At 60.3% G+C, this 57142-nt stretch carries 52 protein-coding genes and 1 pseudogene (2 of these 53 only partly in view); 19 read left to right on the top strand and 34 right to left on the bottom strand.

The genetic code is table 11. The features are described 5' to 3' along the window. The 11 genes from BLP23_RS10055 to BLP23_RS10105 form a co-directional block, all read right to left on the bottom strand. Window positions 1-51, bottom strand: partial view of an LLM class flavin-dependent oxidoreductase gene (locus BLP23_RS10055; RefSeq protein ID WP_092584729.1) — the 5' end (the start) only. 1326 nt of this gene lie to the left of the window's left edge; the window shows 51 of its 1377 coding nt (coding positions 1-51); its start codon is at window positions 49-51; its stop codon lies off the left edge, out of view. A gap of 12 nt (window positions 52-63) precedes the next feature. Then, window positions 64-1296 (bottom strand): SfnB family sulfur acquisition oxidoreductase, encoded by a 1233-nt coding sequence (locus BLP23_RS10060; protein WP_092584730.1) that lies wholly within the window; start codon window positions 1294-1296, stop codon window positions 64-66. Window positions 1297-1300: 4 nt separating this feature from the next. Then, a complete protein-coding gene (locus tag BLP23_RS10065; protein ID WP_092584731.1) occupies window positions 1301-2542 on the bottom strand; it encodes an SfnB family sulfur acquisition oxidoreductase in 1242 nt (413 codons plus the stop codon). A 14-nt stretch (window positions 2543-2556) separates the two neighbouring features. Further along, complete coding sequence (locus BLP23_RS10070; RefSeq protein WP_092584732.1) at window positions 2557-3210, bottom strand: methionine ABC transporter permease; 654 nt, start codon at window positions 3208-3210, stop codon at window positions 2557-2559. Next, complete coding sequence (locus BLP23_RS10075; protein WP_092584733.1) at window positions 3191-4348, bottom strand: methionine ABC transporter ATP-binding protein; 1158 nt, start codon at window positions 4346-4348, stop codon at window positions 3191-3193. Before BLP23_RS10075 ends, BLP23_RS10070 begins: the two co-directional genes overlap by 20 nt. Next, a complete protein-coding gene (locus BLP23_RS10080; protein ID WP_092584734.1) occupies window positions 4336-5142 on the bottom strand; it encodes a MetQ/NlpA family ABC transporter substrate-binding protein in 807 nt (268 codons plus the stop codon). The genes BLP23_RS10075 and BLP23_RS10080 overlap by 13 nt, the downstream gene beginning before the upstream one ends. A gap of 505 nt (window positions 5143-5647) precedes the next feature. Further along, window positions 5648-6817, bottom strand: coding sequence for an FMNH2-dependent alkanesulfonate monooxygenase (gene ssuD / locus BLP23_RS10085; protein ID WP_092584735.1), 1170 nt, complete (start codon window positions 6815-6817; stop codon window positions 5648-5650). Continuing rightward, window positions 6814-7620: an ABC transporter ATP-binding protein gene (locus tag BLP23_RS10090; protein WP_092584736.1), complete on the bottom strand. Its 807-nt coding sequence runs from the start codon at window positions 7618-7620 to the stop codon at window positions 6814-6816. The genes ssuD and BLP23_RS10090 overlap by 4 nt, the downstream gene beginning before the upstream one ends. Then, on the bottom strand, window positions 7620-8405 hold the full coding sequence (locus BLP23_RS10095) for an ABC transporter permease (protein ID WP_233426676.1): 786 nt from the start codon (window positions 8403-8405) through the stop codon (window positions 7620-7622). Before BLP23_RS10095 ends, BLP23_RS10090 begins: the two co-directional genes overlap by 1 nt. 68 nt (window positions 8406-8473) lie before the next feature. After that, window positions 8474-9448, bottom strand: a complete 975-nt coding sequence (locus tag BLP23_RS10100; RefSeq protein WP_092584738.1) for an aliphatic sulfonate ABC transporter substrate-binding protein — start codon at window positions 9446-9448, stop codon at window positions 8474-8476. 373 nt (window positions 9449-9821) lie between these two features. Continuing rightward, on the bottom strand, window positions 9822-10121 hold the full coding sequence (locus tag BLP23_RS10105) for a hypothetical protein (protein WP_139187049.1): 300 nt from the start codon (window positions 10119-10121) through the stop codon (window positions 9822-9824). Between BLP23_RS10105 and BLP23_RS10110 the strand changes: the two genes are divergently transcribed. Then, entirely contained in the window at window positions 10105-11331 is a 1227-nt protein-coding gene (locus BLP23_RS10110; protein WP_092584740.1) for an acyl-CoA dehydrogenase family protein, read from the top strand. The genes BLP23_RS10105 and BLP23_RS10110 overlap by 17 nt on opposite strands. A gap of 72 nt (window positions 11332-11403) precedes the next feature. On the opposite strand, the gene BLP23_RS10115 is transcribed toward BLP23_RS10110, so the two are convergent. The 7 genes from BLP23_RS10115 to BLP23_RS10145 form a co-directional block, all read right to left on the bottom strand. Then, window positions 11404-12804 (bottom strand): LLM class flavin-dependent oxidoreductase, encoded by a 1401-nt coding sequence (locus BLP23_RS10115; RefSeq protein WP_092584741.1) that lies wholly within the window; start codon window positions 12802-12804, stop codon window positions 11404-11406. Window positions 12805-12820: 16 nt separating this feature from the next. Further along, window positions 12821-14035 (bottom strand): SfnB family sulfur acquisition oxidoreductase, encoded by a 1215-nt coding sequence (locus tag BLP23_RS10120; RefSeq protein ID WP_092584742.1) that lies wholly within the window; start codon window positions 14033-14035, stop codon window positions 12821-12823. 27 nt (window positions 14036-14062) lie between these two features. Continuing rightward, on the bottom strand, window positions 14063-15064 hold the full coding sequence (locus tag BLP23_RS10125; RefSeq protein WP_092584743.1) for an ABC transporter permease: 1002 nt from the start codon (window positions 15062-15064) through the stop codon (window positions 14063-14065). Further along, entirely contained in the window at window positions 15061-16098 is a 1038-nt protein-coding gene (locus BLP23_RS10130) for an ABC transporter permease (protein WP_407691776.1), read from the bottom strand. The genes BLP23_RS10125 and BLP23_RS10130 overlap by 4 nt, the downstream gene beginning before the upstream one ends. Further along, a complete protein-coding gene (locus BLP23_RS10135) occupies window positions 16088-17611 on the bottom strand; it encodes a sugar ABC transporter ATP-binding protein (RefSeq protein WP_092584744.1) in 1524 nt (507 codons plus the stop codon). Before BLP23_RS10135 ends, BLP23_RS10130 begins: the two co-directional genes overlap by 11 nt. A gap of 75 nt (window positions 17612-17686) precedes the next feature. Further along, window positions 17687-18697 (bottom strand): sugar ABC transporter substrate-binding protein, encoded by a 1011-nt coding sequence (locus BLP23_RS10140; protein ID WP_092584745.1) that lies wholly within the window; start codon window positions 18695-18697, stop codon window positions 17687-17689. A gap of 190 nt (window positions 18698-18887) precedes the next feature. Beyond that, entirely contained in the window at window positions 18888-19934 is a 1047-nt protein-coding gene (locus tag BLP23_RS10145) for a substrate-binding domain-containing protein (RefSeq protein ID WP_092584962.1), read from the bottom strand. A gap of 271 nt (window positions 19935-20205) precedes the next feature. Between BLP23_RS10145 and BLP23_RS10150 the strand changes: the two genes are divergently transcribed. Next, entirely contained in the window at window positions 20206-21687 is a 1482-nt protein-coding gene (locus BLP23_RS10150) for a sugar ABC transporter ATP-binding protein (RefSeq protein ID WP_092584746.1), read from the top strand. Then, a complete protein-coding gene (locus BLP23_RS10155) occupies window positions 21684-22715 on the top strand; it encodes an ABC transporter permease (RefSeq protein ID WP_092584747.1) in 1032 nt (343 codons plus the stop codon). Before BLP23_RS10150 ends, BLP23_RS10155 begins: the two co-directional genes overlap by 4 nt. Before the next feature lie 2 nt (window positions 22716-22717). On the opposite strand, the gene BLP23_RS10160 is transcribed toward BLP23_RS10155, so the two are convergent. Continuing rightward, window positions 22718-24646, bottom strand: a complete 1929-nt coding sequence (locus BLP23_RS10160; protein WP_092584748.1) for a helix-turn-helix domain-containing protein — start codon at window positions 24644-24646, stop codon at window positions 22718-22720. 114 nt (window positions 24647-24760) lie between these two features. Here BLP23_RS10160 and BLP23_RS10165 point away from each other — a divergent pair, with 114 nt between their 5' ends. After that, window positions 24761-25984 (top strand): MFS transporter, encoded by a 1224-nt coding sequence (locus BLP23_RS10165; RefSeq protein ID WP_092584749.1) that lies wholly within the window; start codon window positions 24761-24763, stop codon window positions 25982-25984. Between the two features lie 9 nt (window positions 25985-25993). After that, window positions 25994-27385, top strand: coding sequence for an amidohydrolase (locus BLP23_RS10170; RefSeq protein ID WP_092584750.1), 1392 nt, complete (start codon window positions 25994-25996; stop codon window positions 27383-27385). Window positions 27386-27513: 128 nt separating this feature from the next. Here BLP23_RS10170 and BLP23_RS10175 read toward each other — a convergent pair whose 3' ends face one another. The 4 genes from BLP23_RS10175 to BLP23_RS10190 are packed head-to-tail and all read right to left on the bottom strand — an operon-like array spanning window position 27514 to window position 32124. Beyond that, window positions 27514-28350 carry an alpha/beta hydrolase gene (locus BLP23_RS10175; protein WP_092584751.1) on the bottom strand — a complete coding sequence of 279 codons (837 nt, stop codon included), beginning with the start codon at window positions 28348-28350 and terminating at the stop codon, window positions 27514-27516. Window positions 28351-28361: 11 nt separating this feature from the next. Then, entirely contained in the window at window positions 28362-29849 is a 1488-nt protein-coding gene (locus tag BLP23_RS10180; RefSeq protein ID WP_092584752.1) for an NAD-dependent succinate-semialdehyde dehydrogenase, read from the bottom strand. Between the two features lie 14 nt (window positions 29850-29863). Continuing rightward, the gene (locus BLP23_RS10185; protein WP_092584753.1) at window positions 29864-31093 is read right to left on the bottom strand and encodes an iron-containing alcohol dehydrogenase; all 1230 of its coding nucleotides are present in this window, start codon (window positions 31091-31093) and stop codon (window positions 29864-29866) included. Between the two features lie 5 nt (window positions 31094-31098). Continuing rightward, window positions 31099-32124 carry an Ldh family oxidoreductase gene (locus BLP23_RS10190; RefSeq protein ID WP_092584754.1) on the bottom strand — a complete coding sequence of 342 codons (1026 nt, stop codon included), beginning with the start codon at window positions 32122-32124 and terminating at the stop codon, window positions 31099-31101. Between the two features lie 95 nt (window positions 32125-32219). Here BLP23_RS10190 and BLP23_RS10195 point away from each other — a divergent pair, with 95 nt between their 5' ends. Then, on the top strand, window positions 32220-32918 hold the full coding sequence (locus tag BLP23_RS10195) for a GntR family transcriptional regulator (protein ID WP_092584755.1): 699 nt from the start codon (window positions 32220-32222) through the stop codon (window positions 32916-32918). Between the two features lie 55 nt (window positions 32919-32973). Continuing rightward, window positions 32974-33567 (top strand): DJ-1/PfpI family protein, encoded by a 594-nt coding sequence (locus tag BLP23_RS10200; protein ID WP_092584756.1) that lies wholly within the window; start codon window positions 32974-32976, stop codon window positions 33565-33567. A gap of 68 nt (window positions 33568-33635) precedes the next feature. Here the strand turns inward: BLP23_RS10200 and BLP23_RS10205 are convergent, their stop codons facing one another. Genes BLP23_RS10205 through BLP23_RS10220 form a run of 4 tightly spaced genes read right to left on the bottom strand, consistent with a single transcriptional unit; the run spans window position 33636 to window position 37346 of the window. Beyond that, window positions 33636-34823, bottom strand: coding sequence for a M24 family metallopeptidase (locus BLP23_RS10205; RefSeq protein WP_092584757.1), 1188 nt, complete (start codon window positions 34821-34823; stop codon window positions 33636-33638). A 32-nt stretch (window positions 34824-34855) separates the two neighbouring features. After that, complete coding sequence (locus BLP23_RS10210; protein WP_092584758.1) at window positions 34856-35269, bottom strand: cupin domain-containing protein; 414 nt, start codon at window positions 35267-35269, stop codon at window positions 34856-34858. Between the two features lie 25 nt (window positions 35270-35294). After that, window positions 35295-36137 (bottom strand): phosphoenolpyruvate hydrolase family protein, encoded by an 843-nt coding sequence (locus tag BLP23_RS10215; protein ID WP_092584759.1) that lies wholly within the window; start codon window positions 36135-36137, stop codon window positions 35295-35297. A gap of 12 nt (window positions 36138-36149) precedes the next feature. After that, a complete protein-coding gene (locus tag BLP23_RS10220; protein ID WP_092584760.1) occupies window positions 36150-37346 on the bottom strand; it encodes a Tm-1-like ATP-binding domain-containing protein in 1197 nt (398 codons plus the stop codon). A 100-nt stretch (window positions 37347-37446) separates the two neighbouring features. Between BLP23_RS10220 and BLP23_RS10225 the strand changes: the two genes are divergently transcribed. The 7 genes from BLP23_RS10225 (at window position 37447) to BLP23_RS10255 (ending at window position 44169) form a co-directional block, all read left to right on the top strand. After that, window positions 37447-38088, top strand: coding sequence for a TetR/AcrR family transcriptional regulator (locus tag BLP23_RS10225; protein ID WP_167363865.1), 642 nt, complete (start codon window positions 37447-37449; stop codon window positions 38086-38088). A 372-nt stretch (window positions 38089-38460) separates the two neighbouring features. Further along, complete coding sequence (locus tag BLP23_RS10230) at window positions 38461-39768, top strand: ABC transporter substrate-binding protein (RefSeq protein ID WP_092584762.1); 1308 nt, start codon at window positions 38461-38463, stop codon at window positions 39766-39768. Window positions 39769-39917: 149 nt separating this feature from the next. Then, window positions 39918-40823: a carbohydrate ABC transporter permease gene (locus tag BLP23_RS10235; RefSeq protein WP_022713860.1), complete on the top strand. Its 906-nt coding sequence runs from the start codon at window positions 39918-39920 to the stop codon at window positions 40821-40823. Between the two features lies 1 nt (window position 40824). Continuing rightward, on the top strand, window positions 40825-41784 hold the full coding sequence (locus BLP23_RS10240; protein ID WP_022713859.1) for a carbohydrate ABC transporter permease: 960 nt from the start codon (window positions 40825-40827) through the stop codon (window positions 41782-41784). After that, window positions 41781-41984, top strand: coding sequence for a hypothetical protein (locus tag BLP23_RS10245; protein WP_022713858.1), 204 nt, complete (start codon window positions 41781-41783; stop codon window positions 41982-41984). Before BLP23_RS10240 ends, BLP23_RS10245 begins: the two co-directional genes overlap by 4 nt. Then, window positions 41981-43090, top strand: coding sequence for an ABC transporter ATP-binding protein (locus BLP23_RS10250; RefSeq protein WP_092584763.1), 1110 nt, complete (start codon window positions 41981-41983; stop codon window positions 43088-43090). The genes BLP23_RS10245 and BLP23_RS10250 overlap by 4 nt, the downstream gene beginning before the upstream one ends. Further along, complete coding sequence (locus tag BLP23_RS10255; protein ID WP_092584764.1) at window positions 43090-44169, top strand: ABC transporter ATP-binding protein; 1080 nt, start codon at window positions 43090-43092, stop codon at window positions 44167-44169. The genes BLP23_RS10250 and BLP23_RS10255 overlap by 1 nt, the downstream gene beginning before the upstream one ends. A 50-nt stretch (window positions 44170-44219) precedes the next feature. Here BLP23_RS10255 and BLP23_RS10260 read toward each other — a convergent pair whose 3' ends face one another. The 4 genes from BLP23_RS10260 to BLP23_RS10275 are packed head-to-tail and all read right to left on the bottom strand — an operon-like array spanning window position 44220 to window position 48061. Continuing rightward, window positions 44220-45227 carry a 2-hydroxyacid dehydrogenase gene (locus BLP23_RS10260; RefSeq protein ID WP_092584765.1) on the bottom strand — a complete coding sequence of 336 codons (1008 nt, stop codon included), beginning with the start codon at window positions 45225-45227 and terminating at the stop codon, window positions 44220-44222. A 22-nt stretch (window positions 45228-45249) separates the two neighbouring features. After that, the gene (locus BLP23_RS10265; protein ID WP_092584766.1) at window positions 45250-45942 is read right to left on the bottom strand and encodes a FadR/GntR family transcriptional regulator; all 693 of its coding nucleotides are present in this window, start codon (window positions 45940-45942) and stop codon (window positions 45250-45252) included. Between the two features lie 2 nt (window positions 45943-45944). Beyond that, a complete protein-coding gene (locus BLP23_RS10270; protein ID WP_092584767.1) occupies window positions 45945-47114 on the bottom strand; it encodes a mandelate racemase/muconate lactonizing enzyme family protein in 1170 nt (389 codons plus the stop codon). 59 nt (window positions 47115-47173) lie between these two features. Then, complete coding sequence (locus BLP23_RS10275) at window positions 47174-48061, bottom strand: sugar phosphate isomerase/epimerase family protein (RefSeq protein ID WP_092584768.1); 888 nt, start codon at window positions 48059-48061, stop codon at window positions 47174-47176. 326 nt (window positions 48062-48387) lie between these two features. Here BLP23_RS10275 and BLP23_RS10280 point away from each other — a divergent pair, with 326 nt between their 5' ends. Further along, on the top strand, window positions 48388-49239 hold the full coding sequence (locus BLP23_RS10280; protein ID WP_092584769.1) for a sugar phosphate isomerase/epimerase family protein: 852 nt from the start codon (window positions 48388-48390) through the stop codon (window positions 49237-49239). Window positions 49240-49386: 147 nt separating this feature from the next. Here the strand turns inward: BLP23_RS10280 and BLP23_RS10285 are convergent, their stop codons facing one another. Further along, window positions 49387-49863 carry a GNAT family N-acetyltransferase gene (locus BLP23_RS10285; protein WP_092584770.1) on the bottom strand — a complete coding sequence of 159 codons (477 nt, stop codon included), beginning with the start codon at window positions 49861-49863 and terminating at the stop codon, window positions 49387-49389. A 430-nt stretch (window positions 49864-50293) separates the two neighbouring features. On the opposite strand from BLP23_RS10285, the gene BLP23_RS10290 reads away from it, so the two are divergent. Then, window positions 50294-50536: a hypothetical protein gene (locus BLP23_RS10290; protein WP_092584771.1), complete on the top strand. Its 243-nt coding sequence runs from the start codon at window positions 50294-50296 to the stop codon at window positions 50534-50536. A gap of 108 nt (window positions 50537-50644) precedes the next feature. Here the strand turns inward: BLP23_RS10290 and BLP23_RS10295 are convergent, their stop codons facing one another. Further along, window positions 50645-53242, bottom strand: coding sequence for an AMP-binding protein (locus BLP23_RS10295; RefSeq protein ID WP_092584772.1), 2598 nt, complete (start codon window positions 53240-53242; stop codon window positions 50645-50647). 1087 nt (window positions 53243-54329) lie between these two features. Between BLP23_RS10295 and BLP23_RS10305 the strand changes: the two genes are divergently transcribed. From BLP23_RS10305 to BLP23_RS34415, 3 genes and pseudogenes are all read left to right on the top strand, one after another. Next, complete coding sequence (locus BLP23_RS10305) at window positions 54330-55034, top strand: GntR family transcriptional regulator (protein WP_092584963.1); 705 nt, start codon at window positions 54330-54332, stop codon at window positions 55032-55034. Window positions 55035-55137: 103 nt separating this feature from the next. Then, window positions 55138-56100 (top strand): dihydrodipicolinate synthase family protein, encoded by a 963-nt coding sequence (locus tag BLP23_RS10310; protein WP_092584774.1) that lies wholly within the window; start codon window positions 55138-55140, stop codon window positions 56098-56100. Window positions 56101-56273: 173 nt separating this feature from the next. Then, window positions 56274-56839, top strand: a pseudogene (locus BLP23_RS34415) (aldehyde dehydrogenase family protein); the annotation flags it as partial. Window positions 56840-56898: 59 nt separating this feature from the next. Here BLP23_RS34415 and BLP23_RS10320 read toward each other — a convergent pair. After that, window positions 56899-57142: the 3' end of a sugar phosphate isomerase/epimerase family protein gene (locus BLP23_RS10320; protein WP_092584964.1), read on the bottom strand. 698 nt of this gene lie beyond the right edge of the window; the window shows 244 of its 942 coding nt (coding positions 699-942); the start codon falls outside the window, past its right edge; the stop codon is at window positions 56899-56901.

The raw sequence follows: 57142 nt of genomic DNA on the forward strand, positions 1-57142 counted from the left end.
ATGGCCTACGGAGTTCATAGTGAAGGCATTGATCAGGATCTGTTTTGACATGGCGCTCTCCGCTCACAGCGCGCCGTGGCGCGGCGGTAGCTTATCATTCAAATAGTAATTTCCGACCGCCTGGTATTTCCACCGGACCGGATCATGGAGGGTATGCGTCCTGACGTTTCGCCAATAGCGATCAAGATTGTCCTCGCTAGCTGTCGAGGAGGTTCCCGAAAGTTCAAAGAGTTTGGTCGCCGCCAGAAGACCAGCCTTCGTCGTCAGGATTCTCGCCTCCGCAACGGCGATCGAAGCCGCCGCAACCGAGCTCTCTGTCATTTCGGCCTGTGCGGCATCAACCGCCGCCGCCGCGCGATCAAGAAGGACTTCGGCCGCCCGAAGCTTCACCTTCACCTGCCCAACAGCGCTCAGTGTCAGGGGGTCGTCTGAAGCACGCTCGACATTAGCGTCAATCCATGGCCGGGAGCGCTCGCGGATGAAGCGGACCATCTCCTCATAAGCACCGCGACCGATGCCCAGGTCGATCGCCGCGTGCATCAGTTGCGCGAAAGGTCCGATCGTAGTGGGCGTTTCGAAAGAAGCTTGAAAAGGGATGACCCACCGTTCCTCTATCTTCACACGCTCAAATCTCACTGAGCCGCTCCCGGTTACGCGTTGACCGAACCCGTCCCAGTCGTCGATCACCGTCACGCCTTGAGCGTCGCGCGGAACGATGGCTAGATAGCCGGCTTGTTTCCCGTCCTCCTCCGCTATCGCAAGTGTCGGAATCCAGTGAGCGAAGATTGCTCCCGTACAATAGAATTTCTGGCCATCGACGAACCACTCGCCGCCCTCTTGAAAGAGCCTAGTGCGCCGCTTGAAATCCTTCTGGCCGATTTCGGCAAGCGCGTTTCCAAAACGTTCGCCTTCCAGGACGCGATCGTAGAAGAACCGTTTCTGCTCCCAACTGCCGCCGACACGAAGCACTTCGAGGGCATAATAATGGTTCTGCGGGATCTGGGATAGCGAGCCGTCAGCAGTTCCTATCGTTGCGATGACCTCGGCTGCCGTCTTCGCCGACAATCCTGGCCCTCCAAACTCCTTTGGCACGGTGATCCCCCACAACCCGCTCTGGGAAAACGCCTCAACTTCCACCCAGGGCAATGCCCGCTCGCGGTCCCGCTCGGAGGCTTTTTTTGCGAAGGTTTCGGCCAATCGGGTGGCTACTTCAACCGCTTGCTCGTGCATGCCTATATGCGGCGGGCGCGAACTCGGCGGAGCTGCGGCAGATACCGGTTCAAATCCAATGCTCATCTGTTCAGTTCCATTGGTGTCGCTGTGGGAAGGTTCCATTCAATTCGTAGTTTCCGATCAGATGGTATTTCCAGCGAATTGGATCATGCAGGGTATGCACGCGGGCGTTCCGCCAGTGACGATCAAGATTATGGGCCGCGCGTGTGGCAGACGATCCCGCGAGATCGAACAGCATTTCGGTCGATGCGAGCGCGATCTCGGTGGTAAGGATTTTCGCCTCGGCGACGGCAACGGAAGCCTCGGCGCTTGATCCGTCTGTTACCGGACTTTTCGCCACATCATCGATAACCGCAGCAGCCCGATGCAGAACGCCTTGGGCGGCGTGGAATTGCGCATGAAGGTTTCCGACCTCATGAATGATCGTTGGGTCGTGGCGCGCAGAATCCCCGCCGAAATCGACCCAAGGTCGCGCCCGTTCGCGAATGAACGAAAGCGTATCGGCGATCGCTGCTGCAGCGATGCCTGAATCGATTGCAGCTTGGATCAATTGCGAAATAGGGCCTGCCAATCCGGCCCGTTGAACGAATGACCAGAGTGGAAAGACGAGCTCGGGATCGACTGGCACATCATTGAATTCGACTGTGCCGCTTGCGGTGGTGCGTTGGCCGAAGGACGACCAGTCGTCGATGATACGGACCCCTGGCGCTTCCCGCCGGACCCATACCTGGATTGCACGGTCTTCCTCGTCGATCGCGCGGGTCGGAATCCAGTGTGCGAAAATGGCACCCGTTGAATAGAATCTTCGCCCTGACAATCGAAGGCCGTTCGCAGTGTGCGTGAGGCGGGTCGTGCTCACGTTCACCTTCTTGGTGCCTTTTTCGGGACCCGCGTTTCCAATCCGCAATCCGTTTAGAATATCAGCGTACACCCGCGACTTTTGTTCAGGCGAGCCGATGTCGCGAAGCAGCGCCAGCACGCCGAATTGGTTCTGAGGCAATTGTCCCAAAGAAGGATCTGCCGCGCAAAGGACCTCGAATATCTTTGCGAGCGTTACCAGCGAAACGTCTGCACCGCCGAATTCGCGAGGAACGGTGATCGCGCCGAGCCCGCTCGCGGTATATTCCTCAATCTGATCCCACGGTAGCCGTCGTTCGCGGTCCCTATCGGAAGCTCCCTCCCGGAACCGCTTAGCCAAACCCGCCGCGACGTCCAGTGCTTCGGCGTCGGTTGTGATCAGGTGCGGCTTTTTTGGTGGTTGCGGCAGACGCTCCGAGGGCTCGGCATCAACGATCATCGGATCGATCATGAAAACATCCTTGTTCAGCGAGCTCTCAGGTGTCTGACAGCCATGTCGCCGGCCAACTGCACAGCGCATACCATTGCGACAAGCACGACAATGACTCCAACCATGACGGTCGTGTCAAATCGTTGGTATCCATAACGAATGGCCATATCGCCGAGGCCGCCCGCTCCAACCGCGCCGGCCATAGCAGATGCGCCGATCATGCTCACAACTGTTATGGTAAAGCCGCCGACTATGCCCGGCAGGGCTTCGGGCAGCAGCACGTGCCAGACGATGTGCCAGCGCCGGCAGCCCATAGCTTGCGCGGCCTCAATCAATCCGTCGTCAACCTCGCGAAGACTGACCTCAGCAATACGAGCAAAGAAAGGGGTTGCACTGATAGACAGCGGAACCACCGCGGCCCAAACGCCAATCGTAGTGCCGGTAAGGAGACGGGTCAGAGGAAGCAGTGCCACCAACAGGACAATGAAGGGTGTCGCCCTAAATCCGTTGATCACTGCTGCAAGCAATCTTTGCATGCTCGGTGCATGGACTAGTCCGCCAGGCGCGGCAAGAACAAGGAAGACGGCAAGTGGTATCCCTGCGGCCAAGGCGACCAACGCCGACACACCAACCATGGCTACAGTATCCAGGAACGCGTGCCACAGGCGCTCATACATCATTGCCGACATAGCCGAGTACCCTTACTCTACTCGCGAGATGGCTCATCGTCTCTATGAGAGCTGAGTCCGTTGAATTCACGACCACCAAGAGCCGACCGTGAACGTGTCCCTGAATACGGTCGACAGAGCTCTGCAGCAGCCGGACCTGAGCGCCGGCGGCTGCAGCAATCGCCGCAATGTCCGGCTCCAAGCCACCCTCGCCCGTGTAAGCGAGTTCAATGAGCGTGCCCTTGCTCGCCCGGTCGCCCGCGGGCCGCAGGCGAACTGCAATATCTTCGGGAATGTCGCGATTCAGCGGCTTCAATAAAGCACGGGTGGCATCGTGCGAAGGATTCGCAAAGACCCGCCACACCGGACCGACCTCAGCCACCTGCCCTTTATCAAGGACAAGCACATGGTCGCAAATTTCCCGGATAACACTCATCTCGTGGGTTATGAGGACGATGGTCAGATTAAGCCGCCGGTTGATGTCCTTGAGCAGCCGCAGGATCGATAGAGTCGTCTCGGGGTCCAACGCCGACGTTGCTTCATCACACAGGAGAATCTCGGGACGGTGGACGAGGGCGCGCGCAATTCCGACGCGTTGCTTTTGTCCACCGGAAAGGCGCGAGGGATAGGTATCCTCCTTCCCTTCGAGACCAACTAGGGAAAGCGCTTCAGCTACTCGCTTATCGATCTCCACTCGCGCAAATCCGGCTACGATCATCGGCAGCGCCACGTTCCGCCAAACGGTCTTGGCGGATAGAAGATTGAAATGCTGAAAGATCATCCCGATCCTGCGCCGGAGGAGCACAAGACCTTCTTCGTCAAGCACTCCGACATCTGTCCCATCCACAATCACTTTTCCGGACGTGGTCCTTTCGAGCCGGTTGACCGTTCTCAAAAGAGTGGATTTGCCGGCGCCGCTACGACCGATAATTCCAAAGATTGACCCACCTGGCACATCGATTGTGATGTTCTTGAGCGCGTGGACGGTCTCGCCTGCCGAGGCATAAGTCTTCTCTACGCCCTCGAAAGCGATAGTTCCTCGCCTGACCGTCGCCTGGGACCGGTCGAGCGGCGACGCCTCTCCACCGGCGGAGAAGTCCGGCAGAGAAGTGTCGCGTTCTTCGGCGTGACGCCGAGCAGCGTTGTTCAATGAACCCATGGAAGTGTGTACAGTTTTTGGTCTGAGGCAAAGGCCTTGCTGATCGCGTCTTTCACCGCCTGGGAGTTCTGGTAAAGAGCAACCAGCTCCTTGATTGCGGGATCATCGACGCGGTCGGATTTGACGGCGAAAACAATAGCAAACTGCTTGTCGTCAACGCCCGAATATAGCAATCCTGAACTAGGATCGAACGCCTTGGACGCGACGATGAAGTGCGGATAGCCTTGCGCGATATCCACGTCGCGGGCTACGCGAGCGAGCTGCGGTCCTTCGACCTCCGTAAAGGTCAGATGCTTTGGATTATCGGTGATATCGTCCAGCGTGCCCTTGAATCCGACACCGTCTCGGAGCTTAACCAGGCCCGCCTTTTGAAGAAGCAAAAGTCCACGGCCTTGATTGACGGGATCGTTTGCAATCGCGACTTTGCCATCCTGCGGAATGTCCTCGAATTTCTTGTACTTCAGAGAATACAAACCAATGTTGGCAAGAACTCCGATTCCGGCGCTTTTGAAATCGTAGCCTCTCTCGGAGATCGCATTGTCGAGAAAAGGCTGATGCTGGAAATAGTTGACGTCGATATCGCCTGACTGCAGGGCAATATTGGGCGTCGTCCAATCGCTGAATTCAACAGCCGCGATATCCAGGCCTTTTGCTTTAGCTTCCGGGATCAGGGCCTCGATGGAATCCGCATAAACGCCTGGGACGACTCCAACTTTCAACGAAGCAGCCAGAGCCGGCATCGAAAATGACAATGCTGCGACTGCCGCAAGAAGTCCTCTAATGGATTTTTTCATGTTGCCCCTCATTGATGGAGACACAAAACTAAACATCTCTAATTTTATAGACAAAGGTGAGATTTGCGTCGAACGTCGCTCGCCAGAAAAATCATTCCGGTTTTCCTTGAGTAGCGAGCGTGAAATGCGCCCGGAGGAATTCTCCTCGCAGGTCCTAGCGCCACGAGAGAGCCAGAGCTCTGTTTCCCGAACCTTTGAAAGCCAGCTTGTCTCTCAACGGACGCCAGCGCTCGTTTCAACTGCAAATCCGCATGGAGGGCGCGGCTACCTATCTTGCGAAAATCGGCCCTGGTGCCGCCCGCGTGAGTTGCCCGTTCTCAGGAAATTTTCTCCAGCCTTTGCGTGAGGTGCACCGTCAAGCATTGATCAAACATCCAGGCGTCGCGTCGCCTACCATTCGGTTCGGACGTTCGCTTTCCAGCCAGGTCCCCGATCCGGCTTGCTGTTCCTGGTTACCAATCGGGCCAGCTACGGATATGTCTGGAATAGCAACAGGTTCGAATTGTCACGACTGCGATGCCCTGAGCTTGGGTCGATGATCGCCGGCGATGGTCTCGCCGAACGGACCTGTGTTGACGGCGCTGCTGGCAGCCTTGACCGGATGCGCGAGCGGCAAGTTCGGCAGAACGAGTTCGCCAAAACGATAGGCCTCTTCCAAATGCGGATAGCCAGACATGATGAACGTGTCGATGCCGATTTCACGATATTCCTCGATCCGAGCCTTGACCTGATCGGGATCGCCGACAAGGGCCGTACCGGCACCGCCGCGCACAAGGCCGACTCCGGCCCAAAGATTTGGGCTGACTTCCAGCTTGTCTCGCTGGCCGCCATGCAGCCGGCTCATGCGGCTCTGGCCGACCGAATCCATCCGTTCGAATACCTTCTGGGCCGCTGCGATCGTTTCGTCGTCGAGATACTGGATAAGCTCGTCTGCGGCCCTCCAGGCTTCCGCCGCAGTTTCACGCACGATGACGTGCAGGCGAATACCGAAGGTCACGTCACGGCCTTCCTTCTGCGCCAACCTCCTAACTTCGTTTATCTTCTTCGCCACCTCCTCGGGTGGCTCACCCCAGGTCAGATATTTATCGATTGTGCGCGCTGCGACCTCCTGGCCGATACCGGACGAGCCGCCGAAGTAGAGCGGCGGGTGCGGAGACTGGAAGGTGGGGAAGAGAACCCTGCCATCTTCGATATCGAAGTGCTTGCCCTTGTAGGTCACTGTCTCGCCGCTGAGGAGCGCCTTATAGATATTCAGAAATTCCTCGGTCACCTGGTAGCGCTCGGCGTGTGGAAAATGAATGCCATCGCCCTTGTTTTCGATTGGGTCGCCGCCGGTGACGACGTTGATCAGGAGGCGGCCGTTGGAGATACGGTCGAACGTTGCCGTCATACGAGCCGCAAGCGTTGGCGCCAGCAGCCCGGGGCGAACGGCAATGAGATATTTCAGCTTCTCGGTTAGCGGTGCCAGTGCCGACGCCACGACCCAGCTGTCCTCGCAGCTCTTGCCGGTTGGAATAAGCACGCCGTAGTAGCCAAGAGCATCGGCAGCCTGCGCGACCTGCTTCAGGTAGTTGAGATCGACGTTGCGTCCGCCAAATGACGTGCCAAGATAGCGGCTGTCTCCATGCGTCGGCAGGAACCAGAGGACATTGATCTTTTCAGGGGTAGTACTCATGATAGTGTCTCCAGCGACATAGTGTTCGCCTCGGCTGCTGAACCGGCCTCGGCGAATTTAAGCGATCGATCCAGGGCGGCTCTGACACGCGTCTTGTCACGGTCGGAGTAGGGCCGGTCAGGTTTCAGGCCGGCATCAGGCCCGACGGTCGGGCGCCTGCCAATGATGATCTCGTCGAGAATTCGACCCGGCCATGGCTGCATGACGATAACGCGATGTGCCAAAGCCGCGGCCTCGTCGAGGTCATGGGTGACGAGGATCATGGTGGCACCGGTTTCGGCCCAGATATCCAGCAGGTAACGATGCAAGGTCGCTCGCGTCAGCGCGTCCAGCGCCGAGAAGGGCTCGTCGAGGAGTAACACCTCAGGGCGCATGACCAGCGCCCGGGCAATCGCCACACGTTGCGCTTGCCCGCCTGAGAGCTCCTTGGGAAGGCGATGACCATAATCTTTGAGATGAACCTGCTGAAGCGCAGCACGAACACGCGTTTCCCGCTCGTCGCGATCGGCATGCACCAGACCAAAACCGACATTGTCGTATACCGTCAGCCACGGCAGGAGCCGCGGCTCCTGAAAGACGAGGTTGATCAACGGATGCGGACGGTTGACGATCTCGCCGTTGATCGACGTGGTACCGCTCGTTGGCTGGTCCAGGCCAGCGATCAGGCGCAGCAGCGTGCTCTTGCCGCAGCCGGAGCCGCCGATCACGGCGACAATTTCTCCCGGCGCCACATCGAGCGTAAAACCGCCAAGCGCTTTTACCCCGTTGGCATAAGTCTTGGTAAGCGCTTTGAGAGACAGCATCACAGCGCCCCATTCCGAAAGGTGTCCTGCCAGGCAATGAGAGGGGCGGTAAGATGGACAAGAAGGACGTCCGACAGCTTGCCGACCACCGCAAAGACGATGATGGCGGCAAGGATTTGGTCGGGCTTGCCAAGCTGCTGACCGTCGACGAGCAGATACCCCAATCCCTCGGAAGCCCCCATGAACTCGGCAGCGACGACAAACATCCAGCCAAGCCCGAGGCCTGCTCTCAACGATACGACAAAGGCCGGCAGAACGGCGGGAAAAAGGATGCGTCGAATGAGATCGAATCCGCTGAGCCGGAAGATGCGCCCTACCTCGACGATCTTTCTATCAACTGAAAGAAGTGCTGTGGACACGCCGAGATAGACGGGGAAGAAAACACCGGTCGCAATCAGAGCCACCTTCGACGTCTCGAAAATCCCGAACCAGAGAATGAACAACGGTACCCAGGCGATCGATGGAATGGACCGCAAGGCTTGAAGCAAGGGATCCACAAGCGCATGGGCAAGCCTGAAGAAGCCGGTAACGCTGCCCGCAAGCGCACCGGCAACGGCCCCGGCGATGAAGCCGACAAGCACGCGGAGACTGGTGGAGACGACGTGCTGCCAAAGCTCGCCACTTAAGGATAGCTGGGAAAGCGCGGCCATGATCCGGGAAGGCGGCGGTACCAGCCGTCCGGTCGCAAGGCCGGAAGCAACGGCAGCCTCCCAGAACACGAAGCCGCAAACCGGTAGCGCAAAACCCAGCGCAAGGCGCCACACTTGCGTCCATGCGGCAAACATGAAGCGCGACTGGTTTACGGGCGGCGCTTCGGCCAAGGTGTCAAGCATGCTCGCCATGCGATCGTCCGCTACTGAATGAGAGCTTGGCTGAAGCTCGGATCGATCAGTTCATCGACCGATTTTTCGATGTCGGCTTCCGCCGGCAGGACGCCAGCCTGCTGCAGCGCCAGGCCGGCTTTGAGGATCGTCTCGCGCTGGGCATCGCCGATACGCGAAGAGGATAGGTCCGTTCTCCCAAGCTGCCGCTCGATCACGGCATCTGGCAACTTTGCCGCCTCGACGAGCACAGCCTTGACCGCTGACGGGTCGGCAAGTGCCTTCTTGCGCGCGTCCTCGTAGACGGCAAGCACACGCTTGACGATTTCAGGATGCTCGGTTGCGAACCTCTCCGGCGTATTGAGAACACCCCAGCTGTTGTTCTCGGGCTTGCGGTAGAAAAGCTTGGCGCCCTCCTCCACTTCTGCTGCCGCCATCAGCGGATCGAGGCCGGCCCAGGCATCGACATCGCCGCGGCTGAGCGCAAGACGGCCATCGGCATGCTGGAGCAGCACAAAATTGACATCGTCCGCCTTGAGCCCCGCATCGGCAAGCGCACGAACAAGAAATATATGCGGATCAGTGCCGCGGGTGACGGCCACCGTCTTGCCCTTCAAGTCGGCGACAGTTGAAATTGCGGAATCCTTGCCCGTCACCAGAGCGGTCCATTCGGGCCGCGAATAGACGTAGATGGATTTGATCGGATTACCATTGACACGTGCGATCAGCGCCGCAGCGCCAGCCGTCGAGCCGAAATCGATGGAGCCCGCATTCAGATATTCCAGCGCCTTATTGGAGCCGGCCGACTGCACCCAACGGATTGCGATGCCATCCTTCTCGAAGGCCTTCTCAAGCAGACCCTCTTTCTTCACCAGCAGGCTTAAAGGGTTATAAGTTGCCCAATCGATGCGGATTTCCGCAGGATCGGCAGCCACCGCCGCTGATGATCCTAGCCCAAGCGTCAATGCAAGTGCGATTGTAGCGAATTTTGTGAAAGTCGACTTCATATCCCCATCCTCTGCTGGCAGCCGTACGAGGCCCGAAGAGTAGGCGGTCATAGAAAGCCGGATAAGGCACGCAATTCTATAATCATGTAAATCAGTAGAAATTAGCGATTTATTCAGTGAAGCAATACCCCGCTCGGCACATCGCGCAGCGAGACCTGGTTCCATCGGCCGGATAACGACAATCATCCGCAAGTCGACCGAGGGGCTCTGGATAGACTGCAGCGGGCGCGCGGATATGTTGGCACAAGGTCAGGACGCCGATCCGGATATTCGTTGGTCCGCAGTCGATCACCGTCTACGCAAAATCCTTCTACCGCGAACACAATCTTCGGCATCGTCTTCTTTGTCTATTAATTTAATAGATTATACCGTCTCACATCTCTTCGGACCAAGTTACCGCGAGCTTCGGTGATTTTGCCCGCCGAACCTGACGCTCCGGCGGGCGCAATCGAAGATTGGCGAAAGGAAGATAGATGAGCCTTGCGAACGACACTTTTGCAGAGTGGAGAGCCTCCTCTGCTGCCACGGATGCTGCGGCGCTTCGCACAATGACGAGCAGCGGAAGTGGAACGCCCGTCAACTCAATGACTTCAACAGGCAGAATACCGCACTGACCGGTCTGCACATTCAGGCACCTGCAGGAGGAGTGATTACCAATGACCAGCTCGAACATCAGTAGCTTGCACGCCGTCAAAACCGCCGATACCCAGACAGATCGGGACAGGCTTTTTGCCAGGGCCGCACAGATTGCAGCCGACCTCGCCAAGCGCGGGGCCGATCTCGATCGCCAGGGCCAGCCGCCGTTTGAGGAGATTTCAACCCTGAAGACGACCGGTCTTCTCAACGCACTGCATCCGCTGCAGATCGGCGGTGGCGGGCTTGACTGGGTGGACGGTCTGAGGCTCGTGCGCATCCTCGCCCGCGGCGAAAGCTCGATCGGCCAGCTCCTCGGCTATCACTACGTCAACAGTCAGTACATCTACTGGGCTGCGGATGATCCCGACCAGGCATGGCAACTGGGGGCTGAGACCGTCGCGAAGAACCTTTACTGGGGTGCAGCCGTCAACCCGCGCGATCCCGGCCTGACCCTGGCGCGCCGTAACGGCCATTATGTGCTGAACGGCCGCAAGTCCTTCTCGACCGGCGCGCGCATCTCAGACCGCGTCAACGTGAACGCCGCTTTTGACCATCAGGTGGCGAATTTCGTGATCCCGACGGATCGTCCCGGCTATATTACCATCGACGATTGGGACAATATCGGCCAGCGCCTGTCCGACAGCGGCAGTGTGGAGTTCCGTGATCTGCCGGTTTACGAAAGCGATTTCATATCGCCGCTTGCCGCGCCGGACGCCGCTCCGAAAGTGCAGTCAACCTTCAACACACCACTGATCCAGCTCGTCTTTGCGAACTTCTATCTCGGGACGGCCGAAGGTGCACTTGCCGAAGCGCTGGATTATGTCCGCACAACCACCCGCCCGTGGGTCACGTCGGGGCTCGAGCGAGCAGCCGAAGACCCCTACATCCTCGAGCGCGTCGGCGAATTCCGCGCGGCCCTCAAGGCCGCGGCAGCGCTTGCCGACGCCGCTGCCCTCGTGGTCCAGGCCAACCTCTCCCGCGGATCCTCCGTGACTGAGCGTGAACGTGGCGAGGCCGCAATCGAGGCCTATCAATCGAAGGTCAATGCGACGCACGTCTCATTGGAAATAACTGCCCGTATCTTCGAATTGATGGGCGCTCGGGCAACGGCCTCCCGCTTCCGTTTCGACCGCTACTGGCGCAACGTGCGGACCCACACGCTCCATGACCCGGTCTTCTACAAGGCCCGCGAAGTGGGTGACTTCGCTCTTAACGACCGTATCCCGCCGGTCAGTCTCTATAGCTGACCGGTACGACGATCAAATTGAAGGGGCGCATTGTTCGGGATGCGCCCTTTTTCCATCGGTACTTCCAGATGATCAGTTTTGGCCTACGGCCAGCCTTTCGCCGGTGCGGCCGAGATCCCGGTAGGATGCACCCGGATGCGGGACAGCAAGGCGCGGACCGTGACCGAACAGCTTTTCACGGAGCGTCCCCTTGCGGTACTCGGTCTTGTAGACGCCGCGCTTTTGCAGCTCGGGGACAAGCAGATTGACGGCATCCTCAAAGGTTTCCGGTGTGACTGCATAAGCGAGATTGAAGCCATCGACGTCGGTGTCCTCCACCCATTCCTGCAACAGATCGGCGACGGTCTGCGGCGAGCCGACGAAGATAGGCCCGAAGCCGCCAATGCCTACCCAGTCGGCCATTTCACGCACGGTCCACTCCTTTGACGGGTCGATGGTTGTGAAGGTCTCGACGGCCGACTGCACAGCATTGGTATAACGGTGCCGCAGCACCTCATCGGGCGAAAACTGACCAAAATCGATGCCGGTCCAGCCCGATATCAGCGTTAGCGCACCCTCATAGGAAACATATTTGCGATAGTCGTCGAACTTGCGTTTGGCCTCGGCATCCGTCTCGCCGAGAATAACCGTCTGGAGGTTGAAGGCGAGAATCTCGCGCGGATTGCGTCCAGCTTTTTCTGCCGCCTCACGAACATTCGAGACATAACGCTTGAGCACGGCCTTGGAAGGCGCTGCCACGAAGATACATTCGGCATGCGCGCCGGCAAAGTCCTTGCCTCGGCTTGACGCGCCCGCCTGGTAAAGCACCGGAGTTCGCTGAGGTGACGGCTCGGACAGATGAATGCCGGGGACATTGAAATGCTCGCCCTTGTGGGCGATCGGATGGACTTTTCCGGGATTCGTGAAAACGCCGGTCTCACGGTCGCGCACCACGGCTGCGTCTTCCCAGCTTCCTTCCCAAAGTTTGTAGCAGACCTCCAGATATTCCTCCGCGACATCGTACCGATTGTCATGGCGAAGCTGCCCCGCCTGGCCGACATTCAGCGCACCGCTGTTGAGATAGGAGGTGACGATATTCCAGCCGACGCGGCCCTTCGTCAGATGATCAAGCGTGGAGATGCGACGGGCAAAGGTATAGGGATGTTCAAAAGAGAGCGAGGCCGTCAGACCGAAGCCGAGATTTTCTGTCAAGTGGGCCATGGTAGGAATAAGCTGCAGTGGATCGTTGACCGGCACTTGGGCGGAGTGCTTCAGCGCTGCGTTCACATTGCCGTTGAGCACATCGTAGACACCCAGCACGTCGGCGATGAACAGGCCGTCGAACTTGCCGCGTTCCAGCGTCTTTGCAAGGTTCACCCAATAATCCAAGTCCTTGTAGCTTTCCGACCGGTCGCGCGGATGACGCCAGAGTCCGGGGGATTGATGACCGACGCAGTTCATGTCGAAGGCGTTCAGCCGGATTTCGCGAACCATGGGTTTCTCCCTAAGCTCAGAGCGCGCCACTGCGGGGCGGCATAACGTCATTGAGATGAAAATTTCCTGCCACGTGATATTTCCAGCGCACCGGATCGTGCAGCGTGTGCGTGCGGGCATTGCGCCAGTGGCGGTCGAGGTTCAAACCTTCCCGCACCGACGCTGTCCCGGCGAGTTCGAAGAGCGCATTGGTGGCCTCAAGCGCGATTTCAGTCGTCAGCACCTTTGCAGTCGCCACTGCCAGCGTTGCGGCAACAACATTGTCTTGCGTTGGATCGATCTGTGCATGGTCAACCTTGTATCCCGCATATTCGAGCGTCGCCGTGGCCGCTTCGAGACGGATTGCAATCTGGCCCACCTTAGCAATGGTCAGTGGATCGTCCGAAGCTCGTTCCACGCCGCTGTCCGTCCAGGGACGTGAACGTGTGCGTACAAAATCGACCGTGTCGCGAAAGGCCGCACGAGCGATCCCGAGATCCACTCCGGCATGGATGATCTGACCGACGGAGCCGATGGTGCCTGGCCGCTCAAAGCCCTTGTGGTGACGGACAACGGCGCTTGCTGGAACAGCCACGTTGTTGAGAACCGTCGTCCCGCTGCCGGTTGTCCTTTGCCCGATACCGTCCCAGTCATCGACGATCTCGATGCCCTCCGTCCCACGAGGTGCCAGGGACATGGTCAGTTGTTCGTCCTCGTTGAGGGCAAAGATGGCTATCCAGTCGGCGAAGAGTACGCCCGTCGAATAGAACTTGCGGCCGTTGATACGGAAGCCCGGGCCATCCGTCGTGAGGCGGGTATTATGGCGGCCGACGGTTTTGGTGCCAATTTCCGACAGTGCGTTGCCGAATTTGTCTCCGGCGAGCGCACGCCCGAAATAGAAGCGTTTCTGGTCTTCCGTGCCATCGTGGCGAAGGGCCTCCAGGATATAGAAATGGTTCTGTGGAATCTGACCGATAGAACCGTCTGCTTCCGCAAGGATTGCCGTCACCTCTGCCAAGACGGCATTTGACACGTCAATGCCGCCATATTCGGCGGGCACCGTTATCGCGAGCAGACCAGACTTTGCCAACCGCTCAAGCTCCCGGTAAGGCAGTATGCGCTCCCGGTCCCGTTTGCTTGCCCCTTCGGAAAATTCTGCCGCCAGTTCGCGGGCGACGGCCAGTGCTTCCTCCTCGCTTACAATTCTCGCAGCGGACAAGGGCGTAGCATTCAAAAGCGAAACTTGAGACATGATAAGACCTCCATGCAAGCCGGGGCTTCACGCCCGGACGGCAGTTTTACGATTGGCGAAACTGACCGCGAGGACGGCGAAGATCAAAAGTCCGGTGCCGACTTGCTGCCAGTAGAAATTAAGGCCAGACAGAAGCAATCCGTTGGCGACGATGCTCAAGAGGAGCACGCCGAGCACGGTTCCTGCGACATTTGGCCGTCCATGCCGGCTCAAGGTCGTGCCGATGAAGGTCGCGCCGATGGCGTTGAGCAGGAAAGCGTTGCCCGAGGACGGAATGTAGACCGTCACGGTCGAGGTGAGTAAGAGACCGGCGATGGCGGCGATAGCAGAAACGACAACGTAGGTGACGGCGATGTGCGCGCGAAGCGGGATACCCGAATAGCGCACCACGCCCGGCGCGATCCCGGCCGAAAACACCACGCGGCCAAAGCGGCTGCGTGTCAGGATCACGAAAGCGAGGAAGATGACGGCCATGGCAATGAGGAGCGGTACCGGTACACCGCCGACGATCCCACGGCCGAGGAACCGGAAGCTCTCCGGCACGCCCGCCGGCGGCAGATAAACGGGATTGCCTCCATTGGTCAGCAACTGCTGCGCACTGCGTCCGATGAAGAGAGTGCCGAGCGTGGCAAGAAACGGTGAAATACCGATACCGGAAATCAATACCGCATTGAGGATACCCACGAGGGCGCCGCTACCGATGCCGGCACCGAGTGCCAAGGCCACCGGCTGGCCGGCAAGGACCAGCGAGACGAAGGCAAAGCTCGCAAAATCGATCGCCGTCCCGACCGACAGATCAACGCCGCCGGCAGATACCGCGAATGTCATCGCGATAGCGACAATAGCAAGTAGCGTGAAATTGTTGACGAGAATGCTCAGCAGGTTCGCCGTCGTCAGAAAACCAGGTGCGGCAATGGAGAAGACGGCAAAAACGGCGACCAGAGCCACCACGAGCGCATAGCGCGCTGCATCGCGAAGCACAGCGCTCGAAGCGTTGAACCCGCCTTCACCTGAGAGGACCGTGCTCATGTGCGGGTCTCCTGTTTCCGCAAAAGCGTTGTTGAAGAAACGACGATCAGGATCAGAACGCCCTGTATGCCGCTAACGAGAGTGCTCGACAGATTGAGCAATTGGAAACCGTTCACGAGAAAACCGACGAAAAGCGTAGAAAGCAGCGTCCCCGTGATCGTCGGCACCAGTCGCCGCGAAAACACGGTGCCGAGCAATGCGATAACGACCACGGGCAAAAGAAGCTCTCCTGACCCTGTCGAGCTACCGCTGAGATAAGAGACCGATAGGATGCCGGCTATGCCGCCGCACAGGCCACTGAAGAGAAACGAGCCGGCGATAAATGGCCTGATGGAGAGGCCTGAAGCGCGCGCTGCCTCAGGAAACTCGCCAACGGCGTATAGTCGCAGGCCGAGTGGCGTTGCCTGCACCACGAGCGCGACAACGGCCGCAAATCCGATCAGCACATAGGCGAGCGCCGGCACGTCGAGCGGACCGATACCGGAGAGAACCGCCAAAAGGTTACCGGTTGCGGGGATGACTGTGTTCTGGGTCAGGACGAGTTCCAGCCCGGAGACGATGTTCATCACTGCGAGTGTTGCAAGTAGCGGGATGATCCCGGCAACGGTGATCGCCACCGCATTGATCGCGCCGATGGCAAGACCGGCCGCAATTGCGCCAGCCGCCGCCACTGCATCGCCCTGCCCCGCCTGCGAGAGCGCGGCGTAGACTGCGGCACTGAACCCCATATTGGCCGCTAGCGAAAGATCGATCCCGCCAGTGACGACATTGCCTCCGCCTGCAATGATGACGACGGTAAGCCCCACCGCAAGCACTCCGGCGATCGCCGATTGCGCCAGCACGTTGCCGACATTGCCGAGCGAAAGAAAGTAAGGCGCAGAAATGGAGAAAAAAATCAGCACGGCCACGAAAATCGCAAGCGACCCGCCCTGAAGTATCAATGTCGTCAGACGGCGGCTAAACCGTCCAGCCGGTGCAGGGGACTGCACCATGGCAGAGGCGCCTGTGGGAGTGGGTGCAGCCTCAACCAGCATGACGAAGCTCCTGCGATGAACCGCTTACCTCCGCAAGCACCTCATCGACTGTCGTCTCCTTCGAGACAAATTCGCGGACGATGCGACCGCGAAAAAGAACAAGGATGCGATCGGTAATTCCCAGAAGTTCCGGTAAGTCGGATGAGAGGACGATAACGCCGGCGCCGCGCTCTACGAGTTCTGCAATCAGTGAATAGATCTCTGCTTTTGCAGCAATGTCGACCCCGACCGTCGGCTCGTCGAGCAGATAGATTTCGCAATGACGGCTCAGCCATTTGGCGATCGCCACCTTCTGCTGGTTGCCGCCGGAAAGCGTGCGCACCAGAGCGTCTTGGCCCGCGGCCTTGATCTGGAGCCGCTTCATCAACCGATCGGCTTCAGTGTTTTCAGCACGAGCATCAAGAAGACCGGCGCGCGTAAAGCGGCCGAGACTGGCGAGCGTCGTGTTTTCCGTGACACTAAGGTCCAGCGCTACCCCATGGCGGCGCCGGTCCTCCGGTACGAGCGCAATCCGATGGCGCACAGCTTGCGCCGGGCTCGCCGCGCGCGCGGATTTGCCTTCCACCTCGACGAAACCATGTGCCGCCTCTTCCAGGCCGAAGAGCGCGCGCATCAGTTCCTTGGCGCCCGAGCCAAGCAGGCCCGTAAGGCCCAGAATCTCGCCTCGGCGCAGCGTCAGATCAATCCGGCTGAAGTGTCCCGGCAAAGACAGACCTTCGATGCGCAGCAGCGTCTCGCCAAAAGCGCTCTGTCGCTTGGGATAGAGCGCCCCGACCTCACGGTTGATCATCAACCCGGCCATTTCGGCGGCTGTCGTTTCAGAAACGGGAACGGTCGCGACGTCCCGCCCATTGCGCAACACCGTCACCGTGTCACACAGCGCTTCGATCTCACCGAGATAATGGGAGATATAGATGACGGTGATACCGTCCTCACGCAACCTGCGGATCAGGTCGAAAAGGATATCGGCTTCACGCCGGACGAGTGCTGCCGTCGGCTCGTCGAATACAAGAACCTTCGGCGCATTCAAGAGCGCGCGGGTGATCTGGATGATCTGCTTTTCCGCAGTCGAAAGCTCGGCGATCAAAGTGGAATTGGGAAGGCGCAAACCGAAATATCTGTCCAGAACTTCGGCAGCACGGCGCTGCATGAGGCGCCGATCCAGGAAGGGCGTGCCGGCAATGCGCGGCTCGCGGCCCAGGAAGAGCGCCTCTGCGACAGTGAAGGTCGGCACCAGCAGCCGATCCTGATGGATGAAATGAATTCCAAGCTGTTCGGCAAGATGCGGCGTCAGGCGGTCGTAGGATCGGCCATCAAATTCGATCACGCCGGCATCCGGTTTGTGCAGGCCGGCGAGCAGTTTGATCAAGGTAGACTTGCCTGCTCCGTTCTGCCCGACCAGCCCATGCACTGCGCCGCGAGCCACGGCAAACGACACGCCGGAAAGAGCCTTTGCCCCACCGAAACTCTTTTCGATCCCGGTCAGCCGGATAATCGCGTCCGTCGCCGTCATGGAAATCCTCCTTGTTCGGTCAGTTAAGAAGACTGCGGCACAAATGCCGCGGTCCGTGACATGGCTTGGGGAGGATCAGCCGATGCCAAGTTTCTTGGAGACCTCGGCGACATTGCCCTTGTTGGCAAGGAGAGCCGAGACATAGGTCTCGCGCGGGAGCGTTTCGCCCGCAAGCAGGCGTGCGACATTGCGGATTGCTGTACGGCCAAGTTCGGCCGGCTGCTGGGCGACGTCGGCGGCCGCGGGCGAGTTCGGATCGGCGACAAGCTGCAAGACTTCCGGACTACCGTCGACGCCGTAGGTCTTGATCTCGGTGCGGTCGGCGGCGACGAGCGCCTGCGTGGCGCCAAGCTGTGGAATGTCCCAGGCCGACCAGATCGCTTTGATCGATCCCTTTTCCGGATACTTGTTGAGGATCGCGGTCACCTGGGCGAAGGCGTCCTGTACCGTGTTCGGAATGACGTCCCTCAGTTCCGGTTGAATGATCTTGACCTTCGGGAAATATTTCACAACGTTGACGAGTTGGTCGTAACGGATCGCACAGGGCGTCACGCCGTAGAAGCCGTTGAAGACGACGATATTACCCTCGCCCCCAATATCCGAGACCAGCTGCAAAGCGAGATCTTTACCGATCCCCCAATTGTCGGAGGTCGAGTTGTTAAGCGAGTTGGTCGATCCGACATCGATCGTCAGTACTGGGATGCCGGCTTCGCGCGCCTTCTTCAGCCACGGATCGATGACCGTCAGGGTACCAAGAAGCTGGACGATCGCATCAGGCTTCTGAGCGATCAGCGTCTGGAGTTGGGAAACGAGCTTGCCGTCGTTGCGGCCAGCGTCTACTGCGATTGGTTCTCCACCAAGGCGCTTCACCTCTTCGATTTGGGCGTTATAGGCCTGGAGGTCAAAAAAATGATCGGTTCCGGCAGTGCTGATGCCGATGCGCTTTCCCTTGAGCGGACCCTCTTCAGCAGCCAAGGCGACCGTGCCGCTGAGGAGCGTCGTGCCCGCAGCAGCGGCTCCGGCGACCGCCGACCATTTCAAAATATCCCGGCGTGCGAACTTCCCCAGAATTGACTTTTCGCTCATGCGTATCTCCAACGATCAAGAACATAATGTCTATAGTTTCAGTAGTTTTTTAGCGTCGCGAGCAAGATGATTTCGTTTGCGATCACAGCGGAGGAAATCGTCACTCAAAAATCCGAGCGTGAGGAAATGCCAACAGCGGCGACATTGGGCGAGAGGCGCTGTGAAAAAGCCCGTCATGCCGACCTCACGTTCAAAACGCCGCGGCGGGTATCCAATCGGCCGTCGCAGCCGCACTCGTCGAGAAGGCAGGAATTTTCTTGGCGAGATCTTCAATCGTCTGAACCTTCGCTGAGCGGAGTTGCTCCTGGGTCAGGAGCACCGGCTCAACCACGATATTTTGTGCAACGGCCTCACCGGCGATCTGCAACGCGGCAGCTCGAATCGAGACCGCACCGACAACGGCAGGGTTGGTTGCGACAGTTGCAACCCACGGGCTGCCCGGTTCGGTGATCTCCTGAATGTCTGCCGTCGAGATGTCGGCCGAATAGATTTTCACCTTCTCGGCGAGTCCCAGATCGGTCAGCGCCAGTTTGACGCCGCGCGCGAACTCGTCGTACGGCGCAAAGACGACAGAGATATCGGGATTGGCGCGCAGGGCTGCCTTCGCCTGGTCTGCGGTCGTCACTGCTGTCGTATCGCTAACGTTGCCAAAACGAGCCTTCTCAGCAATGTCCGGATTGGCGGTCTTGACCTTGTCCCAAATCTCGTTGCGCCGGTCGAGCGGTGCGAAGCCTGCCACATAGGCGTAACCGGCCTTGAACCTGTTGCCGTTGTCCTTGACGGCCTGGTCGAGCGCGAGTTGTGCAAGGCGATGATCAGACTGCTCGACCTGCGGAATTTTTGGATTGTTCAGATTAACGTCGAAGGCGACGATCTTGATATTCTTTGCCAGCGCCTGATCGACGACGTCGCTCAACGACTCGGGAAGACCGTGGTCGATCACGATGCCCTCGACCCCCAGGTTGATCGCTTGAAGGATTTGTTCCCGCTGCTCGGCAGCATCCTGGCGGCCGGCAAAGACACGCAGGTCGATGCCGAGAGATTTTGCCTGCGCTTGCGCACCCGCCTGATAGGCCTGAAAAAAATCACCGGCAGAGATATAGCTGATGAGCGCAACCTTGACCCCGCCCTTATCGAACGGTGCAGGCGCACCCTTCAATCCATCAGCAAATGCCGGCAACGCAAAGGCCATTGGTGCGACAAGAGAAGCAAATGCGAAACGAACGATCGGATTCATGTAGAGCGTCCCCATTGAAAGCGCCGGTTATCGGCAACACCAATCATCCATATAGTCTATTGTTTTTATAGATAACAATTCGCGCCGAAATGGACGTTAGCGAACTAATTTTGCCGGCGGCCCCGTCCAACGAGGAATGAGCAGCCCTCACTGACGAGCAAGGCGGGGTCTGAAAATATTTTCTACAAATTTTATCAACTATCGCACGCAGCGCCTTGTCTCGTCCGGCCACAAAGTACGAAAAAGGCGAAGGTTCGGAACCCGTAACGTGATGCCTCTGCTCGACATCCAGTCTCTTTCCCTTTCTTTCGGCTCGACGCTTGCGCTGGCCGATGCGTCGCTTTCGATGCGGGCGGGAGAAATCGTCGCACTGATGGGCGCGAACGGCGCGGGTAAGTCCACACTCGTCAAGGTGCTCTCCGGTGTCCACCGCGCCGAAAGCGGCGTTATGATTTGGAAAGGCGCACGCTTTCAGCCCAATAGTCCCGCCGAGGCAGCTCGCAGCGGCGTAGTCACGGTGCACCAATCAACAGATGTTGTTGGTATTCCCGATCTGTCGGTCGCCGATGCGCTTCTGCTCGATCGCTACGTCGACGGGCGGCAGCCTTTTTTCCTTTCTGCCGCTTCGGTTCACCGTGCAGCCGCGCGACTTCTCGAGGAAGTCGGAATTACGCTACCGCTCAAGCGCCGCTTTGGCGAGCTTGGCACTGCAGATCGCCAACTCGTCGCCATTGCGCGCGCTCTTTCCAACAACGCCGAACTGCTTATCCTCGACGAGCCGACGGCTAGCCTGTCATCGAATGAGAGCCAACGCCTTTTCACACTCTTGGGCGCGCTGAAGTCGCGCGGCATGGCTATCCTCTATATTTCCCATCGAATGGCCGATCTCATGTCCCTCGCCGACCGCGTGGTGGTCCTGCGTGGCGGCCGGGATGTCGGGACGTTTACGCGTCCCATCGATTTTGGGACCGCGATCGAAACGATGATTGGCCGATCACTGAAATCGGCACGTCCTGAACGAACGGCACCATCCGGTCGACCCGTGCTTGAACTAAAGCAGGCAGCGCTTATACCCGGCGGCCGACCGTTTGATTTGACTATTCACGAAGGTGAAGTGGTGGCGATCACCGGCGTTCTCGGCGCTGGCAAGAGCCGTCTTCTGTCGGCGATCTTCGGCAGGAGTGCGCTTGCAGCGGGCAGCATGCGTCTCGATGGGCGCGCATACCGACCGGCCGGCCCCGCGGCGGCCATCGCGGCGGGGGTTGTCATGGCCGCCGAAGACCGCCACCGGTCGTCGCTCATACCCGCCGGATGGCCGGGCGATAGCCTGGCTGCAACGATCAGCCTGCCGCATCTCAAGCGATGGTATCCATCGGGTCTTCTCTTCTCCGGCCGGGAGACGCGCGAGGCCGTAGCTGCCATCGGGCGGCTCGGTATCAAGACGCAAGGTCCGCGGGCTTCCATATGGTCACTGTCGGGCGGCAACCAGCAGAAGGCCGTCCTTGCCCGATGGGAAGCAGAAGACAGCCGGCTCCTGCTTCTTGACGAGCCGTTTCAAGGCGTGGATGTCGGCGCCCGGCAAGACATTATCCAGACGCTCCGCGACCATCGCGACCGCGCCACCCTGATCGCAACCTCCGATCCGGAGGAGGCATATGAAGTTGCAGACCGCATTGTTCACATTTCCAATCATAGCCTCTTTCCAGAGGCCGACGACGCAACCTGTGGGTCGGAAGGACCGTTGATCGCATGACCACAAGCCACAACGAACTTCAGGCGCATCGGCCGGCGCAGCGCCTTGAAATCCTGCGTGAAGCCATAAGACGCAGCTCGGTCTTCCTGCTTCTTGCCGGCATCATTGTGGTCTTTTCGGTCGCGCAGCCAGCCTTTATGACGCTCACCAATCTAATGAGCGTCCTGCAATCCGTGTCCGTCGTCGCCATCATCGGCGCGGGCGTAACGGTGACACTTGCGATCGGCGGCTTTGACCTGTCGGTCGGCGCGGTTGCAGCATCGAGCGTCATGGCGGCGAGCTATTCCATGATCGTCCTTGGCCTCGGCGCGCCAGAAACAATTGCCCTCGTGCTCGCCTTCGGCGCAGTCGTTGGTTTTGCGAACGCTTTCCTGATCGTCAAATTGAAGGTGCCAGACCTTCTGGCAACGCTCGCGACGATGTTTCTATTGACTGGCCTTCAGCTTATTCCATCGGCAGGGCGCTCGATATCGGTCGGACTTATCCTTCCCGATGGATCGAAGGCAACCGGCAAGATCGATCCGCTATTTCTGATGATTGGACGGTCGAGCTTCTTGGAAACTGTGCCGCTGCCGGTGCTCCTCATGCTCCTCGTCGCAGCACTTCTCGTCATCCTCACCGAACGCACGCGTTTCGGCCGGTTGCTCTTCGCCACCGGCGGCAACGAACTGGCAACGCGCCTCGCCGGAGCCGATACGGCACGGATCAAGACGATCGCCTATGTCGTATCGGGCATCCTCGCCGCCCTGGGCGGGATCATCGTGGCTGCCCGTGTCGGACGCGGCGACGTTTCGTCGGGCGCGTCACTGCTGATGGATTCGGTCGCGGCCTCTCTGATTGGCTTTGCCGTACTCGGCCTGCGCCGTCCCAACGTCCTCGGCACCACCGTCGGCGCGGTGTTTGTCAGCGTTTTGCTCAACGGAATGACGATGCTCAACGCCCCTTACTACACGCAGGATTTCATCAAAGGTGCGGTCCTGGTCGGCGCACTCGCCCTGACTTACGGCGTGGGTCGCAACAGGGCTTGAGTTCAGTTGACCATCGAAGCGTTGCTCTGACAGTATTCCGCGTGAAGCTGGCAAGCGAGACTGAGCAGCGTGAAATCAGCCGGGTCGGCAATTTTGCGACCCGTTAGCGACTCGATCCGTTGCAGGCGCTGATAAAGCGTGTTGGCGTGAATGTTCAGCGCCTGCGCTGTGCGGGTGACAGACTTCCCCTCGCGAACGTAGCGCGAGAGGGTTTCATGCAGGACGAGATGCCTCGGAGCCTGAACCAGCGGCGACAGGATATTGCGCGTGAATTCGAGGATATCCTGCCTCGCGCGTCCTTCCAGCAATAGCTCCACCCCCATGTCTCGATGCCGCAGAAGCCCCGAGCGTCCCCGACGTGACAGCGCATCTGCCGCCTGTGCGGCTTTCTCACGAGATGCGAGATGGCGCTCGCTTTCTCCATAGATCTCGCTTGCTCCAACGCAGAGGCCGAATTCCGTCGCGGCATCAGAGATCGCCCTGAGATTGCGTTCCAGTGCCGCCGTGGTCGACGCGGAGACCAGTGCCACGATCTGGTCCTCACTGTGAAAGATGAGGGAGCTGGACAATGTCATCCCCTTTTGCAGGTCCGACTGGGATTTGTGAAGGGACAGACGGGTGTTGTCGGAAGCCTCGCGTCGGGGTGCGCGCGCCACAAATACCTGACTGTAACGGTCGAGCCGAAACCCATGGTGGCTATGACGTCCGTCCGAAGCCAGCCCTGCAACCAGCGCTTCGAAATGCGCTTTACGGCGCGCGTTAAGAACGTCCATCCGAGACATGTCACGAACGAAGTCCAGCGCTACGAATGTCGCCAATGTGCCAAATAGTACCCGGTAGAAACCCTCATCTCCGGAAGTCGGAAAGTGAAATTGTCCTACCGGTGCTTCCGCGACCTCGACGGTCTGAATCACGAATTGCTCGTTGTCTGTCCATCCCGCAGATCGGTAATCCAGACCCAGCACGTTCTCGAACCGGAAATCGACGCGAAACAGCTCGGCCACGGCGCGAAGCTGTTCTGTCAGCCCGTTGCTCGTGGAAAAGATGCGCAGAAGCGCCTCATGCAGCTCGACTGCGCGGTCCAGCTCGGCATTCTTGCGGGCAAGATCGCTGCGCATCTGTTCGAGCCGATGTGAGGTGGCCACGGCGTTCTTGTAGGTCAGCGATCGCTGAAAGGCGACCGCGACATGCGCCGCCATAAACTCAAGAACGGTTCGATCGAAGATCGAAAAAGCTCCATCACTGGAAAAGCAAAGCGTCGTCAGGGTGCCCAGACGTTTCCCCTCGGCCATAACGGGAACGCAGAGCAGCGCGTTCGCTATCTCGGAGCGCTCCATGAAGGACTGACTCTCAGGACGCATAACGCGATGAGCGTCAATGATGTTCTGCCGACCATTGTGAATGGCCGGCCGGCCGGTTGCAAATACCTCGCCCGAGACGGATTCATTCGGCTGCACGCGGTAATGACTATAGTCCTCAGACAAACCCACATGCGAGACGGGCACAAGAAAACCGCTCGCTTCATCGAACAAGCGAAAAACCCCGGCATCGCAATGCGGGAGCACATGCATTACCTCGCGCAGGACATTGTGAACAATCTCGTTTTCGTCCAGCGAGTTGATGACCGCTCCGTTTACCGAGGCAAGCATTTCAAAGGTCCTGGTCTGAAGCCCGATGACGGCATCCTGCACTACCTGAACAATCCGCGCTGCCGTCTTGTCGCCGTCCTGGTCGTTAAGCGCAAACTCTGTCCGCTTGGCCGTGAAATGGGAGTGGTCGACTACGACACGAAAGGCGTCTCCTACCTTTTCAATGGAATGGCCGATGGAGGCACTGCTATTGCCCGGTTCAACATTGATGTCATTCAGTTGCAACGCGTGCGTGCGCGCCAGTTCTTTCAAGAATGGGTGTGCGGGCAGATCGATCTCCACGAATGACGCTCCATGTGAAAACGCCCATTAAATTATCGTTTCTTGTGTGGCGATCAACATATGAATTTTTCCTGACGGTGACACAAAAGACAAAAATCAAAAGGGAACTCTCAAATGATCACAAATATAAGACGTCGCCACGTTATCATCGCGATGCTGTTCGTCTGCTGGGTCGTCGGCTTTCTAGACAAGACTGCCATCAACATCGCGATCATTCCGATCAGCGAGGAATTCGCTCTGACGCCCGATCATCAGGGCATGATCATAAGTGCCTTCTTCCTGGCTTATTCGATGACCCAGTTGATCGGGGGCTATCTGGTGGACCGGCTCGGCTCGCGCCGGGTCCTGAGCTCGGCGGTCGCGGTCTGGTCATTGGGCACCGTGGCGTCGGGCGCCGTCACCAGCGCGATAGGGCTGGCTGCCGCGCGCGCGGTTACCGGCGCGGGCGAGGCAGTTTTCCCCGCGGGTGGATCTGTCGCCATCACCGAGCATTTCGAGAAATCTCAGATGGCCCGCGCGAAGTCGGTGCTGCAATCGGGGGCTTCCGTGGGTTTCGCTCTCGGCTCGATCGTCATTACCTCGTTGATCGCATTTTATAGCTGGCGGGTGATGTTCTTTGTGCTGGGTGTCGTCGGCCTCGTTCTTTCCATCGGCCTTTACTGCATCATGAAACCGCGCTCCGAGGCGCTGGTCGCGAAAGACGCCGACCGGAAAGTCTCGGAAAAGCAGCGTATCGGCGCACTACTGAAGAACAGCCTTACCTGGAAGATCGCATCGGTCTATTTCTTCACCAATATCGTATTCTGGGGCCTGCAATCCTGGCTGCCATCCTACTGGGTGAAGGTCAAAGGCATGAGCATGATGGAGATGGGAGCCTATTCGATGATCCCGCCGACGCTGGGATTCATCTCCTTTCTCACTTGCGGCTGGTTGCTTGACCGCTTCTTCCACCAGAAAGAAAAATACCTCATATGCATCGGCTCGGCCGTATCGGCAGTGTTCATCTATCTGATGGCAAACGCGGAATCGATCCCTCTCGCCTTCGCATATTTGTCGGTATCGAATGTCTTCCTTAATGCGATCTCGATCAGTGTCTTCGTGAGCATTATGAAGCATTTTCCGCAAAACTCTGTCGGGACGGCCACGGGCCTCATCAACTCTCTGGCACAACTTGGCTCGTTTGCCTCGCCCATGCTCATCGGAGCAGTGCTGTCTGCAACAAATCAGAACTACGGCATTGCGTTCTCGTTCATCGTCGGCTGCGCCATCATTGTCTGCGCCATTGCCACGACCTTCCCCGCCCTGCACGGCAGGAAGTCCGCACAACAGCCCGCCTGAAGGAATATCATGACCTATATCGACATCATTGAGCGCACCGTCGCTGCCCATGCGGACAATCTGAAATCCGTGTCGGACGCGATCTGGTCCTTCGCCGAGATCCGCTACGAGGAGACGAAGTCCGCGGCGCTCTTGGCCAACGAACTGGAAAAAGCAGGCTTTGCCGTCACTCGCAATGCCGGCAATATCGAAACGGCCTTCGTCGCAAGCTATGGCGAGGGACATCCGATCGTCGCCATCCTCGGCGAGTTTGACGCTTTGACCGGTCTCAGCCAGAAGGGCGGGCTTGCAAGCCACGATCCAATTGTTGCGGGCGGAAACGGGCATGGCTGCGGCCACAACCTTCTTGGCACCGGCGCGCTCGCCGCGATCCTCGCGCTAAAATCCTGCAAGGACGAGTTGAAGCTCCCAGGCACAATTCGCTATTATGGCTGCCCGGCCGAAGAAGGTGGCGGAGGCAAGGCCTACATGGCCCGCGAGGGCCTCTTCAACGACGTCGACGTGGCGTTCACATGGCATCCGTGGGACGAAAACCTCGCATACAATGCCCGGATGCTGGCGACCAATCAGCTATACTTTACCTTCCGGGGCACCAGCGCCCATGCCGGATTCGAGCCGCATCTTGGTCGATCGGCGCTGGATGCGGTGGAACTGACGAATGTCGGTTGCAACTATCTGCGTGAGCACATCATTCAGGACGGCCGCATTCATTATGCGATCACCGACACGGGTGGGCGGGCCCCAAATGTGGTTCAGTCTCACGCACAGGTGCTCTACAAAGTACGGGCTCCCCGAATGGACCAGGTGCGCGACATCACCGAGCGGGTGAAAGACGTCGCCCGCGGCGCGGCACTTATGACGGGGACGGAATTGGAGATCGCCTTCGACGCCGCCTCAGCCGACCTGGTGCCGAACGTTACGCTTGCCCGGATGATGCATCAGGAGTTTGAGAAGATCGGCGTCGCCAGCTTTTCGAACAGTGAAAGAGACTTTGCCGGGAGCATCCAGAAGACCTTCTCGGTCGAGGTGCAGGCGCGGGTCGCCAAGTGCGGCAAAATCCTGTCCGAGGACCTGAACCCCTTCGAGGAAGAGCCGACGTTCCTACATGGCTCGACGGACGTTGGAGACGTGAGCTGGCTGGTTCCAACCGGTCAGGTCTATGTCGCGACCGAGGCCTACGGAACTCCCCCACACACTTGGCAGATCGTCACGCAGGGGAAGTCGGGCTATGCCCACAAGGGAATGCTACAAGCCGGCAAGGTCATGGCCGCTTCGGCCGTGCGGGCGCTGACCGATCCGGCGCTCGTCAACGCCGCGAAAGCCGAGCATCGCGAGCAACTCGGGGGCGAGAAATATGTGCCACTGATCCCAGCAGATGCAACGCCGCAACGTTTGCGCTGACGGTAACCCAGGGCTCACGGTTCTGCGCCCTCGAGGGTTGACCCGATGACTTTGCCCACCAGCTCCCGAGACCTATGTGGCGAACAAACATTGCCCGCCGTGGAGAACTTCCCGATCCCGGGCCAGCCTTACCGCGGTTTGTTGCAGGCATCATTGGCAATTAAGGCGTGCAATGCCGCCGCTGTAGGGGTGCCAATGACGGCGAGATCGCGTACCGTACTCATATGATCTCCGTCTGCGATGCGCGATGCTCGCACTTCAAGCCCTTGGGCGGCAAGAAGGTCTTTGAAGGCATTTGCTTGGATTTTGAAAGGGTTAGTCTCCAGTTCGCCAGTCATAATAGCTACGCGCGTTTCAGGGTCGTGCTCACGATGCATCGGCGTAAACCGTCGCACCTCCTCGTCGCTCAAGGCGACCTCGTCACGGAGGAAAGACGTCTGCAAGGGCTCGAGATCGTATAGCCCGCCAAGCAGGAAAGCAGCAATTACACCCGAAGGCGCTACCGAGCGATTGAAGAGAAAGGTCGCAAGATGTGCACCAGCGGAGTGGCCGCTGACGGAAAATCTCCCGGGCGTGGCGCCAAAGCGATCGGCGTGCGCCAGCAGGAAAGCCTTGGCTTTCAGGACCTGACCGATCAGGACCTCCATCCTGGCGATGGGCATCAACGAATAGTCGACGATAGCGGCGACCGCGCCTGCGCGGGTGATGGTCTCAGCGACGCAGGAATAGTCTTCCTTGGAGAACATACGCCAATAGCCGCCATGGATGAACATGTGGATCGGCATGCCCGAACCGGCATTATTTGGAAGGAAGATATCGAGCGTCTCGCCCGACTCGTGACCGTAGGCGACGTTGGCCTCCATGGCGACGGTGCGGCGAGTGGCGCTGCTGCGGGTACGGATATCGTCGACAATGTCGTCGAAATTTGCGACATGATCACGAATGCGGAACGGATCGGCGGCCACAGGTTCCCCCTTCAGAAACTTGTCGCAATGTACTTGGCTTCCATGAACTCCGAAATCCCGTGATGCTGCCCTCCTTCACGTCCGAGGCCGCTCTGTTTGACACCCCCAAAGGGGGCGGCGGGATCGGAGACCAGTCCACGATTGAGGGCGATCATACCTGCCTCCACCTTCGAGGAGATGCGCATGCCACGCCCGATGTCGCGGGTATAGATGTAAGCGCAGAGGCCATGTTCCGTATCGTTGGCGGCGGCGACAACCTCTGCCTCGCTCTCAAAACGGTAAAGCGGCGCAACCGGACCGAAAATCTCCTCGTGGTTCATGTCCGAGGCCGGGGAAACATCCGCAAGCACGGTCGGCGGATAGAAAAAGCCGCGTCCTGCCGGTGCCCGTCCGCCGCAGAGCGCGCGCGCGCCCCGCGAAATGGCGTCCGCAACGAGCCGGTCGATCTTCTCCACCGCCTTGCGCGTAATCATGGGACCGCATTCCGTATCCGCATCCACACCTGGGCCGACCCTGAGAGCGGCCATGCGCTGGGTAAACTTTTCCGCGAAGGCATCGTGGACACCTGACTGGACATAAATGCGGTTTGCGGCCGTGCACGCCTCTCCCGCATTGCGCATTTTCGCTACCATCAGGCCCTCGATCGCCGCATCGAGGTCCGCATCGTCGAAAACGATGAACGGCGCGTTGCCGCCGAGTTCCATGGAGCAGGAGACGACATTCTTCGCCGCTTCCGCCAAAAGCGTGCGGCCGACGCCCGTCGAGCCTGTGAAGGAGAGTTTTCGCACGCGCGGGTCGGCCAGCATGGCGGTGGTGACGGGGCCTGGCGCCGACGTTGTCAGCACGTTGACGACGCCCGGCGGCACGCCAGCCTCCTCGTAGATGGCCGCAAGCGCATAGGCCGTCAGCGGCGTCTCGCTTGCGGGCTTCAGGATGACAGTGCAGCCGGCGGCAAGGGCTGGCGCGATCTTGCGGGTCGCCATTGCGGCCGGGAAGTTCCACGGCGTGATGAGAACGCAGATGCCGATAGGCTGGTAATCAACGACGATTCGGTTCGCGCCGGACGGGGCAATGCCGAACTCGCCGGAGATGCGCACCGCCTCCTCCGCGTTCCACCGGAAAAATTCCGCCGCATAGGCCACCTCGCCGCGCGCGTCGCGCAAGGCCTTCCCGTTCTCGAGCGAAATGAGTGTGGCAAGCATTTCGGAGCGTTCCACCATAAGTTCGAAGCAGCGGCGCAGGATCTCGGAACGCTTTCGCGGCGGCGTCTCGCGCCAGCCTTCTGTCGCGCTTGCAGCAGCCTGTACGGCCGCCTCCGCATCCGCGACAGTCGCATCGGGCACGGCGACAATGACGGCCTCGGTCGAGGGATCGATTACCTCAATCCGACCCTTGCCCGCGGCCGGCCGCCAGGCGCCGCCAATATAGAGGCCGTGGGAGAACGAGCGGAACCCGAAACGATCATGCTCGGGATGCGAAGGATGCTGGGTGACGTTCATGATGTTTCCCAAGGTCAGAGGGCGGAAGCGGCCAGGTCGCCATCATAGGCGGCGCGAACGAGGCTGCGCATGGCGGCCGAATCGAAGGAGCGCGGATTGTTCTTGATCAGCCGGCCGATGCCGAGCGCCTGCTCGGCGGTCCAGTCAAGCCGGTCTTCCGGCAGGCCGAGCCTGGCGAGCGTCGGCGAGATGCCGATCGCGGCGAAGAGGCGCCTTACCTCGCCGATCGCCGCATCGGCAAGCATCTCCTCGTCCTCCACGCCGGCTGGGTCGAGGCCGAGCGCCCTGCCGACAACAGCGATTTCCCCGGCGGCGACGCGGCGATTGTAGGTCATCACATAGGGAAGCATGGTGGCGACCCCGAGGCCGTGCGCCGTATGGGTCACGGCACCGACCGGATATTGCACCGCATGGGCCGCAGCGGTGCCGGCTGTGCCGAAGGCGCAGCCTGCCGCGAGCGCGCCCATCATCACATCGGTGCGCGCATTGATGTCCGAGCCGTCGACGAAGGCCTTTTCCAGGCTCCGGCTGAGGAGCCGGATGGCATGAAGAGCGAACTGATCGGAGAGATCGCTCTTGCCGACGAAGACATGCTGCTGGGCGAGTTGCGGATTGCCGGGGCGCCGGATGGCCGTGAAAGCTTCGATCGCATGCGTCAGCGCATCCGCACCTGCAATCGCCGTGAGGCCCGCCGGGCAGGAGAGCGTGAGTTCCGGGTCGCAGATCGCCGCTGCGGCGATGAGATAGGGGCTCGAAATGCCTAACTTCAGCGTGCGGTCTGGATCGGAGACGACCGCGACGGGTGTGACCTCGGAGCCGGTGCCCGCAGTCGTCGGTACGGCGATGACCGGCAGGACAGGTCCTGGCACCTTGAACTCACCATAGTAATCGCCGAGCTTGCCGCCATGGGCGAGCAGAAGCGAGGCGCATTTCGCCATGTCGAGGCAACTGCCACCGCCGATGCCGATCACCATGTCGGGCGCAAAGCCGCCCGTGGCCTCCACACAACCCGCGACCGTATCGCGGGGCACATCCGGCAGCGTCTGGTCATACACCAGCACCGCGATGCCGGCGGCTTCGAGCGTGGCGATCATTTCCGCGAAGACGGGTGTCGCGGCAAAACGCGCATCCGTGCAGACGAGTGCACGCTGGCCGGTCCTGCCGGCGACGCTCGCGAGCGCATGGCGTTGGCCGATGCCAAACAGGATTTCGCGTGGCAGCCTCAGGACGGCAAACAGGCTCATGATCTTTATCCTTCGAAGGCCGGTATGCGGGTGCGGGAAATCGCGTTGAGGTCTTCCCAAAGGCGCGGGTCGATATCGAAACCGTCGCGGCTCGCTGCCGCTCGCCGCCGGCGGGCACGATCGCCCGGCACGAGGACCGGCTCGCCGGCCTTGGCCGGCGGTGAGGCGCGGACGGCATCGAGATAGGCCGACAGCCGCGCTGGCAGTCCCGGCGCCAGACTGGGCTCGATCAATATGAAGACGTCGCCCTTGTTGCATGGCGACTGGCTGTCCAGGGTGCCGCGCACATCAGGCGCGAGCGCCGAGCCCGCAAGGGCCGCCACCAGCAGTTCCATGGCAATGCCGAGGCCGTAGCCCTTCGCGTCGCCAAAGGGCGCGATCGCGCCGGCCTGGGCACGAAGCGGATCGGTCGTCGGGTGACCCTCAGCATCTCGCGCCCAACCTTCCGGAAGGGGTCTGCCGACCACCGCGTGGTGATGGATCCTGCCCATCGGCACTAGGCTGGTGGCGAGATCGAGCACGAGCGGCTCGTCGGCGGTCGGCACGGCGATCGCGACTGGGTTGGTGCCGAGCATGGCCCGCGTGCCGCCGAAGGGATGAACCAACGACTCGCTCGACGAGAGCGCTATGCCGACGAAACCCATCGCGGCGATGGCCTCCACATAATACGCGAGCATGCCGAGGTGGTTCGCATTGCGCACGGCGACGAGGCCGATGCCCAGATCGGGAATGTGGGGTGCCAGCCGCTCGATCGCCGCCATGGCGACGACAGGGCCGAACCCCGAAGAACCCTCCACCTCCATCACCGCATCAGCCCGCCAGCGCTGCGTGCCCTTCATCTCAGGGTCAATGACACCGCGCTCGATCCGTTCGACCAGTCGCGTAAGGCGGTGCAGACCATGCGAGGGGTGCCCCCTCATCTCGGCCGTCACCAGGACACGAGCCTGCAGGACCGCATGGTCACGCGGTGCGCCGTGCTCTTCCAGCAGGCGGGTGGCGAGCGCAACGGCTGCCGCTTCCGATATCCGCATAGTCCCTCCCTATATATAAAATCGTATAGGATATAGGATTGTATTTGCCGCAGCATCGTGCTAGCGATCGAACCTGTCAAGAGGCAAGACAGCAGATGATTTTGACGAGACCCAACGAACCTTCAGCGCGCACGACCCAGATACAGCGCGCCAACAGCCTGGCCGGCGACGTCTACGAAGCGATCTTCAACCAGCTTATGTCGTTGAAGATCGCACCAGGTGCGCGCATCACGGTCGACAACCTGGTCAAGGAGTTCGCCGTCTCCCACACCCCTATCCGCGAAGCACTCGGCCGGCTTGAAGGCGAGGGTCTCGTCGTCAAGCAACATCTCGTCGGCTATCGTGCCGCACCCCAGATCACGCGCCACCGCTTCGACGAACTCTATGAACTCCGCTTGCTGCTTGAGCCCGCCGGCGCTGCGAAGGCGGCCCAAGCGATGAACGACGAAAGGCTCGCCATACTGAGAGAGGCCGCAGGCGTGATGACGCGTAGTGACAACAGGGACGAGCGGGCGAACTATTCGACCTTCGCCCGGCAGGACGCCATCTTCCACGACCGCATCATGGAATTTGCCGGCAACGAACTGATCCGCGAGATGCTGACGTTCCAGCACACGCATTTCCATATCTTCCGACTGATGTTCCATCGTCGCGTGACCGAGGAGGCGCTCGGTGAGCATCAGACGCTGCTCGATGCTTTCGCGGCTCACGACCCCGACGCGGCGGAGAACGCAATGCGCATCCATATCGAACGCTCGCGCGACCGGCTGCTGCCGGCATTCGACGAAATCTGAGGAACCCGGCAGGCCAGGACGTGCCTGCCCGACCTGACAACAAGGAGGAGAACACATGCCAGGCAAGAAAATCCTGATGCTCACCGGCGATTTCACCGAGGAGTACGAGATCTTCGTCTACCAGCAGGCCATGGAGGCCGTCGGCCATACGGTGCACGTCGTCTGCCCCGATAAAAAAGCGGGCGACATTCTGAAGACGTCGCTGCACGACTTCGAGGGCGACCAGACCTATACGGAAAAGCCCGGACACAACGTCGTCATCAACAAGACCTTCTCGGAGGCCGAGGCGCAACTCGACGGATACCACGCCGTCTACTGCGCGGGCGGTCGCGGGCCTGAATACATTCGCACCGACAAGCGCGTTCAGACGATCGTCCGCCACTTCCATGAAACCCAGAAGCCGATCTTCACCATCTGCCACGGCGTCCAGATCCTGATCGCCGTCGATGGCGTCGTGCGTGGCAAGAAGGTGGGCGCGCTCGGCGCTTGTGAGCCGGAAGTGACGCTGGCCGGCGGCACCTATGTCGATCTGTCGCCGACGGAAGCTTATGTCGATGGCACGATGGTCTCGGCCAAGGGCTGGACGGCGCTCGCCGCCTTCATCCGCGAATGCCTAAAGGTTCTCGGCACGGAAATCCGTCACGCCTGAGATGACGGGACAAAAAGAATGGCCCGGCTGTGACAGCAGCCGGACCTTTTTTGCGATGGGCCTTGCAATCACGCGCCGCCGCGGTTCCAGCCCCGACCCGTGCTTCCGAACATCTCGTAGCCCGTCTCTGTGACGGCGAGCGTATCCTCGAGCTTGATGAAGCCGCGCTTCGGATGCAGCATGGTCGTCTCCACCGACAGCACCATGCCTGCCTCCAGCGGCCGGTCCGCATCGATCCCCTCATAGGCGACCGGATGATTGGTCATCAGGAACGGCGCCTCGTGGCTGATCAGGCCCATACCGTGACAGAAGAAATCGGTGAAGGCCGCAGAAGGCGACGCCTTCAGTTCCGCCTCGGCCGCCTCGATCATCTCGCGGCCGAAAGCGCCAGCCTGAACCCTGGCAAATGCCTTATGCTGGATCGCGTCGACCTCGGCGAGCAAATCCTCGAGTTCGCCGTCCGGCTCGCCCAGCACGCCCATGCGGCAAAGGTCGCCAATATAACCGTGATAGTTCCCGCCGGAATCAATCGACAGGACCTCGCCCTTCCCCCAGGTCTGCGGCGAGGCTGCGCGGTTGTGGCTGGAGCCGAGCGTCAGCAGGCAATATTCGAAGTGGAGCCCGCGGGTCGTCTCCTCGCGCCGGAGCTGCTCGATGATCTCCGTCTTCGTCGAGCCTTCCCGGGCGCTGGCGATCGTCGCGTTCATCGCTTCCGTGATGAGTTCAGAAGCCGCCCGCAGCTTGGCAAGCTCGTCCGGCGTCTTGATCGCGCGCAGGCGTTCGAGCGTATGCGTCGCATCGATGAAACGCGCGCCCTCGAGCCCTGCGACAAGCGCATCGCGGGCATCCGACGGCAGGAATGCCGGCTCGATGCCGATGCGCGTCCCCGCCTTGCCGATCTTTTTCAGATGTTCGATGGCAAGCGCTGCAGCATCGATCGTGCCCCAGGTCGCCGTGTGCACGGTCGGTGTCCAGAATGGATTGTTCTGGTGCTCGCCGCCTTCCATTCGGTTGCCGAGATAGGCCGCGTGGTCAGGTGCGCCCCTTTCGTAGACGACGACGGGCAGATACCGGCTATGGCCGATGGCATCCATGGCCGCAAAGAAGATGAACTTGTAGCCACCCATCAGATATTGCGTGTTGTGCTTGGAGGTGGCGACGATGACGTCGAGACCTGCCTCCTCCATGAGCCGGTCGAGCTTGGCCGAATCGAACGGCGCCACGGCGGGCGTTGTTTCCCTTGCGTTGATGTTCACCGTTTTTCCTCCCAGAGAACCTATGCCCGGCTTCACGAGCCCGGCGGCAGAAGGCGGAAGTCCGGCAGCTCGCGAAGCGCAAGCTCCGGCCCCGCCGGCGAATAGACGACGAAGAGCTGCATGGGCTCCGCGCCGGTATTTTTCGTCGAGTGGAAACGGCCTTCCGGAACATAGACCGTGCAGCCTGGCCCGACCTTCGTCGTGATCGGATTGCCGTTCTCGTCCTCAACCATCTGCTCGCCCTCGCCGGAGATGACGAAGATGATCTCCTCTGCACCCGGATGGTTGTGGCGGGCATGGCCCTTGCCACTCGGCAGGTCGACGACACCACCGGAAAAACGGCTGGCGCCGTTGACCTCCGGCGCCACCGTCAGCGCCAGCTTGCCCCAGTCGAAACCGAAGGCGCTCACATCCTTTGGATAGATGAAATACGCGTCCTTTGCCATGAAACGACCTCCCCCGTTTCCGTCCTCAGACGACCGCGCCGATGGCGAGCGCCTTGAATTCTTCCGTCTGCCTGCGGATCGCTGCCTCCGCCGGCAGGCGCTCCATCGAGCTTGCGCCGTAAAAGCCGTGGCAGCCGGGGCAACGCTCCAGGATGTAGCGCGCATCCTGAGGCATGGAGATCGGACCGCCGTGGCAGAGCACGATGACGTCGTCGCGCACGGAGCGCGCAGCCTTGGCAATCGCCATGATCTCATCGACGCAGTCATCGAGCGACTTGGCGGAGGTGGCGCCGATCGTGCCGCCGGTCGTCACCCCCATATGCGCCACGACGATGTCGGCGCCGGCAACCGTCATGTCGATCGCCTCGCTCTCATTGAAGACATAGGGCGTCGTCAATAGGTCGAGTCCGTGGGCGATGGCGATCATCTCGACCTCCAGACCGTAGCCCATGCCCGTCTCCTCGAAACTCTGTCGCATCCGGCCGTCGAAGAGGCCGATTGTGGGGAAGTTCTGCACGCCGGAAAAGCCCATTGCCTTCAGGTCGGCGAGGAAGCGCGGCATCAGCACGAAGGGGTCCGTGCCGTTGACGCCGGCAAGCACCGGCGTCGTTTTCACGACGGGAAGCACCTCGAGCGCCATGTCCTTCACGATCTCGTTGGCATTGCCATAGGCGAGCAGGCCGGCCGCCGAGCCGCGGCCCGCCATGCGGTAGCGTCCCGAATTGTAGATGATGATGAGGTCGATGCCGCCCGCCTCCTCGGCCTTGGCGGAGATGCCCGTGCCGGCGCCGCCGCCGACGATCGGCATGCCGGCTGAGATCATGCCGTGGAACTTTTCGAGGATGGTCTTGCGGGGTATGGCTGGCATTGATGTTGTCTCTCAGGGGTTGGCGATGTCACGATAGGCCGCGACGGCGGCCTCTGCGAATTGCGGGTCGTTGATATGGAGCGGCAAGCGGACGATGCGTCGCGCCGCGGTCGGTTTCACGGTCGCCTCCAGCGCGGCAAAGAGCGCGGCGTCGGCTTGCGGGTCGAAGAATACGCCGCCTTCGATGTCGAGGGCCGAGACGCCCTTCTCGGGAATGAGGAAGCGTACGGGGCCGTGGCACAGATTGAGCTTCTCGCCGATCCAGCGTCCGGTCTGCGCGCATTCGGCGGGCGTCGTGCGCATCAGCGTGACGTTCGGGTTGTGGCGGTAGAAGAGCCGGTCGGCATAGTGCCCCGGCACCGTCTCCGGGGCCCAGAAATTAACCATGTCCAGCGCGCCGACGGAGCCGACATAGGGCAAGCCTGTGCGAGCGATCGCGCCGAAACGGTCCGGGGTGGCAGGCAGGACGCCACCGAGAAGCAGGTCGCAGACCTCGGTGGTCGTGATGTCGAGCACACCGGAGACGAGCCCGCTGTCGGCAAGCTTCTCCATCGTGCGTCCGCCCGTGCCGGTGGCGTGGAAGACCAGGCAATCGTAATCCGCCCTGAGGCGCTCGACCATGGCGGTTACTGCAGGTGTCGTTACGCCAAACATGGTAAGCCCGAGGGCCGGCTTCGACGCCGTCACCTCAGCGGGCCGGCTGGCCATGGCCGTGATCGCCTGGGCCGCATTGTGCAGGATGACCCGGCTCAGCCGGTTCAGGCCCGCCATGTCGGTGACGGAGGGCATCATCACGATGTCGGAAACATCGACATAGGGGGCGACATCGCCGGACGCGAGTGTCGAGATCATGATCTTAGGCAGGCCGAGCCGCAATTGGCGCATGCCTGCGGTGACGATCGAGGTGCCACCGCCTCCGCCGATACCGATGACGCCGGCAATGTCGTGGCGCTCGGCGAGGAAGCGCGAGAAGGCAATGCCCATCGCCTCGACCGCCCTGCCGCGGTCGTCGCAGGCAAGGACGGCTCCAACGCCCTGCGGATGGAAGGCCGCAACCGTCTCGGCATTTATATCGACGGCGGTCGCAGGCTGGCGTGTGCCGACATCGACGCGCACGACATCGCCGCCCGCCGTCTCGACGCAAGCGGCCAGATAGGCAAGTTCCTCGCCCTTCGTATCGGCCGTTCCGACCACGTAGATGTGCTTCATTTCTCCTCCGCGACTAGGTGAAACCCCACCCGCCATGTCTCGCTTTCACAGCCACTCCATCGGCTCTTGCAAATTTATGAGACGAGCGTATCATAAAGATATGCATGTCTCACGTCAACCGAACGAAACCGCCAAAACCGCCGAGCGAGGCCCGCGTGCCCGCACGCGGAAACTGATGCTCGAAACGGCAACGCGGCTCATGCAATCCGGCATCACTCCGTCGGTAAGCGAAGTCGCCGAGGCGGCCGAAGTGTCGCGTGCAACCGCCTACCGTTACTTTCCGAGCCAGGCTGCGCTCGTGCATGCCGTGGTGGATGAGGCTCTGGGGCCCATACTCGACTGGTCGTCCGACAGTCCCGATGCGCGCACCCGCGTTGCCGACCTGCTGGCGACCGCGATGCCGCGCATCGACGAGTTCGAGGCCACCTTCAAAGCGGCGCTGAAGCTTTCGCTGGACCAGTGGGCACAGCGCCAGGCCGGCACGCTCGGCAACGAGCCGTTGTTCACCCGCGGCCACCGCGTCGATCTCCTGAAGAGCGTGACCAGGCCGCTCCAGGGCACCGTGCCGCCCGAGGCCCGGGAACGCCTTGCACAGGCACTCTCCCTTGTCTTCGGCGTGGAGGTGCTGATCGTGTTGAAGGATATTTGGGGACTTACCTCCGAAAGCGCACAGTCTGTAGCCGCATGGGCGGCAAAGGCGCTCGTTGAAGCTGCGGTACGGGAGGCGGGGAGCGAGGCATGACATTGACAACCCTTCGACTTGGAATGAAAACTGGTTCGACCAGTTCAATTAATTCTCTTTGTGTTTGTTGTCCGGATCGGCCACGATCAAACAGACTACCCGACAAGATGGCATCCGAAAATGCGAGACTATTGGTGAGATATAGACACTTTGAAGGCGAGTCGCGGGGAGAAGCTCCGCCAAAAGTTGCTCTTGACGGCAATTATATTTGGTACTACCAGATGAAGGAACCAGCATTCAGGCTAGCGATCTGAAACGGGCCAAGGGTCGGGGAGGCCACCACCAGAGCAAACAATCACCCATGAGGATCGGAGAGTCGGATCGGAAGGCCTGCAACGAAGCGGGAAGCGTGCATAAATGGGAGGAAAAGTTATGCGCAAGACTATGACCGGTCTCTTGGCCGGTGTCGGCTTGATGTGGGCCTGCGGAACGTCCGCACAAGCCCAGGAACTGACGATCTTCTGGGCCGAGTGGGACCCGGCGAACTACCTTCAGGAGCTCGTGAACGAATACGAGGCTGAAAGCGGCGTGAAGGTCACTGTCGAGACCACGCCGTGGGCCGACTTCCAGACCAAGGCCTTCACCGAGTTCAACGCCAAGGGCTCGGCCTACGATATGGTCGTCGGCGACAGCCAGTGGATCGGCGCTGCGTCCGAAGCCGGGCACTATGTCGATCTCACCGACTTCTTCAACAAGCACAAGCTCAAAGAAGTCATGGCGCCGGCAACGGTGAAATACTACGCCGAATATCCCTCGAACTCCGGAAAGTACTGGTCGATCCCGGCTGAAGGCGACGCCGTCGGCTGGTCCTACCGCAAGGATTGGTTCGAGGACCCCAAGGAGATGGAGGCCTTCAAGGCCAAATACGGCTACGACCTTGCCCCACCCAAGACATGGGCCGAGATGCGTGACATCGCCGAATTCTTCCATCGTCCGAACGAAAAGCGCTACGGCATCGCGATCTACACCGACAACTCCTATGACGGCCTCGTGATGGGCGTCGAAAACGCGATCTTCTCCTATGGCGGCGAGCTCGGTGATTATCAGACCTACAAGGTCGACGGCATCATCAATTCGGAGAAGAACGTCAAGGCGCTCGAAATGTATCGCGAGCTCTACGGCTTCACGCCTCCCGGCTGGGCCAAAACCTTTTTCGTCGAGAACAACCAGGCGATCACCGAGAATCTGGCGGCGATAAGCATGAACTACTTCGCCTTCTTCCCGGCGCTGGTCAACGAGGCGTCCAATCCAAACGCCAAGGTCACCGGCTTCTTCGCCAACCCGGCAGGTCCGGGCGGCGAACAGTTCGCAGCGCTCGGCGGCCAGGGTATCTCGGTCGTTTCATACTCGCAGAACCAGGAAGAGGCGATGAAATTCCTGGAATGGTTCATCAAGGACGAGACCCAGAAGCGCTGGGCCGAACTGGGCGGCTATACGGCAAGCGCCAAAGTGCTTGAATCGCCGGAATTCCAGAATGCGACACCCTATAATAAGGCCTTCTACGAGACCATGTTCAAGGTGAAGGACTTCTGGGCGACGCCTGAATATGCCGAACTGCTGATCCAGATGAATCAGCGCATCTATCCCTTCGTCACCGCCGGCGAGGGCACGGCGAAGGAAGCGCTCGACGCGCTTGCCAAGGACTGGAACACGACCTTCAAGAAGTATGGCCGTCACTAGGCATTGATGCAGCACGGGAGGGCGCGTAGCTCCCTCCCGTTTTTCTGCACCCGAGAACCAAACGACGCATGGCACATGTTCATGCTCGGGTAATGCGCAACCGGATGCCATCACTGCGTCCAGCGCTGGGCTCTTTGAGGAGGAGCACATTGGCAACCGTCGTCATGACATCCCTGGACGCGAAATCGCGTGCCGCCTCGCGCGGCATGAGCGATATCAGTATCCGCAACCTGTTCATCATCCCGACGATCCTCTTTCTGATCGTCTTCAACATCTTTCCGCTGATCTATTCGCTCGGCTATTCCTTTACCGACTTCCGCGCCTCGTCAAACGCGCGGGCCAATTTCGTGGGCCTGCAGAACTATCGCGAGCTGCTCAACGATACCTTCATCTGGTCGAATTTCGCCATCACCGCAAAGTATGTGATCGTCTCTGTGACGGGGCAGGTGATCGTCGGCTTCGGCACCGCAATGCTGCTCAACCGCGACATTCCGCTGAAGGGTCTGCTCACCACGTTGCTCCTGCTGCCGATGATGCTGTCGATGGCAGTGGTCGGCCTCTTCTGGAAGCTGCTCTACGATCCGTCCTTCGGCATCATCAACTACGCGCTCGGCCTCGGCTCCTTTGAATGGCTGTCGAACCCCGACATGGCGCTCTACGCCGTGGCGATCACCGACATCTGGATGTGGTCGCCCTTCGTGATGCTGCTGTCGCTCGCCGGCCTTTCTGCCGTGCCGAAGCATCTCTACGAGGCGGCGGCTATCGACCGGGCAGGCCCGTTCTACACCTTCTTCCGCATCACGCTGCCGCTGGTGGCGCCGATCCTGATGATCGCGATCATCTTCCGTACAATGGAAGCCTTCAAGACCTTCGACCTCGCCTATATCCTGACGAGCCAACCGACGACCGAGGTGATCTCGATCCGGCTCTACAAGATGGCCTTCCAGGAATGGCAGACAGGGCGCTCCTGCGCGCTCGCCTACATCGTGCTCATCATGGTGCTCGCCATCACCAACATCTACGTCAAGTATCTCAACAAGGTGAAGGAGCGCTGAGATGGCTGCCGTCCAAACCCGCTCCGAACGCGCGCTCAACCGGGTGGCGATCGCCGCCGTGCTGGTCATCACGCTGATCTTCCTGGCGCCGATCTACTGGATCACCTCGACGGCCTTCAAGCCGCGCAACCTCGCCACAACCATTCCGCCGACCGTGCTTTTCGAGCCGGAAATCTCGCCCTTCGTGAAACTCTTCACCAAGCGCTCGCAACTGCGCGGAGCGCCGACTCCTGAAGAATATGCCGCCGCCCCCTGGTGGGAGCGCATGGTGTTCGACGGGGGCGAGAAGATCGTCCGCTCCGGCCGCGGCGAAATCCAGCCGTCCGGCTATCCGAACCGCTTCATGAACTCGCTGATCGTTGCCATCACGTCCACGGTGCTGGCCGTCGGCATGGGGACCTTCACGGCCTACGGCTTCTCGCGCTTCAAGGTGAAGGGAGAAGCGGACCTTCTCTTCTTCATCCTGTCGACCCGCATGCTGCCGCCCGTCGTCGTCGCCATCCCGATGTTCCTCATGTACCGCGTCGTCGGCCTCAACGACACGCACTGGGGCCTCATCATACTCTACACTGCCTTCAACCTCTCCTTCTCGGTCTGGCTCATGAAGGGCTTCATCGACGAGATCCCGAAGGAATATGAGGAGGCGGCACTCGTCGACGGCTACACCCGCATGCAGGCCTTCTTCAAGATCGTGATCCCGGAAGCGGCGACAGGCATCGCCGCCACCGCTGTCTTCTGCTTCATCACGGCCTGGAACGAATATGCATTCGCGCTGATCATGACGAACCGGCGCGCGCAGACCGCACCGCCCTTCATCCCGAGCCAGGTAGGCTCGGGCCTGCCGGACTGGACGGTGATTGCGGCCGGCACATTCCTGTTCCTGCTGCCGGTCGCCATCTTCACCTTCCTGCTCAGGAACCATCTCCTGCGCGGCATGAGCTTCGGAGCGATCCGCAAATGACCTTGCGCACCCTGAGCCAGAAATATCTCGAACCAGGTTCGCAGTACCTGATGATCTTCGGCATCATCGCGCTCTGCCAGCCCTGGAACCTGTTTCTCCATCGTTACGGCTTGACGATGACACTCGTCGGGCTGATCGCCTTCATGGTGACGACCAAAATCCCGCGGGACGAGCAACGAGACGAAGGCGGCCATTCATGACGCAGCTCGAACTTCGCGGCATCCAGAAATATTTTGGTGCCGTCCAGGTCATCAAGAACCTCAATCTCGCCATCGCCGACTACGAATTCATCGTGCTGCTCGGACAATCCGGCTGCGGCAAGACCACGACCTTGCGTGCCATCGCGGGCCTGGAAACCATCGACGAAGGTGACATCCTGATCAACGGCCAGCCGGTGCAGCACATGAAGGCATCGGACCGGGACATCGCCATGGTGTTCCAATCCTTCTCACTCTATCCGCACATGACGGTCTACGAAAACATCGCCTTTCCGCTGCGCGCGACGCGCATGAGCAAGGGCGACATTGAGACGGCGGTGCGCGAGATCGCGCGCGTGCTGCGCATCACCGAGTTTCTCGGCCGCAAGCCCTCGGCGCTTTCGGGCGGCGACATGCAACGCGTGGCGATCGGCCGGGCGCTCGTGCGCCGCCCAAAGGCCATGCTGATGGACGAGCCGATCGGCGCGCTTGACGCAAAACTGCGCGAGGAGATGCGCGCCGAAATCAAACGCCTGCATATCAAGCAGGGCTCGACCACCATCTACGTGACCCACGATCAGGTCGAGGCCATGTCGCTCGCCGACCGCATCGTCATCATGCACGAGGGCATTCTCCAGCAGGTAGGAAGCCCGTCCGAGGTCTATGCCTATCCGGCGAACATGTTCGTCGCGCAATTCGTCGGCAGCCCCGTCATGAACATGGCGCCGGCGACCGTCAGCGAAATGGGTGGCCATGCCAGCGTGCAGCTCAGCGGCGGGGCAAAGGGCTTCGAGTTCCCCGCCGCCCTTGCCAACCGCCTCTCGGACGCGAGGGCCGAAAACGGCAAGCTGACGCTCGGCGTCCGGCCAGAGGGAGTACTCATCTCGCGCGAGGCCCGCGAGGGCTTCATGCAAGTCGAGGCGCATATCATCGAACCGCTCGGCTCGCACGACATCGTCGACCTGAAGGTCGGCGACCAGATGATCAGGGCCCGCACCAAGAGCGGATTCGTGCCCGGTCCGGGCGAAGCCGTCTGGGCACGCATCGACCCCGGCCAGGCGCATTTCTTCAACACCGCGACCGGCTCGTCGCTCGGGATCAGACTCTGATGGCGCATATCGAACTCAAGGGCATCACCAAGACCTTCGGCAACCACGTGGCGCTGAAAGACCTGAACATCGAGATCGCTGACGGCGAGTTCTTCGTGCTGCTCGGCCAGACCGGTGCCGGCAAGACGACGACGCTGCGCCTGATCGCCGCTCTGGAAAAGCCGACGGCAGGGCAGATCCTCATCGATGGGCAGGACGTCGCCGACTGGGGTGCCGCCGAGCGCGACGTGGCTCTGGTGCTCCAGCAATATTCGCTCTATCCGCGTTATACGGTGCGGGAGAACCTGGAATTTCCACTGAAACCTCGCATCCGCCGCGTCGAACCTGCAGAGATCAAGGAACGCGTCGACCGGGTCGCGAAAACCCTGCGCATCGAGCACCTGCTCGACCGCAAGACGGACCGGCTGTCGGGCGGCGAGATGCAGCGCGTCTCAATCGGCCGCGCCATAGTACGCAAGCCGCGCGTCTTCCTGATGGACGAACCGCTGTCGGCGCTCGACGCGAAACTGCGCGAGGCGCTGCGCACCGAGCTGAAAAACCTGCAGATGAACCTGGGCGCGACTTTCCTGTTCGTCACACACGACCAGATCGAGGCCATGTCGATGGGCGACAAGATCGGCGTTCTGAACAACGGCCATCTCGTGCAGACGGGCACGCCACATGAAATCTACAACAAGCCGGTCAACACCTTCGTTGCCCGCGCGGTCGGCTCGCCGCCGATGAACCTGATCGACGGCACGCTTGAAGGCGGCGAGGCCGTGGCCACCGAGGGCTACCGGCTGCCGCTCGGCCAGGGGCACGGGATTGCGACGGACGGCCGCCCGCTCACCTTCGGCATCCGCCCCGAGGACCTCTTCCTCGACAGCGGTGCGCCGGGGGAAGCACGGGTGCACGACGTGGAGAACCATGGCGTCGAAAAGATCGTGACGCTGCGAACCGGCAACGGGGAGCTGTTGCAGGCAACCGTGCCGGCCCGCACCGAGCTGGAGATCGACGAGTCCGTGCGCTTCTCTTGGAATCCTGAGAAGGTCGTGCTTTTCGACGGCAACAGCGGTGTGAGCCTGCGGTACGCGAGCTGACCTGATCAATCCGAAAGATGCCAACGGCCCGCGTGACACCGCGGGGGCCGCTAGCGTTTCGGATTGTCGCGGAGGGGCTTGGAGCTATCCGGAAAGCGCCGGCGATAGTGTTCGACCGCCTCGGGATTGCGCAGATTGACTGGCAGTTCGCCGTTCATGACGCGCATCGCTTCGCTGGCCGCACCCATTCCCATACGCATCATGCTCTCTTGCGTTAGACCGGCAAGATGCGGAGTGACGATGACATTGTCGAAGCCAAAATAGGGATGGTCGAGCGGGAGCGGCTGCGTTGCGAAGACGTCGAGCGCGGCTCCGCCGATGCGGCCATCGTGCAGCGCCTGGATCAGCGCCGCATCATCGATCACCGGGCCGCGCGAGACGTTGACCAGAATGGCATCGGGCTTCATGCGGCCGATGCGCTCGGCATTGAGCAGGCCGGTCGTCTCCGGCGTCAGGGGACAGCAGAGCACGACGACGTCGGCCGTCGCGACGAGGTCGTCGACCGGCAGGTAGCGCGCACCATGTGGCACGCTTTCAGGCGACCGGCTCGTGGCGACCACCTCCACGCCGAAACCGAACTTCGCGACCCGGAAGATCGCCTTGCCGACATTGCCCATGCCGACGATGCCTATGGTGCGGCCGCCGAGGTCCACCGCCCCGTCCGACTGGCCGCGTCCCGCCGCCCAACCCTTCTGCCGCAGTTCCCGGTCCATCAGGCGGAAGCGCCGAAGCAGGGCCATCGTCACGAGGAAGACGTGCTCGGCGACCGTCGGCGCATTGACGGCCGGCACGTTGGCGACGAGCACGCCGGCACGGGTCGCCGCATCCATCGGCACCATATCGAGCCCGGCGCCGTGGCGAATCGCAGCGCGAAGCGCCGGCGCATCCTGAAAGAAGGCCGGCGGGATCGGCGCCCGCACGACGATGATCCCCGCGCCCTGCCCTTCTCGAAGCAGCGTTTCGGGATCGGGGGCGGATGCGACGCGCAGATCGCTCGCAGCCTTGAGCATGGCCTCGGCCGCTGGATGCAGGGGATGCGTGGAAAAGATGAAGCTCATCGGCCCTCCCAGTCGGCTACGTCTATCCGGCGACCGTCGCTGGCCCGCCGATGAGACCCTTCCAGTAGCTTTCCGCACCCTGGAGATGCGCGTTCATCAGCGCTTGGGCGAGATTGCCGTCGCGAGCAATAAGCGCCTCGTAGATGCGGATATGTTCCTCATGCGAGCGCCGGCTGCGGGCGATGTCGGCGAAATAGATCGGCAGGCGCTGCTCGCCCATCACGTAGTAGACACTGCACACGCGATAAAAGACGCTATTCTTGGTCGCGCGGACGATCTCCAGATGGAAATCCCGGTCCTCGCGCGCCAGCCCCTCGCCAGCGGCAAGCTTCGCCTCGGACGCGGCGAGGATATCGCGCAGGCGCTGGTAATTTTCTTCCGTCGCCCGCAGGCAGGCGAGTTCGGCGGCCTTGATCTCATGGATCTTGCGAAGCTCCACGGTCTCGTAGATCAGGATCGGATCAAGCGGCACGCCGGCGCGGGCAAAGAGTGCCATGGCCTCGACGCTCGCCTCCGTGGTCGTCAGGTAGATACCGGACTTGGCGCGCCGCTCGACGATGCGCATAGCCTCCAGGATCGCCAGCGCCTCGCGAATCTGGCCGCGGCTGACGCCGAAATGCTCCGCAAGCTCCCGCTCTGAAGGCGTGCGGCCGTTGTCGCTCGAATTCGAGAAAAGATATCCTGCAAGATCGGAGAGTAGGGAGTTTTCTTTCATCGTCACTGTCTTTGCGCGTGAGCCTCCAGGACCCGCTGATTGATCGTGAAGCCCAGGCCGGGTTTATCAGGAATCTCTATCATGCCGTCCTTCACCGACACAGTGTCCTCGACGAGATCATGGATCATCGGATTGGCGCCGAGCGAATACTCGATGACGAAGCTTGCCGGGGAAGCCGCGCACAGGTGCAGGCCCGAGAAAAAACAGGGCGCACCGGCCCACAGATGCGGTGCGAAACGAAGGTTGAAGGCGCTGGCGAGCGAACTGATGCGCATCGCCTCCGTGATGCCGCCGCAGAAGGCCGGATCGGGCTGAAATATGTCGACGGCCCGCAGCACCGCAAGATCGCGGAAGGCAAAACGGGTCGCCTCGCTCTCGCCCGCGGCAATCGGGACATTACCCGCCGCGCGTACCTCCGCCATGCCCGGCTTGTCGTCGGCTATCACCGGTTCCTCGAACCAGGCGAGGTCGCAATCCGCCACCATCTGGATGAAGCGCTTCGCCTCGGCGACCGTGTAGGTGCCGTGCGCATCGACCATCAGGTCGATGTCGGGGCCGATCGCCTTGCGAGCCGCCCGCACCCGCGAGGCCGAGACATGCGGCGCACGGTCCATCGCGCCGACGCGCATTTTGACCGACTTGAAGCCGTCGGCCGCGATATAGGACCGGAGCTGCTCGCCGATCCGGTCCACGCTCTCCCAACCACCCGAAGCATAGGCAGGCAATCTGTCCGCCTTGCGGCCACCCAGCAGCTTCCAGACGGGGACGCCGAGCGACTTGCCGAGAATGTCCCACAGCGCCATGTCGACGGCGCTGATCGCCGCGACGGATAGGCCGCGCCGCGCGAGCTCCGGCATGGCGTGACCCGAAATCGCCGCCATCTCGTGGCGTACGCCGTTGTAGAGCATCTCCCATATGGCGGAGATGTCGGCAGGGTCACGGCCGATGAGCGTCGGCCCCACCTCGTGGTTCAGCATATGCACCAGCGTACCATAGGTGCCTGCGCTGCCGGCGGCATTCTTGCCCTCTCCCCAGCCGACGATGCCGTCATTCGTCTCTATACGCACGATCGCGGCGTCGAAGGACGTCAGTCGGCCGAAGTCGCTACGGTGTTGGCGGCTCGCCTCGATGGGAATTTTCACCCACCAGGCCTCTACGGTTTTGATACGCATGTGTCGGATCCCCCGCCCTCACGACCTCGCGGGCGCGAGGGCATATGCCTTTGCGTTCGTCATTTGATCAGCGGCAGGATCGTCTCGGCCGTGATCCGCATCTGATCGTCGTAGAACTTCTCGGTGAGAAGGCTCGAGCCGTGGTCCTGGATGAACTTCAATTGCTCCGGCGGGATATCGACGGGGCTGCGCTCCACCATGTCCGGGTACTTGGCGGCCGGGGTGCGATCGACGGGAGCGACGAACTCGTTCGTCACCGCGCCCTCATAACCGATCTCCTTCAGCGTGCCGATGATCTTAGACCAGTCGAGCTGGCCGAGGCCGGCGGCGAAGCGATTGTTGTCGGCGACGTGGAAATCGAAGAGGCGCTTCCCCGCCAGCCGGATCGCGTCGTACATGTCCTCCTCCTCGATATTGAGATGGAAGGTATCGAGGCAGACGCCGCATTGCGGGCTCACCGCATCGGCCAGCGCCAGCGCCTGAGCGGCGCGGTTGAAGAGATAGGTCTCGAAGCGGTTGAGCGGCTCGATCGCCAGCCGCACGCCCTTCGTCTGCGCGTGGGTGAAGCACTCGCGGGTGGCGTCGACCACCCACTTCCACTCCTCGTCTTCGGTCGCGTCCGGCACTACCTTGCCGACGGTCGCCGGCACAAGCGTGACGATCTCGCCCTCGAGTTCGCTCACCATGGTGATGACGCTCTTGACGTAATCCACCGACTTGGCGCGCTGGCCCTCGTCCTTGGCGGCAAGGTTGCGCTCGCCTAGCGTCAGCGTGACGGCGCCCCAGCAGCGGATGCCGTGTTCCTTCAGCAACGCGCGCGTTTCCTTCACATCGTACTGTGTCGGCTCGCCCGATATCTCGATGCTCTCGTAGCCGTATTTCTTGATGCGCTTCAGCGTGACGGCGAGCGGTTCCGCCCGCATCCAGTTGTGTGTTGAAAGATGCATGAGGTCCTCCCAGGCTGTTGCGGCTCGCTCGACCGCCGAGGGCGGCAAACGGTCACCTTCTCGTCGGCCGGTCCCCGCCATTTCGATAATCTGGTTCGGCCAATTGTCGCCGCTTGAAAGATCTAGCGCAATTTCTCACCCTCTGCAAGGCGGAACGAGAAACGGCAATATATCTTATTATACCGATGTTTAATGTTTAAGTCCAGATTTTGCGCCAATCCTGCAGACGAGCGATGCCGAGAATTGGCTTGACTGGATATCCGATTTTGGTACGACCAGATTGCGGTGGAAACACGCAGCGGCCAAATGGCCCGGAGGGAGGAGACATGAAGATCGGCATGTGCATGTTCCTGTGGACGACGAGTGTCGGCAGGAAGCACGAGGGACTGTTGCGCGACATCAAGGACACCGGGTTTGATGGCGTCGAGATTCCGATCTTTTCGGGGACGCCCGACGACTACCGTCGGCTGGGGGCCCTGCTCGACCGGATCGGCCTAGAACGGACCGCCGTTTCCGCCATGGGCGACCCCTCGATGAACCTGATCGCTCTCGACGCCACGACCCGCAGACGCGGGATCGACTATATGAAATGGGCAATCGACTGCAGCGATGCACTCGGTGCCACGATGCTGAGCGGGCCGCTGCATTCGACGCTCGGTCAATTTTCCGGAAGCGGGCCGAGCGCGGCGGAACTCAAGCGCTCGGTCTCCTCGCAACGCGCGATCGGCGATCATGCAGCAAAGCGCGGGGTCACGATCGGGCTCGAGGCGCTGAACCGCTTTGAATGTTACCTATTCAACACGTTGGACGCCCTTGCGGCCCATGTCGACGCGGTCGGGCATCCAAATATCCGCGCTATGTACGACACGTTCCACAGCAATATCGAGGAGGCCGATCCCATCGGCGCCTTCACGCGAAACAGGGACCGCATCGTCCATGTCCACATTTCGGAAAACGACCGCGGCGTACCGGGGCGCGGCAACATTCCCTGGGCGGAGACGTTCAAGGCGCTACGCGCGAGTGGTTACGACGGCTGGCTGACAATCGAAGCCTTCGGCCGGGCGCTCAAGGACCTTGCCGCCGCGACAAAGGTCTGGCGCGACTTTTTCGAGACACCGGAAGCGGTCTATCGTGAAGGCTACCGCCATATCCGCGAAGGATGGCACGCGGCGGCATGAACGCGATGCCGCCAATCGATCAGTCCAAAATTCGATCCGGGAGCGGCCACACGTCATTCCACTCTCTCGGGGTCGACATTCGCAAGCGAGGACGGCACATTCAATTTTCAAGTGCGACATGCCCTAGATCCAAAGGCTTCCTTTTTTCTAGCTTACCGCGAAACTCTTGAGCGCCTTCCCAGACAAACGATAACGGATCCATTCGTTCATGGGTTCAGCGCCGATTGCTTCATAGACGCGGATCGCTGGCTCGTTCCAGTCGAGTACGCTCCATTCAAACCGACCACAGCCAGTTTCGAGAGCGATTTCAGCCAGTCGTTTGAGCAGGGCCTTGCCCGCGCCCAATCCGCGCGCTGCTGGCGTCACATACAGGTCTTCGAGATAGAGCCCGTTTTTTGCCTGCCAGGTGGAGTAATTGAAGAACCAAACAGCCATGCCGACCGGCCGGCTATCCTGTTCGCAGATCAATGCGCGAGTCACAGAATTCGTGCCGAAAATCGACTCTTCGATCTTCTGAATGGTAGCGGCGACTTCATGCTCAGCTTTTTCATAGATCGCGAGCTCGCGAATGAAACCCAAAAGCGTCGCCGCATCTTCACGGACAGCCTCACGTATCTTCAACACGACAGAAAATCCCTTAAATTAGCTGGCGGAGGCTATGTGTTTAGACAGGCGCCGATGTCAAGTCGGCGGCATTCGTTCTTTTTCGGCTCCGGCGAAACCGCGGCTGAACTCGGCTCCGGGTCACTCCGTCTCTAGTTGCCGCCAATTCGTGAAATGTCTATTCGCGTCCCGCCCTTGCCCAAATCCGTTTCCTCAGCGGTGTGCTCCTGAACTTCAACCTCCGGCCTGATGTCAGATTGGCCCTGCGAAAATATCGTTGCGATGGCGAGTTCGTGCCCTCCGGGCCGTTCGGCAGCTCGGTTGACCTTCGGCTGGCTTCGGTTGCCTTATGGGGCGTCTAAGCGTACTGTTGTTTATCGGCCCGATAATTCAACGGGTACCTGGGCCGCTTGAGAGACGATCTGCTCTTGCCTGAAACAGGAGAGCTCGCATGTCTCTTTTCGAATTGCATCTCTTTACCGATGATGAGATTGAACTCGTAACGTCCGCAGTCGGCCGTTGGTCAGAGAGAAATCATGTCGACGTCAAGAGTGAACACGGCCAAGCCGCGCTGATACAGGCCATCGCCCTCGTTAGCTCTGGCATGAGGTCCCCGGATGACATCGTTGCGAGGCTCGATGAGGTTTGCGCGCCGCCGGCCCCCGAGTACCCCAGGTCTCTTGTTGACGAGTAAACGCTAGCGCGAAGAGGTAGCCCTCCGTCGTATGGCACTAACATCCTTGGATGATCGCACCGGCGGACAGGGAGCTCATGCCCGTGCATGCGGATCGCCAGTCGGAAGCTAGGCGGAACGCAACTCCGTCTGGCGCTCGATCGAGTATCTGCTGAGCAGGTTGCGAAGCCCCGCCAGCGCGTAGTTGGCAGCGATACCGGCCATGACGCCGCCTGCGATCGCCATGAGATGAAAGGCACCAACATGTAGAATGCCTGCCGCAGGCAGCATCAGCAATTCCGGGACGTAACGGTGGAACAGGTAGATCGGAAAGGCTGATGTGGCAATCAGCGTCACGAGGCGTCCCGTATCCGCCGGTAGTCGAATGCGCGGCATATAAACAAGAGCAAGAAGCGCTGCAAAGATCGTTAGATACTTGATCGTCGTTCCGATCCAGACGGTCTCCCAGAAGGCGAGGTAGCCCAGCACCAGCGCAGCTAACGCCATCAAAGCCAGCCTCTTTGCCGGGCTGTCGGCGAAGGCCGCGCACCAACCGAAAACGCAGAGGTGGAAAACCCAATAGAGTGCGAAGATTTGACGTCCACCGATTTCAATGAACGGCGGCAGCGAAAAGCGCGCCGCGATGGCAAACCCCAATAGACCTATTGAGAAGGTGAAAGGGTGCGTCCGCGCGAACCTGCGCGCAGCCGGTATGGCGAAGACAAGCGCGAAGGCAAAAAGCGCCTGTACATAGGCTTCGATGAACCAGTAAAGATAGGGGATCATCTCGTGGCGCTCAGGCTCGGCGTAGCCGAAATTGCCGGTCAGCGTGACCGAGGCCCAGGGAATTGTCTGCCAGATGACTGCATAAGCGGCGACGATCAGGAAATATGGGATCAGGACATTGATTGCGGGTCTCAGCGCCAGACTAAGCCGGCCGGCAAGCAAATGGGTCGATTGAAAGCGCGCCAGGCTAAAGCCGACCAACAGCATCATCACGCCGGAGCCGCCGGGAACAGGCCAGCGCGTCTCGTGCTGAATCACCACCAGCAGGATTGCAATTGCTCTTAACACCAAGTCGGTCGGCAACCCCCTTGCTCCGTGGCGCTTCGACGAAAACACCGCTTGATGGTGCGTGCCGAGCTCGGCGATTGTCATGCGTTCCCAGCCGTCCGGAACATCGAGGCCGAGCTGTTCGAGCTCCATCACCAGCTGCAGGAAACGGAGTGAATCTCCGCCGAGTGAAACGAAGCTGTCCTTGCGACTGACGGCGAGCGGATAGAATATACGGGCATAAGCATCAAGCACATTGCCAGACACCACGCGAGGTTCCGACCGCCTTTTCTGCGCCTCCTGCTGGAGGCAGGCATAGTCGATCTTGCCCGAAGCCAGCCTTGGAAAACTGTCGCGAGCTGTCGCGGAAATCAGATTGGCCGGAAGGCGGCTGGCCTGCGTGAGGATGCGCTGTGCTCTTTTCACAGAGTCCGCACTGATCACGAAGGCCTGCAGCCCGGCGTCGTCGCCGATTACCGCGGCCGCGATGCCCTCGCGCAGCAGCGCCTGTTCCATGATGTCGAAGCCGATCCTGAGGCCCGCAATCTTGGCAAAGCGGCTCTTTCGCCCGACGATACGGAAGAAGCCATGTTCGTCTTGCACGGCGATGTCGCCAGTATTCAGCGCTTCGATCTCGGCGCCGCGCGCAAGGTCGCTGCGCTGCATACCGTAGCCCATCATCACGTTCGGACCCCGATAGACGAGTTCTCCAGCCGTGTCTGATTGGGTAATTGGCATTCCTTCGTCATCGACGAGCGCAAGGCTGCCCCCGGGTATGGCAATCCCAATGCGCTCTTCCTTGTCCGATAAGCTTTCCGGCGGGACGAAAGAGATGCGTGCCGTCGCCTCGGTTTGGCCATACATGACGAAGAAGCGACCGCCTTTCGTACGCATATGGTCACGATAAAGGCGGATCAGATCGGCGTTGAGCTTGCCGCCTGCTACGGTCATGACACGCAGCGTCTTGTTCTCTGAGGTGCGGAAGTTCGACCTTTCCAGGAGTTCATAGGAATAGGGTACGCCGGAAAGATTTGTGCAGGCGCTCTCGTCGATGATGCGGGCAAAGTCGCCGTCCATTACAGAAATGCCGGGAAAGAAAACGCTGCCGCCCGCAATCAGATGAGAATTAAGAACCGACAGTCCGTAAGAATAGTGGAGAGGTAGGACCAACGCGGCACGGTCGGTGGACGAGAGTTCGAGGTAGGTTGCGATCGAGCGTGAGTTGGCGTCGAGATTGGCATAGGAAAGACGCACTGCCTTGGCAGCGCCCGAACTGCCTGATGTCATAAGCAGCACGGCGAGATCGGGGTGGATCGCCGGTCTGTCTTTTCCAGGTCGGACCTCCTCGATCAGACGCCAGCGGCCATCAGTTGGGCGGAAAATGAAATCCGGTTGGAAGGCGCTCAGAAAATCATCCCACAGCCTCTCATCACAGGGCGGCAGCATGGCGACCGCGTGTCCCGCCCGCAGTGCTGCGAGATAGGCCACGATCGCATGCTCCGAGGCTTCTGCAGCAACCGCCACGAGCCGCTTTTGTCCCTGTCCCAACCGGTTTGCGAAGCGTCGCGTTTGCTCGTCGAGTTCCGCGTAGGAAAGGCGCCGTCCGCTGCCGAAAAGAAGCGCCGTGCGAACTTCTCTGCGTGCGATTTCGGAAACAATATCGGTCAGGGGCATGATTGCGTTTCGGATTATGAGGCTAGAAACGCAAGCGCCTACATTCCTTGAGAATTTGAGTCAACTAATCCAGTAAGCCGTTGACTACGCAATTGCAGCTTCGGGCCCGAAGGGCTGCCAAAATATTGCGGAAAACGGATATGAGCAGCGGAATACCGAGGCTTCACGGTTGCGTTGGCCATACTGAAGCACCGTTGCCGAAACACACCCTTTTGTCCGAGATCGTTAGCTGGCTTTCTTGTAAGTCAGATGGTCCCACCGCGTAGCACTGCCGCCAATATGTGATTTATTGTCGGACGCGCGAGAAACCGCAGCTTGGCGCCGCGCTTCTTTATTTTTTCACTTTGCTGAGCGCAGTTGCGTGAGCGGCTGGGCGCAATCGCCAGGCTGCCAAGACTTGCATGTTTCCTTCGAAATCCTCGAACTCTTCGAGCGTCTTGCCACCTGTTCAGGAACAGTGGTCGCAATGAAATCATCGCGAATAGTCCAAGTATGGCGAAGATGAAGAACTTCGACCCGATACCGAACGGGAATGCGAATGCAACGATAGCATTGGCAATCGAGAGATCGAAGGCGCAGATCCTCGTCGCGCAACTGCGAATCTTGAGCGGGACGATCTCAGCAAGTAATAGCCAGACGAGCAAACGATGGTGCCTTGCATCGAAAAGACGAACCCGATCACAAAAACCAGGATCGCATAGGGTTTAACCGCGGTTTCTGGCATCATAAGAGCGGACAGACGAAAGGCTGTCGTTAGCGCAAAACCAGCTAGCAACATCACGCGCCTGTCGATCCGATTCGTGACAGCGAAACTGGTCTGGCGCTCAATTGCTTCAGGTGGCCGAAGCCCACTTCCGTTGCTCGCATTCCCGGAACTCCCATGCCGGCGAAACCCGTGCTGCTGCGACGGAGGGTCTTATGATTTTTTGCGACTTATGAAGGCCCATCGCACATTTTGTGCAATATCCGTTCTTGCATCGCAAGCAGACATCGCGGTCTGGTTTTTGCTTGCGTACAAAGCTGGCCTTGACGTTTGCAAAACACCTGGGTTTGAAGCCCTATGGATGAAAGCAACAAGGATCCCGTCATGGATGACGTCGCCTCCACCTCCGTTCCCGAGCGCAAACGCGGCTCCGGCGTGAAAATGGTCTATGAGCTGCTGCGCGACGAGATTCTCGACCTCGTATTGCCGCCCGGCAGTCCTATCGACGAAGTGCAGCTCGCCGAGCGGTTCGGGATGTCGCGCACGCCGATCAGGGAGGCCCTGGTGCGCCTCGCGGGCGAGGGCTTGATCGACACCCTGCCCAACCGGTCCACCATGGTATCGAATATCGATTTCCTCAATCTGCACACCTTCTTCGATGCGCTTGTGCTGATGTACCGGGTCACGACGCGGCTTGCGGCACAGTATCACCGTGCGGAGGACCTTCCAGTCATCCGCGCCCACCAGGCGCGTTTTGCCGCTGCGGTGGAAGCCCAGGATGCGCTGGCAATGATTGCTACCAACGCGGCGTTGCATTCGGCGATCGCCGAAGCCGGGCGAAACCCCTATTACATCAGTCTCTTTAACCGGCTGCTCTCTGAGGGGCGGCGCATCCTGCGGCTATATTATCAATCCTATGGCGACCGGCTGCCGCAGCAGTTCGTGGACGAGCACGAGGATATGATCGCCGCGATCGAGGCACGGGATATCGAGGCGGCCGACAGGCTAGCCAAGGAGCACGCCGAACAAATCGTCCGGCAGATTCAGACATTCTTTTCCAGAAATGAGCGGCTTGACATGAAACTTTGATGTCGCCGACTTCTTGTCGACAAATAAAATACAACGTGCTATGACGCTCCTCGCCGGGAACGACAAGCCATTTCCCGCACGACATTCAGTCATTGGAGCAACCATGAAGGCCAATATTTTTTCCGGCGTCATCCCGGCGCTGATGACCCCTTGCAAGCAAGACCGCACCCCGGACTTCGACGCGCTTGTCCGCAAGGGCAAGGAACTGATTGCTGGTGGCATGTCGGCCGTCGTCTATTGCGGTTCGATGGGCGACTGGCCCCTTTTGACGGACACCCAGCGCATGGAAGGCGTGGAGCGCCTGGTCAAGGCCGGCGTGCCGGTCATCGTCGGCACCGGCGCGGTCAACACGGCTTCAGCCGTCGCCCATGCGGCGCACGCGCAGAAGATCGGCGCTCAAGGCCTGATGGTCATTCCACGTGTTCTCTCGCGCGGTTCGGTCATTGCTGCCCAGAAGGCGCATTTCAAGGCGATCCTATCGGCCGCGCCCGATCTTCCGGCAGTCATCTACAACAGCCCCTATTACGGCTTTGCGACGCGTGCCGACCTCTTCTTTGCATTGCGCGCCGAGCATCCCAATCTGGTCGGCTTCAAGGAGTTCGGTGGTGCCGCCGATATGCGCTACGCCGCCGAGAACATTACCAGCCGCGATGACGACGTCTCGCTGATGATCGGCGTCGACACGGCCGTCTTTCACGGCTTCGTCAATTGCGGCGCGACCGGCGCCATTACCGGCATCGGCAATGTGCTGCCGAAGGAAGTCATCCACCTTTGCAACCTCTCTCAGGCAGCGGCTGCCGGCGATGCAGATGCCCGCCAGCGGGCGCTGGAGCTGGAGCAGGCGCTCGGCGTCCTCTCCTCCTTCGACGAAGGTCCGGATCTGGTGCTATACTTCAAACACATGATGGTGCTGAAGGGCGACAAGGAATATGCGCTCCACTTCAACGAAACGGACGTGCTGACCGAAAGCCAGCGTGGCTACGTCGAGGCACAGCTCAAGCTCTTCAACACCTGGTATGCCGAATGGAGCAGGCTGAAGGGCGCCGTGGAAAAATACAAGGCCTGAACGCGACTCGTCGCGACCAGTTACGAAAATGGTGGTGCCCGGAATGTTTGATCCGGGCATCGCGATCAGCGGCGACGGCGGCCTTCGCAACAGTGGCTTTTCGAGGCCGAGACTTGCCGCGCCAGTCCAGATGCGATCCAGCCAAGCTCGACCTCGCAGTGGGAGAGCCGATGATGACATGCAATCCGAAGGGTAAGCATCTGATCGCCTGCGAATGGGTGGAGGGAACCGACGCGTTTGCGTCGCAGCCAGCCTCCGGTGTGTCAGCTAAATCTACTCGGCCCGCTCCGAACGCGCTGCATTCTTGCTTGCTATTGCAGACGAGGTCGAAAGCCGGACGGACGCAATCACCGAAATCGGTACGCGGGAGACCGGTTTCCGGTAGCGCGCCTGCAGGGCGAGCGCGGACGAACAACCGGTCAACTCCGGCTCTTCGCCGATCATGTCGAACAAGGCGCTTATCTGGTCCGCCGTTTCGACGCCGCCCTGCCCGAGCGTCAGCCACAGGCACGTCCGGAGACCTGTCTCATTCAGCGACCGATCGGCCCGGTCGCCGTATTCGGTGCTTCCAATTTCCTCCTCGCTTTCTTCAACCGCCGGCGACGATACGGCGGCCGCACTGGCGACCGGGTGCCCGGTCGTGGTCAAGGGCCATTCGGCTTATCCGGGCACCACCGAAATCGTCGCTGAGGCGATCGAAGCCGCGATCCGCAGGATCGACGTTCACCCTGGTGTCTTTGATCGGGCTCATGTCGTCCTCACAAAATGGCCGGGCCGCGTCAGCGGTCCGGGCCAAAGTCAGCGGCTGATCGTAGCCTGTAGCGCATCGATGGAGGACTGGATGCCGGCGTCGGTGGACATTGTGAAGTCCTCCATCTCGAGACTGACCCAGTCGTTGTAGCCGACCATGCGAACGACGGAGAAGAACTCCTTCCACCACTTCAGATCATGACCTGCGCCAACGGCGACATAGTTCCAGGTCCGATTTGCGACGTCTGTCACCTCCTTGAGCTCGAGGAGGCCGTTTACGTCGGCCAAACCA

Origin of the sequence: Rhizobium mongolense subsp. loessense, assembly GCF_900099775.1 — a bacterium.
GTDB classification, from domain to species: domain Bacteria; phylum Pseudomonadota; class Alphaproteobacteria; order Rhizobiales; family Rhizobiaceae; genus Rhizobium; species Rhizobium loessense.

Bases quoted from the DNA above. Each gene is read 5' to 3' on its own strand.
- BLP23_RS10060 (WP_092584730.1), bottom strand. From the start codon at position 1,296: ATGAGCATTGGATTTGAACCGGTATCTGCCGCAGCTCCGCCGAGTTCG.
- BLP23_RS10065 (WP_092584731.1), bottom strand. From the start codon at position 2,542: ATGATCGATCCGATGATCGTTGATGCCGAGCCCTCGGAGCGTCTGCCG.
- BLP23_RS10070 (WP_092584732.1), bottom strand. From the start codon at position 3,210: ATGTCGGCAATGATGTATGAGCGCCTGTGGCACGCGTTCCTGGATACT.
- BLP23_RS10075 (WP_092584733.1), bottom strand. From the start codon at position 4,348: ATGGGTTCATTGAACAACGCTGCTCGGCGTCACGCCGAAGAACGCGAC.
- BLP23_RS10080 (WP_092584734.1), bottom strand. From the start codon at position 5,142: ATGAAAAAATCCATTAGAGGACTTCTTGCGGCAGTCGCAGCATTGTCA.
- ssuD (WP_092584735.1), bottom strand. From the start codon at position 6,817: ATGAGTACTACCCCTGAAAAGATCAATGTCCTCTGGTTCCTGCCGACG.
- BLP23_RS10090 (WP_092584736.1), bottom strand. From the start codon at position 7,620: ATGCTGTCTCTCAAAGCGCTTACCAAGACTTATGCCAACGGGGTAAAA.
- BLP23_RS10095 (WP_233426676.1), bottom strand. From the start codon at position 8,405: ATGTTTGCCGCATGGACGCAAGTGTGGCGCCTTGCGCTGGGTTTTGCG.
- BLP23_RS10100 (WP_092584738.1), bottom strand. From the start codon at position 9,448: ATGAAGTCGACTTTCACAAAATTCGCTACAATCGCACTTGCATTGACG.
- BLP23_RS10110 (WP_092584740.1), top strand. From the start codon at position 10,105: ATGACCAGCTCGAACATCAGTAGCTTGCACGCCGTCAAAACCGCCGAT.
- BLP23_RS10105 (WP_139187049.1), bottom strand. From the start codon at position 10,121: ATGTTCGAGCTGGTCATTGGTAATCACTCCTCCTGCAGGTGCCTGAAT.
- BLP23_RS10115 (WP_092584741.1), bottom strand. From the start codon at position 12,804: ATGGTTCGCGAAATCCGGCTGAACGCCTTCGACATGAACTGCGTCGGT.
- BLP23_RS10120 (WP_092584742.1), bottom strand. From the start codon at position 14,035: ATGTCTCAAGTTTCGCTTTTGAATGCTACGCCCTTGTCCGCTGCGAGA.
- BLP23_RS10125 (WP_092584743.1), bottom strand. From the start codon at position 15,064: ATGAGCACGGTCCTCTCAGGTGAAGGCGGGTTCAACGCTTCGAGCGCT.
- BLP23_RS10130 (WP_407691776.1), bottom strand. From the start codon at position 16,098: ATGCTGGTTGAGGCTGCACCCACTCCCACAGGCGCCTCTGCCATGGTG.
- BLP23_RS10135 (WP_092584744.1), bottom strand. From the start codon at position 17,611: ATGACGGCGACGGACGCGATTATCCGGCTGACCGGGATCGAAAAGAGT.
- BLP23_RS10140 (WP_092584745.1), bottom strand. From the start codon at position 18,697: ATGAGCGAAAAGTCAATTCTGGGGAAGTTCGCACGCCGGGATATTTTG.
- BLP23_RS10145 (WP_092584962.1), bottom strand. From the start codon at position 19,934: ATGAATCCGATCGTTCGTTTCGCATTTGCTTCTCTTGTCGCACCAATG.
- BLP23_RS10150 (WP_092584746.1), top strand. From the start codon at position 20,206: ATGCCTCTGCTCGACATCCAGTCTCTTTCCCTTTCTTTCGGCTCGACG.
- BLP23_RS10155 (WP_092584747.1), top strand. From the start codon at position 21,684: ATGACCACAAGCCACAACGAACTTCAGGCGCATCGGCCGGCGCAGCGC.
- BLP23_RS10165 (WP_092584749.1), top strand. From the start codon at position 24,761: ATGATCACAAATATAAGACGTCGCCACGTTATCATCGCGATGCTGTTC.
- BLP23_RS10170 (WP_092584750.1), top strand. From the start codon at position 25,994: ATGACCTATATCGACATCATTGAGCGCACCGTCGCTGCCCATGCGGAC.
- BLP23_RS10180 (WP_092584752.1), bottom strand. From the start codon at position 29,849: ATGAACGTCACCCAGCATCCTTCGCATCCCGAGCATGATCGTTTCGGG.
- BLP23_RS10185 (WP_092584753.1), bottom strand. From the start codon at position 31,093: ATGAGCCTGTTTGCCGTCCTGAGGCTGCCACGCGAAATCCTGTTTGGC.
- BLP23_RS10190 (WP_092584754.1), bottom strand. From the start codon at position 32,124: ATGCGGATATCGGAAGCGGCAGCCGTTGCGCTCGCCACCCGCCTGCTG.
- BLP23_RS10195 (WP_092584755.1), top strand. From the start codon at position 32,220: ATGATTTTGACGAGACCCAACGAACCTTCAGCGCGCACGACCCAGATA.
- BLP23_RS10200 (WP_092584756.1), top strand. From the start codon at position 32,974: ATGCCAGGCAAGAAAATCCTGATGCTCACCGGCGATTTCACCGAGGAG.
- BLP23_RS10210 (WP_092584758.1), bottom strand. From the start codon at position 35,269: ATGGCAAAGGACGCGTATTTCATCTATCCAAAGGATGTGAGCGCCTTC.
- BLP23_RS10215 (WP_092584759.1), bottom strand. From the start codon at position 36,137: ATGCCAGCCATACCCCGCAAGACCATCCTCGAAAAGTTCCACGGCATG.
- BLP23_RS10220 (WP_092584760.1), bottom strand. From the start codon at position 37,346: ATGAAGCACATCTACGTGGTCGGAACGGCCGATACGAAGGGCGAGGAA.
- BLP23_RS10225 (WP_167363865.1), top strand. From the start codon at position 37,447: ATGCATGTCTCACGTCAACCGAACGAAACCGCCAAAACCGCCGAGCGA.
- BLP23_RS10230 (WP_092584762.1), top strand. From the start codon at position 38,461: ATGCGCAAGACTATGACCGGTCTCTTGGCCGGTGTCGGCTTGATGTGG.
- BLP23_RS10240 (WP_022713859.1), top strand. From the start codon at position 40,825: ATGGCTGCCGTCCAAACCCGCTCCGAACGCGCGCTCAACCGGGTGGCG.
- BLP23_RS10245 (WP_022713858.1), top strand. From the start codon at position 41,781: ATGACCTTGCGCACCCTGAGCCAGAAATATCTCGAACCAGGTTCGCAG.
- BLP23_RS10250 (WP_092584763.1), top strand. From the start codon at position 41,981: ATGACGCAGCTCGAACTTCGCGGCATCCAGAAATATTTTGGTGCCGTC.
- BLP23_RS10255 (WP_092584764.1), top strand. From the start codon at position 43,090: ATGGCGCATATCGAACTCAAGGGCATCACCAAGACCTTCGGCAACCAC.
- BLP23_RS10260 (WP_092584765.1), bottom strand. From the start codon at position 45,227: ATGAGCTTCATCTTTTCCACGCATCCCCTGCATCCAGCGGCCGAGGCC.
- BLP23_RS10265 (WP_092584766.1), bottom strand. From the start codon at position 45,942: ATGAAAGAAAACTCCCTACTCTCCGATCTTGCAGGATATCTTTTCTCG.
- BLP23_RS10270 (WP_092584767.1), bottom strand. From the start codon at position 47,114: ATGCGTATCAAAACCGTAGAGGCCTGGTGGGTGAAAATTCCCATCGAG.
- BLP23_RS10275 (WP_092584768.1), bottom strand. From the start codon at position 48,061: ATGCATCTTTCAACACACAACTGGATGCGGGCGGAACCGCTCGCCGTC.
- BLP23_RS10280 (WP_092584769.1), top strand. From the start codon at position 48,388: ATGAAGATCGGCATGTGCATGTTCCTGTGGACGACGAGTGTCGGCAGG.
- BLP23_RS10290 (WP_092584771.1), top strand. From the start codon at position 50,294: ATGTCTCTTTTCGAATTGCATCTCTTTACCGATGATGAGATTGAACTC.
- BLP23_RS10295 (WP_092584772.1), bottom strand. From the start codon at position 53,242: ATGCCCCTGACCGATATTGTTTCCGAAATCGCACGCAGAGAAGTTCGC.
- BLP23_RS10305 (WP_092584963.1), top strand. From the start codon at position 54,330: ATGGATGACGTCGCCTCCACCTCCGTTCCCGAGCGCAAACGCGGCTCC.
- BLP23_RS10310 (WP_092584774.1), top strand. From the start codon at position 55,138: ATGAAGGCCAATATTTTTTCCGGCGTCATCCCGGCGCTGATGACCCCT.